41 protein-coding genes and 1 other RNA gene are annotated in these 44,353 nt (G+C 60.6%); 26 read left to right on the top strand and 16 right to left on the bottom strand.

Annotated elements, in window-relative coordinates:
- Positions 1–58: 58 nt before the first annotated feature.
- Positions 59–526: a YaiI/YqxD family protein gene (locus EJA72_RS15825; protein ID WP_157712366.1), complete on the top strand. Its 468-nt coding sequence runs from the start codon at positions 59–61 to the stop codon at positions 524–526.
- A gap of 104 nt (positions 527–630) precedes the next feature.
- Here the strand turns inward: EJA72_RS15825 and elbB are convergent, their stop codons facing one another.
- Positions 631–1,299: an isoprenoid biosynthesis glyoxalase ElbB gene (elbB, locus tag EJA72_RS15820; protein WP_157712365.1), complete on the bottom strand. Its 669-nt coding sequence runs from the start codon at positions 1,297–1,299 to the stop codon at positions 631–633.
- 115 nt (positions 1,300–1,414) lie between these two features.
- Between elbB and EJA72_RS15815 the strand changes: the two genes are divergently transcribed.
- Entirely contained in the window at positions 1,415–2,650 is a 1,236-nt protein-coding gene (locus EJA72_RS15815) for a sterol desaturase family protein (RefSeq protein WP_157712364.1), read from the top strand.
- On the opposite strand, the gene EJA72_RS15810 is transcribed toward EJA72_RS15815, so the two are convergent.
- A complete protein-coding gene (locus tag EJA72_RS15810; RefSeq protein WP_157712363.1) occupies positions 2,631–3,257 on the bottom strand; it encodes a DedA family protein in 627 nt (208 codons plus the stop codon). The two genes, EJA72_RS15815 and EJA72_RS15810, sit on opposite strands and share 20 nt — an antisense overlap.
- 208 nt (positions 3,258–3,465) lie before the next feature.
- Here EJA72_RS15810 and hemB point away from each other — a divergent pair, with 208 nt between their 5' ends.
- Both hemB and ppk1 read left to right on the top strand, forming a co-directional pair.
- Positions 3,466–4,479, top strand: coding sequence for a porphobilinogen synthase (gene hemB, locus EJA72_RS15805; protein ID WP_008150323.1), 1,014 nt, complete (start codon positions 3,466–3,468; stop codon positions 4,477–4,479).
- 18 nt (positions 4,480–4,497) lie between these two features.
- Positions 4,498–6,720 carry a polyphosphate kinase 1 gene (gene ppk1 / locus EJA72_RS15800; RefSeq protein ID WP_157712361.1) on the top strand — a complete coding sequence of 741 codons (2,223 nt, stop codon included), beginning with the start codon at positions 4,498–4,500 and terminating at the stop codon, positions 6,718–6,720.
- A gap of 165 nt (positions 6,721–6,885) precedes the next feature.
- Here the strand turns inward: ppk1 and ppx are convergent, their stop codons facing one another.
- A complete protein-coding gene (gene ppx / locus EJA72_RS15795) occupies positions 6,886–8,388 on the bottom strand; it encodes an exopolyphosphatase (protein ID WP_157712360.1) in 1,503 nt (500 codons plus the stop codon).
- 396 nt (positions 8,389–8,784) lie between these two features.
- Here ppx and trxA point away from each other — a divergent pair, with 396 nt between their 5' ends.
- The 7 genes from trxA to EJA72_RS15760 all read left to right on the top strand — a co-directional run bounded on the left by trxA (position 8,785) and on the right by EJA72_RS15760 (position 17,049).
- Entirely contained in the window at positions 8,785–9,114 is a 330-nt protein-coding gene (trxA, locus tag EJA72_RS15790) for a thioredoxin TrxA (RefSeq protein WP_003206727.1), read from the top strand.
- A gap of 249 nt (positions 9,115–9,363) precedes the next feature.
- On the top strand, positions 9,364–10,623 hold the full coding sequence (gene rho, locus EJA72_RS15785; RefSeq protein WP_007942421.1) for a transcription termination factor Rho: 1,260 nt from the start codon (positions 9,364–9,366) through the stop codon (positions 10,621–10,623).
- Positions 10,624–10,774: 151 nt separating this feature from the next.
- Positions 10,775–12,730, top strand: coding sequence for an acyltransferase family protein (locus EJA72_RS15780; RefSeq protein WP_157712359.1), 1,956 nt, complete (start codon positions 10,775–10,777; stop codon positions 12,728–12,730).
- Between the two features lie 80 nt (positions 12,731–12,810).
- Positions 12,811–14,277 (top strand): 4-hydroxy-3-polyprenylbenzoate decarboxylase, encoded by a 1,467-nt coding sequence (gene ubiD / locus EJA72_RS15775; protein ID WP_157712358.1) that lies wholly within the window; start codon positions 12,811–12,813, stop codon positions 14,275–14,277.
- Entirely contained in the window at positions 14,277–15,242 is a 966-nt protein-coding gene (locus EJA72_RS15770; protein ID WP_157712357.1) for a CDP-6-deoxy-delta-3,4-glucoseen reductase, read from the top strand. Before ubiD ends, EJA72_RS15770 begins: the two co-directional genes overlap by 1 nt.
- A 309-nt stretch (positions 15,243–15,551) precedes the next feature.
- The gene (locus tag EJA72_RS15765; protein WP_157712356.1) at positions 15,552–16,217 is read left to right on the top strand and encodes a gamma-glutamylcyclotransferase; all 666 of its coding nucleotides are present in this window, start codon (positions 15,552–15,554) and stop codon (positions 16,215–16,217) included.
- Between the two features lie 223 nt (positions 16,218–16,440).
- Complete coding sequence (locus EJA72_RS15760) at positions 16,441–17,049, top strand: energy transducer TonB (protein ID WP_157712355.1); 609 nt, start codon at positions 16,441–16,443, stop codon at positions 17,047–17,049.
- A gap of 52 nt (positions 17,050–17,101) precedes the next feature.
- Here the strand turns inward: EJA72_RS15760 and EJA72_RS15755 are convergent, their stop codons facing one another.
- The gene (locus EJA72_RS15755; protein WP_157712354.1) at positions 17,102–18,079 is read right to left on the bottom strand and encodes an NADPH:quinone oxidoreductase family protein; all 978 of its coding nucleotides are present in this window, start codon (positions 18,077–18,079) and stop codon (positions 17,102–17,104) included.
- A gap of 150 nt (positions 18,080–18,229) precedes the next feature.
- Between EJA72_RS15755 and EJA72_RS15750 the strand changes: the two genes are divergently transcribed.
- Positions 18,230–18,637 (top strand): flagellar basal body-associated protein FliL, encoded by a 408-nt coding sequence (locus tag EJA72_RS15750; RefSeq protein WP_178129387.1) that lies wholly within the window; start codon positions 18,230–18,232, stop codon positions 18,635–18,637.
- A gap of 127 nt (positions 18,638–18,764) precedes the next feature.
- On the opposite strand, the gene EJA72_RS15745 is transcribed toward EJA72_RS15750, so the two are convergent.
- On the bottom strand, positions 18,765–19,217 hold the full coding sequence (locus EJA72_RS15745; RefSeq protein WP_157712352.1) for an EVE domain-containing protein: 453 nt from the start codon (positions 19,215–19,217) through the stop codon (positions 18,765–18,767).
- A gap of 195 nt (positions 19,218–19,412) precedes the next feature.
- Between EJA72_RS15745 and EJA72_RS28970 the strand changes: the two genes are divergently transcribed.
- The gene (locus EJA72_RS28970; RefSeq protein WP_178129386.1) at positions 19,413–19,565 is read left to right on the top strand and encodes a hypothetical protein; all 153 of its coding nucleotides are present in this window, start codon (positions 19,413–19,415) and stop codon (positions 19,563–19,565) included.
- Between the two features lie 34 nt (positions 19,566–19,599).
- On the opposite strand, the gene EJA72_RS15740 is transcribed toward EJA72_RS28970, so the two are convergent.
- The 4 genes from EJA72_RS15740 to EJA72_RS15725 form a co-directional block, all read right to left on the bottom strand.
- Positions 19,600–20,205: a 5-formyltetrahydrofolate cyclo-ligase gene (locus EJA72_RS15740; protein ID WP_157712351.1), complete on the bottom strand. Its 606-nt coding sequence runs from the start codon at positions 20,203–20,205 to the stop codon at positions 19,600–19,602.
- 86 nt (positions 20,206–20,291) lie between these two features.
- Positions 20,292–20,470, bottom strand: a non-coding RNA gene (gene ssrS, locus EJA72_RS15735) — 6S RNA.
- 30 nt (positions 20,471–20,500) lie between these two features.
- Positions 20,501–20,818: a cell division protein ZapA gene (locus EJA72_RS15730; protein ID WP_008024266.1), complete on the bottom strand. Its 318-nt coding sequence runs from the start codon at positions 20,816–20,818 to the stop codon at positions 20,501–20,503.
- Positions 20,815–21,024 (bottom strand): TIGR02449 family protein, encoded by a 210-nt coding sequence (locus EJA72_RS15725; protein WP_157712350.1) that lies wholly within the window; start codon positions 21,022–21,024, stop codon positions 20,815–20,817. The genes EJA72_RS15730 and EJA72_RS15725 overlap by 4 nt, the downstream gene beginning before the upstream one ends.
- A 199-nt stretch (positions 21,025–21,223) precedes the next feature.
- Here EJA72_RS15725 and EJA72_RS15720 point away from each other — a divergent pair, with 199 nt between their 5' ends.
- The 9 genes from EJA72_RS15720 (at position 21,224) to gcvH (ending at position 30,760) form a co-directional block, all read left to right on the top strand.
- Positions 21,224–21,784 (top strand): YecA family protein, encoded by a 561-nt coding sequence (locus tag EJA72_RS15720; RefSeq protein ID WP_157712349.1) that lies wholly within the window; start codon positions 21,224–21,226, stop codon positions 21,782–21,784.
- A 27-nt stretch (positions 21,785–21,811) separates the two neighbouring features.
- Positions 21,812–23,146 carry a Xaa-Pro aminopeptidase gene (gene pepP, locus EJA72_RS15715; RefSeq protein WP_157712348.1) on the top strand — a complete coding sequence of 445 codons (1,335 nt, stop codon included), beginning with the start codon at positions 21,812–21,814 and terminating at the stop codon, positions 23,144–23,146.
- Positions 23,143–24,330 carry a 2-octaprenyl-6-methoxyphenyl hydroxylase gene (ubiH, locus tag EJA72_RS15710; protein ID WP_157712347.1) on the top strand — a complete coding sequence of 396 codons (1,188 nt, stop codon included), beginning with the start codon at positions 23,143–23,145 and terminating at the stop codon, positions 24,328–24,330. Before pepP ends, ubiH begins: the two co-directional genes overlap by 4 nt.
- Positions 24,323–24,808 carry a DUF4442 domain-containing protein gene (locus EJA72_RS15705; protein ID WP_157712346.1) on the top strand — a complete coding sequence of 162 codons (486 nt, stop codon included), beginning with the start codon at positions 24,323–24,325 and terminating at the stop codon, positions 24,806–24,808. The genes ubiH and EJA72_RS15705 overlap by 8 nt, the downstream gene beginning before the upstream one ends.
- Positions 24,809–24,817: 9 nt before the next feature.
- Positions 24,818–26,035: a 2-octaprenyl-3-methyl-6-methoxy-1,4-benzoquinol hydroxylase gene (locus EJA72_RS15700; protein WP_178129388.1), complete on the top strand. Its 1,218-nt coding sequence runs from the start codon at positions 24,818–24,820 to the stop codon at positions 26,033–26,035.
- 224 nt (positions 26,036–26,259) lie between these two features.
- Positions 26,260–27,264 carry an extracellular solute-binding protein gene (locus EJA72_RS15695; RefSeq protein WP_157712344.1) on the top strand — a complete coding sequence of 335 codons (1,005 nt, stop codon included), beginning with the start codon at positions 26,260–26,262 and terminating at the stop codon, positions 27,262–27,264.
- Between the two features lie 206 nt (positions 27,265–27,470).
- Positions 27,471–29,087 (top strand): iron ABC transporter permease, encoded by a 1,617-nt coding sequence (locus tag EJA72_RS15690; RefSeq protein WP_157712343.1) that lies wholly within the window; start codon positions 27,471–27,473, stop codon positions 29,085–29,087.
- A 156-nt stretch (positions 29,088–29,243) separates the two neighbouring features.
- Entirely contained in the window at positions 29,244–30,326 is a 1,083-nt protein-coding gene (gcvT, locus tag EJA72_RS15685) for a glycine cleavage system aminomethyltransferase GcvT (RefSeq protein ID WP_157712342.1), read from the top strand.
- 50 nt (positions 30,327–30,376) lie between these two features.
- Positions 30,377–30,760: a glycine cleavage system protein GcvH gene (gene gcvH, locus EJA72_RS15680; protein WP_157712341.1), complete on the top strand. Its 384-nt coding sequence runs from the start codon at positions 30,377–30,379 to the stop codon at positions 30,758–30,760.
- A 112-nt stretch (positions 30,761–30,872) separates the two neighbouring features.
- Here the strand turns inward: gcvH and EJA72_RS15675 are convergent, their stop codons facing one another.
- Positions 30,873–32,012: a DegT/DnrJ/EryC1/StrS aminotransferase family protein gene (locus EJA72_RS15675; RefSeq protein WP_157712340.1), complete on the bottom strand. Its 1,140-nt coding sequence runs from the start codon at positions 32,010–32,012 to the stop codon at positions 30,873–30,875.
- 154 nt (positions 32,013–32,166) lie between these two features.
- On the opposite strand from EJA72_RS15675, the gene gcvP reads away from it, so the two are divergent.
- Complete coding sequence (gcvP, locus tag EJA72_RS15670) at positions 32,167–35,040, top strand: aminomethyl-transferring glycine dehydrogenase (protein ID WP_157712339.1); 2,874 nt, start codon at positions 32,167–32,169, stop codon at positions 35,038–35,040.
- A gap of 211 nt (positions 35,041–35,251) precedes the next feature.
- Here the strand turns inward: gcvP and EJA72_RS15665 are convergent, their stop codons facing one another.
- From EJA72_RS15665 to EJA72_RS15645, 5 genes are all read right to left on the bottom strand, one after another.
- Positions 35,252–35,569 carry a DUF2388 domain-containing protein gene (locus EJA72_RS15665; protein WP_157712338.1) on the bottom strand — a complete coding sequence of 106 codons (318 nt, stop codon included), beginning with the start codon at positions 35,567–35,569 and terminating at the stop codon, positions 35,252–35,254.
- A 68-nt stretch (positions 35,570–35,637) separates the two neighbouring features.
- Positions 35,638–36,087 (bottom strand): NfeD family protein, encoded by a 450-nt coding sequence (locus EJA72_RS15660; RefSeq protein WP_157712337.1) that lies wholly within the window; start codon positions 36,085–36,087, stop codon positions 35,638–35,640.
- Between the two features lie 8 nt (positions 36,088–36,095).
- Positions 36,096–37,016, bottom strand: coding sequence for an SPFH domain-containing protein (locus EJA72_RS15655; RefSeq protein WP_157712336.1), 921 nt, complete (start codon positions 37,014–37,016; stop codon positions 36,096–36,098).
- 109 nt (positions 37,017–37,125) lie between these two features.
- Positions 37,126–38,910: a GspE/PulE family protein gene (locus tag EJA72_RS15650; protein ID WP_157712335.1), complete on the bottom strand. Its 1,785-nt coding sequence runs from the start codon at positions 38,908–38,910 to the stop codon at positions 37,126–37,128.
- Positions 38,911–39,000: 90 nt separating this feature from the next.
- Positions 39,001–39,339, bottom strand: coding sequence for a hypothetical protein (locus EJA72_RS15645; RefSeq protein WP_157712334.1), 339 nt, complete (start codon positions 39,337–39,339; stop codon positions 39,001–39,003).
- 126 nt (positions 39,340–39,465) lie between these two features.
- Between EJA72_RS15645 and EJA72_RS15640 the strand changes: the two genes are divergently transcribed.
- A complete protein-coding gene (locus EJA72_RS15640) occupies positions 39,466–39,936 on the top strand; it encodes an Lrp/AsnC family transcriptional regulator (RefSeq protein ID WP_157712333.1) in 471 nt (156 codons plus the stop codon).
- 106 nt (positions 39,937–40,042) lie between these two features.
- On the opposite strand, the gene EJA72_RS15635 is transcribed toward EJA72_RS15640, so the two are convergent.
- Entirely contained in the window at positions 40,043–41,410 is a 1,368-nt protein-coding gene (locus EJA72_RS15635; RefSeq protein ID WP_157712332.1) for an inorganic triphosphatase, read from the bottom strand.
- 157 nt (positions 41,411–41,567) lie between these two features.
- Here EJA72_RS15635 and argE point away from each other — a divergent pair, with 157 nt between their 5' ends.
- Both argE and argA read left to right on the top strand, forming a co-directional pair.
- A complete protein-coding gene (gene argE, locus EJA72_RS15630) occupies positions 41,568–42,728 on the top strand; it encodes an acetylornithine deacetylase (protein WP_157712331.1) in 1,161 nt (386 codons plus the stop codon).
- A 231-nt stretch (positions 42,729–42,959) separates the two neighbouring features.
- Entirely contained in the window at positions 42,960–44,258 is a 1,299-nt protein-coding gene (argA, locus tag EJA72_RS15625; RefSeq protein ID WP_157712330.1) for an amino-acid N-acetyltransferase, read from the top strand.
- The last annotated feature ends 95 nt before the right edge of the window (positions 44,259–44,353 follow it).

The following is a 44,353-nucleotide window of genomic DNA, read 5'->3' as shown; positions in this document are numbered from 1 at the left end:
GTGTATACCCCTGTGGGAGCGAGCCTGCTCGCGATGCTTTTTGGAAGAGGAAAAAACCATGCGTGTGTGGATCGATGCGGATGCCTGCCCGCGGGCAGCCAAGGACCTGGTGGTGAAGTTCGCCCTCAAGCGCCAGTTCGAAGTGGTGCTGGTGGCGGGGCAGCCGCAGATCAAGCCGGGGCTTGCGCTGGTTAAGCTGATCGTGGTGCCGAGTGGCCCGGATGCCGCCGATGACTACCTGGTGGAACACGCAGTGCCCGGCGAGTTGGTGATTTGCAGCGATGTGCCGCTGGCTGACCGCCTGGTGAAGAAGGGCGTTTCAGCGCTGGACCCGCGCGGCAAGGAGTTCGATGCGCAGAACATGGGCGACCGGCTGGCGGTGCGCAACCTGTTCACCGATTTGCGCGAGCAAGGCCAGATGAGCGGCGGGCCGGCGCCCTTTGGCGAACGGGAGAAGCAGGCGTTCGCCAATGCGCTGGACCGGATCCTTACGCGCCTTTCGCGCCAGTCTCAAACCGGAAGGTAACCCCTGTGGGAGCGAGCCCGCTCGCGATAGCGGTCTGACAATCAGCCTATTTGTTGAACGTTGCGGCCTCATCGCGAGCAGGCTCGCTCCCACAGTAAAACGGGTCAGGCGTCGTTTTCGTGGGTCAGTTCAAGCACGCGGTCGACCATTTTGTTGATGCCTGAAGCGGCTTCACTGATCGACTTCGCCAGCATGTACGCCGGGGTGCTGACCAATTTGCGAGCCTTGTCTTCGACGATCTCGCTCACCGCGCAATCGGTATGGGTGGCGCCCATTTTGTTCATAGTGGCGGCGGTCTCGGCATCGTTGCCGATGGTGCAGTTGACGCCTGGGCCATAGATTTTCGCGGCCAGCGCCGGCGAAATGCACATCAACCCGACCGGTTTACCCGCCTCGGCAAAGGCTTCGGCCAACGCCAGAACGTCCGGTTGTACGGTGCAGCCCGCGCCTTCGACGGCAAAATTGGAGAGGTTCTTGGCCGAGCCGAAACCGCCGGGAACAATCAGCGCATCGAAGTCCTCGGCGTTCGCTTCGCGAATGTCCTGAATATTGCCCCGGGCGATCCGCGCCGATTCCACCAGCACGTTGCGCGACTCGGGCATTGCTTCCCCAGTCAGGTGATTGATCACATGCAACTGCTCGACATTGGGGGCGAAACATTGCACCTGGGCGCCCCGTTGGTCCAGGCGCAGCAAGGTGATCACGCTTTCATGGATCTCTGCGCCGTCGTACACGCCACAGCCGGAAAGAATCACTGCAATTTTTTTGCTCATGGGTATTTCTCCAGATTCATGGCGTTAAATGTCCACTAATTTGTCACTCGTTGCCATAGGGTAAATTCGCGGCTACACCTAGCATCTGTCCTCAAGATTCCGATCAGGGCGTGTCATGGACTTCATTCTGTATGCGGTGCCGTTTTTCTTTGTGCTGATTGCCGTCGAGCTGCTGGCCGACCGCTGGCGCGGGATCAGTAACTATCGGCTGGCGGACGCGATCAACAGCCTCAGCACCGGGGTGCTGTCGACCACCACCGGGCTGTTGACCAAAGGTGTCGGGCTGGTGACCTACGCGTTTGCCCTCAAGCACCTGGCCCTTTTCGACCTGGCGGCCGACAGCGTTTGGGTCTGGGTATTCGCCTTCGTCCTCTACGACTTCTGCTACTACTGGCTGCATCGCATGGGCCATGAGCGCAACATCCTCTGGGCCGCGCACTCGGTGCATCACCAGAGCGAGGAATACAACCTGTCCACGGCTCTGCGCCAGACCAGTACCGGTTTCCTGCTGAGCTGGATTTTCTACCTGCCCATGGCCGTGATCGGTGTGCCGCTGCTGGTGTTCGTCAGCGTGGCTGCGCTCAACTTGCTGTATCAATTCTGGGTACATACCAAACACATTCCCAAGCTTGGCTGGTTCGAGTGGTTTTTCGTCACGCCGTCCAATCATCGCGCCCACCATGCACAAAACCTTCTCTACATGGATCGCAACTACGGCGGCGTGTTCATTATTTGGGACCGTCTGTTCGGCTCGTTCCAGGAAGAGGACGACAACGAACCGGTGATTTTTGGCGTCACCACCCCGTTGGCGAGCTGGAACCCGTTGTGGGCCAACCTGCAGTTCTATGCGCAGCTGTGGGATGACGCGCGGCGTGCCGAGAGCAAGTGGGACAAGCTGCGGATCTGGTTCATGCGCACCGGTTGGCGGCCGGCGGATGTCGCGGCCAGGTACCCGATGAGCAAACAGGACCTGAGCCAGTTCCGCAAATTCGAAGTGCCGCTGGACGGGCGTCAGCAGCTGTATGTCGCGTTGCAGTTCTGCGTCTACATCGCGCTGGGCAGCTATTTGATGAATCTGGAGCAGCACCTGCCGATCGGCGCGTTGATCCTCGGCTGGGGGGCGGTGGCGCTGGGGTTGTTTGCGTTGGGGGTGGCGCTGGAGAATCGCCCGTGGGCGTTGAAGCTGGAACTGGTGCGGCTGGCATCGAACGTGCCGCTGGTATGGCTGGCGCCGTTGGTTGGCTTGTGGCCCGCCAGCGCGGTGGGCTGGGCCGGCTTGCTCAGTTACAGCCTGCTCAGCGGAATCGGTCTCTACTGCTGCAGAAACCGTTTCACTCGGCTGGCGTCTTAGTCACGTTGGCCTGTTCGGCTTTCAGGGCTTGCTCATCGGCGTAGATCTTCTTCGCCAGGCGGGCATTCTTGAAGCGCCGACGCAGCCACAGGACCACGCCCAGCACCAACAGGGCGCCGAGCACCCACAACTCGTACTTCTTGACGCTGCCGAGCAGCCCTTCGAGCACCGCGCCAAAGTGGTAGGCGGCTGCAGCCAGGGCGGCAGCCCAGATGGCGGCGCCAATCCCGTTCAGCAGCAGGTAACGTCCCGGCGGATAGCCTGACAGGCCGATAGCCACCGGCATTACCGTGCGCAAACCGTAGACAAAACGGAAGCTCAGCACCCAGATGTCCGGGTGCTTGCGGATATGTTCCAGTGCCCGATCGCCCATCATCTGCCAGCGCGGTTTGCGCGCCAGCAGCTTGCGGCCGTGCTTGCGTCCCAGGAAATACCACAGCTGGTCGCCGGCATAACTGCCGAAAAACGCCACGACGACCACCAGGTTGATGTCCATGTATCCACGGAACGCGAGGAAGCCCGCGAGTACCAGAATGGTTTCGCCTTCGAAGAACGTGCCGAGAAAAAGGGCAAAGTAGCCGAAGTCATGCAGAAATTGTTGGAGCATTGTCTGGGTGCTGGCGAAATGAACGCGCAGCCTAACCCTTCGTGCACATTCGTGAAAGTGTCCAAATGTGTCTCGACGTGAACAAATCCTACAACGACAATGGAAAGCGGCTACGTGTCACAGGGCTAAGCACAACTGTCATCTGTTCGTCATAATGGCCGCTTATAACTGTCACGCTCGCCTGCCAGCGCGGGCTCAGGAGTCTGCCGTGAGCTTTACCCCCGCCAACCGTTTGTTTCCCGCCACCCGCCTGCGCCGTAACCGTCGCGATGATTTTTCTCGTCGCCTGGTCCGTGAAAACGTCCTGACCGTCGACGACCTGATCCTGCCGGTTTTTGTGTTGGACGGTGAAAACCGTCGCGAGGCGGTGGCCTCGATGCCGGGCGTCGAGCGCCTGACCATCGACCTGTTGCTGGAAGAAGCTGCCAAGTGGGTCGAGCTGGGGATTCCGGCATTGGCGCTGTTCCCGGTGACGCCGCCAGAACTCAAGTCCCTGGACGCCGCCGAAGCGTGGAACCCCAATGGCATTGCCCAGCGCGCCACCCGCGCCCTGCGTGCGCAATTTCCTGAACTGGGCGTGATCACCGACGTCGCCCTGGACCCGTTCACCACCCACGGGCAGGACGGCATCCTCGACGAAGAAGGCTACGTGCAGAACGACATCACCGTCGACGCACTGGTCAAGCAAGCCCTATCCCACGCCGAAGCCGGTGCTCAGGTGGTGGCCCCCTCGGACATGATGGACGGTCGCATCCAGGCGATTCGCGAAGCCCTGGAGCTGGCCGATCACGTCAACGTGCGGATCATGGCTTACTCTGCCAAATACGCCAGCGCCTATTACGGCCCGTTTCGCGATGCGGTCGGTTCGGCGCTGAACCTGGGCAAGGCCAACAAGGCCAGCTATCAGATGGACCCGGCCAACAGCAACGAAGCCCTGCACGAAGTGGCGGCGGACTTGTCAGAAGGCGCGGATATGGTCATGGTCAAGCCAGGCATGCCCTATCTGGACATCCTTTACCGGGTCAAAGAAGAATTCAAAGTGCCGACATTTGTTTATCAAGTCAGCGGCGAATACGCGATGCACATGGCAGCGATCCAGAATGGCTGGTTGAGCGAAGGGGTTATTCTCGAGTCCCTGACCGCTTTTAAACGTGCAGGCGCCGATGGCATCCTGACTTACTTTGCCGTCCGTGCCGCCCAATTGTTACGAGAGCAAAAATAGCCCTCCCAGGAACATGTCATGAATACCGAAGGACTCACTGAAGTTGCTTTAAAAGAGGCTCAACCCGTGGTCGAGCAAATCGACGAAACCCCGCCGGAGCTGGAGCCTGCTCCACCCGCGTTGGTAGCCGAGGCTACGTCGGCAGCCCCGTCGATCGCCATTCCCGGCCTGGATGACAGCAGCCTGTACATCCATCGCGAGCTCTCGCAACTGCAGTTCAACATCCGCGTGCTGGAACAGGCGCTGGATGAGTCCTACCCGTTGCTGGAGCGGCTGAAGTTTCTGCTGATCTTCTCCAGCAACCTGGACGAGTTCTTCGAAATTCGTGTGGCCGGCCTGAAGAAGCAGATCACCTTCGCCCGTGAGCAGGCTGGCGCCGATGGCCTACAACCGCATCAGGCCCTGGCCCGGATCAGCGAACTGGTGCACGGTCACGTCGACCGCCAGTACGCGATCCTCAACGACATCCTGTTGCCGGAACTGGAAAAACATCAGGTCCGCTTCATCCGTCGTCGTTACTGGACCACCAAGCTCAAGACCTGGGTCCGCCGTTATTTCCGCGACGAGATCGCACCGATCATCACCCCGATCGGCCTCGACCCGACGCACCCGTTCCCGTTGCTGGTGAACAAGAGCCTGAACTTCATTGTCGAGCTCGAAGGCATCGACGCCTTCGGTCGCGACTCCGGACTGGCGATCATCCCGGCACCGCGCCTGTTGCCGCGGGTTATCAAGGTGCCGGAAGAAGTCGGCGGCCCTGGCGACAACTATGTGTTCCTGTCGTCGATGATCCACGCGCACGCCGATGACCTGTTCCAGGGCATGAAGGTCAAGGGTTGCTACCAGTTCCGCCTGACCCGAAACGCCGACCTCGCCGTCGACACCGAAGACGTGGAAGACCTGGCTCGCGCCCTGCGCGGCGAGTTGTTCTCCCGTCGCTACGGTGACGCTGTGCGGCTGGAAGTGGCCGACACCTGCCCGAAACACCTGTCCGACTACTTGCTCAAGCAGTTCAACCTGCACGAAACCGAGCTGTATCAGGTCAACGGTCCGGTCAACCTGACCCGTCTGTTCAGCATCACTGGCCTCGACAGTCAGCGCGACCTGCAATACCTGCCGTTCACGCCACAGATCCCGAAACTGCTGCAAAACAGCGAAAACATATTCAGCGTGATCAGCAAGCAGGACATCCTGCTGCTGCACCCGTTCGAGTCGTTCACCCCGGTGGTCGACCTGCTGCGCCAGGCCGCGAAGGACCCGCACGTGTTGGCGGTTCGTCAGACCCTGTACCGCTCTGGCGCCAACTCGGAAATCGTCGATGCGCTGGTCGATGCCGCACGCAACGGCAAGGAAGTCACCGCGGTGATCGAATTGCGGGCGCGGTTCGACGAAGAATCCAACCTTCAATTGGCCAGCCGTCTGCAAGCGGCCGGTGCGGTAGTCATTTACGGCGTGGTCGGTTTCAAGACCCACGCCAAGATGATGCTGATCCTGCGTCGCGAGGCCGGCGAGATTGTCCGCTACGCCCACTTGGGGACGGGCAACTACCACGCCGCCAACGCGCGCCTGTACACCGACTACAGCCTGCTGACCTCGGACGACGCCTTGTGCGAAGACGTCGGCAAACTGTTCAGCCAGCTGATCGGCATGGGCAAGACCCTGCGCATGAAGAAGCTGCTGCATGCGCCGTTCACGCTGAAGAAGGGCATGCTCGACATGATTGCCCGCGAAACCCAGTTCGCCCTCGACGGCAAACCGGCGCACATCATCGCCAAGTTCAACTCGCTGACCGATCCGAAGATCATCCGCGCGTTGTACAAGGCCAGTCAGTCCGGGGTGCGCATCGACCTGGTCGTGCGCGGCATGTGCTGCCTGCGTCCGGGCATCGCCGGGGTTTCCCACAACATCCACGTGCGCTCGATCATTGGCCGCTTCCTGGAGCACACCCGGGTTTTCTACTTCCTGAATGGCGGCGAAGAGCAGATGTTCCTGTCCAGCGCCGACTGGATGGAGCGCAACCTCGACAAGCGCGTCGAGACTTGCTTCCCGGTGGAAGGCAAGAAGCTGATCATGCGGGTCAAGAAAGAGCTGGAGCTGTATCTCACCGATAACACCCACAGCTGGAGCCTGCAGGCGGACGGTCGTTACATCCGCAACACGCCAACCGGCAACCAGAACCCGCGCAGTGCCCAGGCGACATTGCTGGAGCGGCTGGGTAGCCCGATCCTGGCGGTGCGTTAAGTTTCACGCGGCATAAAAAATGGCGATCCCTGCGGATCGCCATTTTTTTATCTTGCTTGAGTAACCTGTGGCGAGGGAGCTTGCTCCCGCTGGACTGCGTAGCAGGCCCCTATTTTTTGGGGCCGCTTCGCGACCCAGCGGGAGCAGGCTCCCTCGCCACAAGTGTTAGCGGACGTTCAGCACGAAACCAACCCGCGTTAGCCATTCGGCTTCGAGGGCAAAGTCAGCCTGGGTCAGCTGGTTTTCATCCAGCCAGTTTTCCGGGAACAGCACATCCAGGCTGTCACCATTGGCGCGCAGCACGACTTGAGGCATTTCCTGGGTGCCGCGGATGTGATGGAACAGGATCGCAAAGCGCAGCAGCACGCACAGGCGAATCAGCTTGATGCCTTCATCGCCGAACTCGGCAAACTTGTCCTTGGGAATATTGCGCCGGTGGCCACGCACCAGCAGCGCGAGCATCAGTTGGTCTTCGCGGGAGAACCCGGCCAGGTCCGAGTGCTCGATCAGGTAGGCGCCGTGCTTGTGGTAGTGATAGTGCGCGATGTCCAGACCCACCTCGTGCACCTTCGCCGCCCAACCGAGCAGTTCGCGCCAGACGCCGTCATCCAGATCCCAATCCTCGGCCACCTGATCGAAGGCATGCAACGCTTTGCGCTCGACGCGTGCCGCTTGTTCCAGGTCGACGTGATAACGCTCCATCAGCGAGCTGAGGGTGCGCTCACGGACGTCTTCGTGATGATGACGGCCCAGCAGGTCGTAGAGCACGCCTTCGCGCAGGGCGCCTTCACAGTGGTCCATGCGTTTCAGTTCGAGGGCATCGAAAATGGCTTCGAGAATCGCCAGCCCCGCCGGGAAAATCGCCCGGCGATCGGGTTTGATGCCATCAAAGTCGATTTTCTCGATGTCACCCAGCTTGATCAGCTTGCGTTTGAGCCAGGCCAGGCCCTCGGCGTTCACTTCGCCCGTGCCGTGACCCCCGGCCTTCAGCGCCAGGCCGATGGCGCGAATGGTGCCCGAAGAGCCGATGGCTTCATCCCAGGTCAGGCGGTGCAGGGCGTGTTCGATGCTCATGATCTCCAGCCGCGCCGCGGTGTACGCCTGGGCGTAGCGGGCGGGGGTGATCTTGCCGTCCTTGAAGTAGCGCTGGGTGAAACTGACGCAGCCCATTTGCAGGCTTTCGCGCAGCAGCGGTTCAAAGCGCTGGCCAATGATGAATTCGGTACTGCCGCCACCGATGTCGGCGACCAGGCGTTTGCCCGGGGTGTCGGCGAGGGTGTGGGACACGCCGAGGTAAATAAGGCGTGCTTCTTCACGGCCGGAGATGACTTCGACCGGGTGGCCGAGGATTTCTTCGGCGCGGCGGATGAATTCGCCCCGGTTGCGAGCTTCGCGCAGGGCGTTGGTCCCGACGATCCGCACGGCACCAGGGGGCATACCGTTGATCAGTTGGGCGAAGCGCTTCAGGCAATCGAGCCCGCGCTGCATGGATTCTTCGCTGAGCTTGCGCTCGTCGTCGATCCCGGCAGCCAGCTGAACCTTTTCTCCGAGGCGTTCGAGTATGCGGATTTCGCCGTTCTGGGCCTTGGCCACGACCATGTGAAAGCTGTTGGAGCCCAGGTCGATTGCGGCGATCAGGGACAGATTCTTGGCTTGGGATTGCGGCATGGTCAGGGGTCTCGGTCGATAACCTCGACATCGTGCCACGATCACAGGCTGGCGCCAACGCGCAGTGCAGAAAGCCTTGATCCGGCGCAGTCATGCGGGTGACCGCTGCGCGGTCAATCGCGAGCAGGCTCGCTCCTACAGGGCTGGGTGTTGCCCGCGAGCCCGCGCAGGACGCCGATCCACTGTAGGAGCGGCCTGCTCGCGATGGCGGCCGCAAAGGCGCCCCGGGGTGCGTTCCTTACCGAAAAAACCTGCCTTGCTCCCGCCTATGCCTGACTTGAGCTATACCCAAACTCATGCACCGCCATAGCGAGACTCAATCATCTGCACCTTCCTGAACGAGGGAAGGGCGGCTATGATGGGCCACGTTTTTTTGCTTACAACCTGGAGACTTCCATGAGCAGCGATCTTATCAAACACGTTAGCGACGCTAGCTTCGAGGCCGATGTACTCAAGGCCGAAGGCGCTGTACTGGTCGACTACTGGGCTGAATGGTGCGGCCCTTGCAAAATGATCGCTCCTGTTCTGGACGAAATTGCTGAAACCTACAAAGGCAAGCTGACCGTTGCCAAACTGAACATCGACGAAAACCAGGAAACCCCGGCCAAGCATGGCGTGCGTGGTATCCCGACCCTGATGCTGTTCAAGAACGGCAACGTTGAAGCGACCAAGGTCGGCGCACTGTCGAAGTCGCAACTGGCTGCTTTCCTCGACGCCAACATCTAAGCGTCGAAGTAAAGTGTCCGAAAAAAGGCCCCGCAAATTGCGGGGCTTTTTCGTTATTGAGGGCTAGACGCTCCGAAACTCAGGTGGTACATTCGGCCCCGCACTGGTTTCTCCATTGCCCCCTGCTAGCCGTCGCCGACGCACTCCTTTTCGAATAAGTACGCGATCCTGTCGCCTTCTCTGCGGCGCGGCCTCATTAAGCCAAAAGCTTAATTTCCCCCCCTCCATAAATGATTACGTCATTCCTATATGAATCTGACTGAACTCAAGCAAAAGCCGATTACCGAACTGCTCGAATTGGCCGAACAGATGGGCATAGAAAATATGGCCCGTTCGCGCAAGCAGGACGTGATTTTCTCCCTGCTCAAAAAGCACGCGAAAAGCGGCGAGGAAATCTCCGGTGATGGCGTGCTGGAGATTCTCCAGGACGGCTTCGGCTTCCTGCGCTCCGCTGACGCTTCCTATCTGGCTGGCCCCGATGACATCTACGTCTCGCCGAGCCAGATCCGCCGCTTCAACTTGCGCACCGGTGACACCATCGTTGGCAAGATCCGCCCTCCAAAGGAAGGCGAGCGTTATTTCGCGCTGCTCAAGGTCGACACGATCAACTACGATCGTCCCGAGAACGCGAAAAACAAGATTCTCTTCGAGAACCTGACCCCGCTGTTCCCGACTGTGCGCATGAAGATGGAAGCCGGCAACGGTTCCACCGAAGACTTGACCGGTCGTGTCATCGACCTGTGCGCCCCGATCGGCAAAGGCCAGCGCGGTCTGATCGTTGCACCGCCGAAAGCCGGTAAAACCATCATGCTGCAGAACATCGCAGCGAACATCGCACGTAATAACCCTGAAGTTCATCTGATCGTATTGCTGATCGACGAACGTCCGGAAGAAGTCACCGAGATGCAGCGCACCGTGCGCGGCGAAGTGGTTGCCTCGACGTTCGACGAGCCGCCAACCCGCCACGTGCAGGTTGCCGAAATGGTGATCGAGAAGGCCAAGCGCCTGGTCGAGCACAAGAAAGACGTGGTGATCCTGCTCGACTCCATCACCCGTCTGGCCCGCGCCTACAACACCGTGATCCCGAGCTCCGGCAAAGTGCTCACCGGTGGTGTCGATGCCCACGCCCTGGAGAAACCGAAACGTTTCTTCGGCGCCGCGCGGAACATCGAAGAAGGCGGTTCGCTGACCATCATCGCCACCGCGCTGGTTGAAACCGGGTCGAAGATGGACGAAGTGATCTACGAAGAATTCAAAGGCACGGGCAACATGGAACTGCCTCTGGATCGCCGTATCGCTGAAAAACGCGTTTTCCCGGCCATCAACATCAACCGCTCCGGCACCCGCCGCGAAGAGTTGCTGACCGCCGACGACGAGTTGCAGCGCATGTGGATCCTGCGCAAGCTGCTGCACCCGATGGATGAGATTGCTGCCATCGAGTTCCTGGTCGACAAACTGAAGACGACCAAGACCAACGACGAGTTCTTCTTGTCGATGAAGCGTAAGTAAGACGAGTTACGCTTGAACAAGAGCGCCCCCGAAAAGGGCGCTCTTTTTTTTGCGCGCGAAATCGGTATCGAGATATTTGTATCCGGATACATACGCCACGTAAACTGGCGCCCATTCCAAGGGCGGCACCGCCCGCTGACAGAGGGGCGTCATGCATACGTTTGGCAATCGCCGTGATATCGATGGTTTACGGGCTCTGGCCGTTATTCCGGTCGTGTTGTTTCACTTCGGGTTCAGCACGTTCAGCGGTGGCTTTGTCGGCGTTGATGTCTTCTTCGTCATTTCCGGTTTCCTGATTACCTCCATCCTGTTCCGTGAGATCAGCGCGCAGCGTTTCAGCTTCGTTGATTTCTGGGCGCGGCGTGCCCGGCGCATCATTCCGGCGTTGAGCGTGGTGTTGCTGGTGGCGCTGGCGTTCGGCTGGCTGTTGCTGACCCCCAAGGACTTCGCGGAACTGGGGCGGACGGTCCGTTATCAGGCATTTTTTGCGTCGAACGTTCTGTTCATGCGCGAGGACGGCTACTTCCAGCCGGCCTCCGAGTTGAAGCCGCTGCTTCATACCTGGTCGCTGGCCGTTGAAGAGCAGTACTACATTTTCTTTCCGCTGTTGATGGCGTTGTTGATGCGCCATGTTCGTCATTGGCGCTGGATGTTGTTTGCCGTGCTGCTGGTTTCATTCGGGCTGAACATTACTTCCATCCATAACAAGCCTGATGTGGCGTTCTTCTCGTTGCCAACCCGCGCCTGGGAATTGCTGTGCGGTGCGATGCTGGCTGTTCTGCCCGCACCTCGGCAGCCTGTGCGGCCGTGGCTGTATCAGTCTGTAGGACTGGCCGGATTAGTCGCCGTCCTTGTTGCCGTCTTCACCTTCAACAAATCCACGGTATTCCCGGGCTGGGCGGCATTACTGCCGGTACTTGGGGCGACCGCCATGATCTGGTCGGGCGGCCAGGGTTCGACATGGGTCGGCAAGCTGTTGAGTGCCCGCGCGATGGTGTGGGTCGGCCTGATCTCCTACTCCCTGTACCTGTGGCACTGGCCGGTCTTTGTCTACGCCAATGCCATCTCGATCGACGGTATCGGGCCAGCGGAAGCGGCGGGCTGGATTGGACTGGCGCTGGGCCTTGGGTGGCTGAGTTATCGCTTCGTCGAGCTTCCGTTCCGCGAAAAGCGCGTGCTGGCGGGGCGCATACCCGTGCTGGCGAGTGGTTTGCTGGCGATGGCGGCCCTGGGCGTCATCGGCACGGCCGTGCGATCGGCCGATGGCGTTCCGCAGCGTTTGACCGGCAAGGCGCAGGAATTCGCCGAGTCACGGGACTGGAAGGCCGGGCAGATGAACTGCATGTTGGTGACCTCGGACAAGAATCTGGACAAGGCGTGCCTGGTCGGCGGCACCACCGCAGGTGCACCGACGAAGATGTTCTGGGGCGACAGCCATGCCGCGGCGCTGTTGCCGGCCATCGAACACAACGCCCAGGTCGAAGGCCACCCCGTGTGGTTGTACAGCATGAGTGCCTGTTCGCCGGTGCTCAGCGACGATCAGCGCCCGCGCTGCAACGATTTCAACGAACGGACAATGGAGCGCGTGCGCAGTCTGAAGATCAAGGACGTGGTGCTGGCCTCCAACTGGAGCCTTAACGTCTACGGTCGTGAAGACGGCGATAAAAAAGTGCTGCTCAACGAACACGACAATACAGCTCAGGCCGAGCAGCGCATGGCTGCCGGGCTCAAGGCGCGGGTGGCGGCGTTGCGGGAGGCGGGTGCGCAAGTCTGGTTGTTCAAGGAAGTACCGCTGCAGCGCAAGGGCAGCGTGGCTCGCCTGACGAGCCTGGCCCGAATTGGCGGGTCGGTCGAAGGGCTGGGGCGCCCGCTCGAGGAACACTTGGCACGGCAGCACTTTCTCAGTGCTTTGTTCGACTCGATGAGCGCTGCGGACCCGGGCGTGCATGTCATCGACCCGACGCCGCTGATGTGCTCGCACGGTATCTGCAACATCGAAGTCAACGGTCATTCGCAGTACCGGGATGAGGATCACCTGTCGGACGTCGGCAGTGCCAGATTGAGCTCGCTGTTTACCCCGGTGTTGCAGGACACGAGTCAAAATTGATCGGCGCAGGGCACTGACAGGCTGCTGTTTGGCCGCCAGAGCAGGTAGGATGTACGCCTATTTTACGGGTGCCATCATCAATGAAATTCAAGGATCTTCGGGATTTCGTGCAGCAGCTTGAGCAGCGCGGAGAGTTGAAACGCATCCAGATCCCCGTGTCTCCCGTGCTGGAGATGACCGAAGTCTGTGATCGCACGCTGCGGGCAAAAGGCCCGGCGCTGTTGTTCGAAAAGCCTACCGGGTACGACATCCCGGTGCTCGGCAACCTGTTCGGCACCCCCGAGCGGGTCGCCATGGGCATGGGCGCCGAGTCGGTCAGCGAGCTGCGCGAGATCGGCAAGTTGCTGGCGTTCCTCAAGGAGCCCGAACCGCCCAAGGGCCTGAAAGACGCCTGGTCGAAACTGCCGATCTTCCGCAAGATCATCGCCATGGCGCCGAAAGTCGTCAAAGACGCGGTCTGCCAGGAAGTGGTCATCGAAGGCGACGACGTAGACCTGGCGATGTTGCCCGTGCAGACCTGCTGGCCTGGCGACGTTGGCCCGCTGATCACCTGGGGGCTGACCGTCACCAAAGGTCCGAACAAGGATCGTCAGAACCTCGGCATCTATCGCCAGCAAGTGATCGGCCGCAACAAGGTCATCATGCGTTGGCTCAGCCACCGTGGCGGCGCGCTGGATTACCGCGAGTGGAGCGAGAAGCATCCGGGCCAGCCGTTCCCGGTGTCCGTGGCGCTGGGTGCTGATCCGGCGACCATCCTCGGTGCCGTGACGCCAGTTCCGGACAGCCTCTCCGAATACGCCTTCGCCGGTTTGCTGCGCGGCAATCGCACCGAACTGGTGAAATGCCGCGGCAACGACCTGCAAGTGCCGGCCACCGCCGAGATCATCCTCGAAGGCGTGATCCACCCGGGCGAAATGGCCGACGAAGGCCCGTACGGCGACCACACCGGTTACTACAACGAAGTCGACAGCTTCCCGGTGTTCACCGTCGAGCGCATCACCCATCGGATCAAACCGATCTACCACAGCACCTACACCGGCCGTCCGCCGGATGAGCCGGCGATTCTCGGCGTGGCGCTGAACGAAGTGTTCGTGCCGATCCTGCAGAAGCAGTTCCCGGAGATCACCGACTTCTACCTGCCGCCCGAAGGCTGCTCGTATCGCATGGCCATCGTGACCATGAAGAAGTCGTATCCCGGCCATGCCAAGCGGGTAATGCTCGGTGTCTGGTCGTTTTTGCGACAGTTCATGTACACCAAGTTCGTTATCGTCACCGACGACGATATCAACGCGCGCGACTGGAACGACGTGATCTGGGCCATCACCACGCGCATGGACCCCAAGCGCGACACGGTGATGATCGACAACACGCCGATCGACTACCTGGACTTTGCCTCGCCGGTTTCCGGACTGGGGTCGAAGATGGGGCTCGATGCCACGCATAAATGGCCGGGCGAAACCACGCGCGAGTGGGGTCGGGTCATCGTCAAGGACGATGCCGTTACTCAGCGGATCGATGCCATCTGGAACCAGTTAGGAATAGATTGATGCGTGTAACTTTGCAGCCCTCCGGCGCCGTACTGGACATTCTGCCCGGCGAGCGGATTCTCGATGGCGCGCGGCGCCTGGGCTATGAATGCCCGCAAAGCTGCCGCAACGGCAATTGCCATGTGTGCGCCGCCCTGCTGGTGGAAGGACGGATCGAACAGCAAGGCGGTGTGCGCGACCATGGCGAGTTCTACACTTGCATAGCAGAGCCGCTGGAAGACTGCATTGTGCTGTGGGATGGCGTGCTCGCGCTGGGAGAGTTGCCGGTGCGCGGTGTGTCGTGTCAGGTCATTGAATGCAGGGACGTCGGCGGGGACACCTGGCGCGTGCGCCTGCGAGCGCCGGCCGGCAAACCACCGCGTTATCACGCCGGTCAGTATTTGATGATCGAGCGTGAGAACGGCGAGAAATCAGCGTTCTCCCTGGCCTCGGCCCCACACGGCGGACGAGATCTTGAAATACACGTGCTGGCGCGCGAAAACAGTGCGCTGAGCCTGATCGAACAACTGCAGCGCAACCCCCTGGTGCGCATCGAACTGCCATTCGGTGATACCCACCTGGCGGAATTGCCGGATGGGCCGCTGGTACTGATCGCCGCTGGCACGGGCATGGGGCAGATCCACAGTTTGATCGAGCATTGCCGCGCCACAGGCTTCAAGCACCCGGTGCACCTGTACTGGGGCGTGCGCCGTCCTGAAGATTTTTATGAAATCGAGCATTGGGATGAGTGGTTGAAACTGCCCAATCTGTTCCTGCATAAAGTCGTCAGCGACCAATGCGGCTGGCAGGGGCGTTGCGGCATGTTGCATGAGGCGGTGTGCGAGGACTTCCCGGACCTGAAGGCACTGCATGTGTACGCCAGTGGCTCCCCGGCGATGGTCTACGGCACGCTGGACGCGTTGGTCGAAGCGGGGATGGATGCGCATCAGATGCGTGCCGACGTTTTTGCCTACGCGCCGAGATGACATTTTCCTTGTAGGAGCGAGCTCGCTCGCGATGGAGGCAAGGACACCGCGTTCATCCGGGTGTACGCGTCATCGTTGGCGTCCATCGCGAGCGAGCTCGCTCCTACAGGTTCGCCGTTATAACTCTCTTTATAGCCGATCGGTATTTATACATTTATATAAATACCGGTAGGTTATATCTCAGCCAAGCCATTATTTAATAACTGTGCCATGGCATTTAAATTGCCTTAAAACATATGTGCCTTATTGTTACAGCGGTGCGTTCTATTAAGTAACTGTTTACCCGCGGGGAGCTGAACGCTATTCGCCATGAGTGCCATTGAAACTGCTTTTCTGAACCAGCCTTACCCTCCGCGACTCGATCTTGGGCCGCAGCTTACGCACGAACAATTGCTCAGCTCGATGCAGTCGACCATGGCGCGCCACAAAGGTGGGCCGGTCTGGCTGTTTGCTTATGGCTCGCTGATCTGGCGTCCTGAATGCGCGGCCGTTGAACGGGTTCGCGGTCGAGTGCACGGCTACCATCGCGGTTTGTACCTGTGGTCTCACGAGCATCGTGGCACGCCGGAGGTGCCAGGTCTGGTGTTTGGCCTGGACCGCGGCGGTTCTTGCAGCGGTTTCGCGTATCGCTTGCCCGAAGAACAACTCGACGCTTCGCTCTACGCCTTGTGGCAACGCGAAATGCCATTCCCTTCCTATCGTCCGCACTGGCTCAACTGTCGTCTCGAAGACGGGAGTCAGGTTCAGGCGTTGGGATTTGTATTGGAGCGGCACTTGCCCAGCTATGCCGGCAACTTGCCGGATCATGTGCTGAGCCACGTGTTTGAAAATGCTTGCGGGCGTTATGGCACGACGCGCGATTATGTCGAGCAGACTGCCAATGCCTTGCGCAGCCACGCCATGCCGGACCGGAATCTGGAGGCGCGGCTCAAGCGTTGCAAATTCAGACCTGATCAGGCACATGCCGACCAGTAACAAAATCCGCCCTACCACGAGGCCCCTCTCAGACGCAGGTGAAGGGCTGTGTAGGAAATCTGCCTATCGACCCTTTCTTGCGTTCTTTTGTCCGCAGGAGGACGCAGCTTTGAGAAATATCCCGCGGTGGAATGGGAAGCCATGACGTTATGTTCCGGGGCGTGCAGCTTTAACCTTTTGCACTGATGCCAGGTTTGGCAAATCGGTGTGAAGGGGAGGGGTTATGCGGTGGTTGGCGTATGTGCTTTTGTTAATTGTGTCTGTGGGGGCGCAGGCCGAGGAAGTGTTTCTGATACCCGAATTCAATCCCAAACCCATTTATCCGAGTGCGCTGTCACGCGCCGGGATAGTCGGTAATGTTCGGGTGCGGTTCATGGTCAATGCCGATGGTTCAGTCAGCAAGATCGGCATCCTGCAAAGCGATCACCCTGATCTGGCCCAGGCAACGCGCGTCGCGATAGCGCAGTGGCGGTTCAAGCCGTGGAAGGTTGAGGGCGACAAGCCTGCTGAGCAGGAAGTGGTCGCGCCGATGGTGTTCGGCCTCGATGCGCCCAGCGATACCCATCAGTGGCTCAAAGCGCTGAAGTGCCGCGAGGTCAACGAAGGACTGGTCAATACATCGGATACCGACTGGGTCGACTTGCCGGCGTTTTACTACACCCGTGCTTACCTATCGAGTGGCTTCTTCCAGAAACAGATGTCGTCCGAGCAGCGCCTTGCAATGATTGCCAAGCTGAACAGACGCGTGCCGACCATTGCCCGGCACTGCATGAACAGTCCTGTTTCCAGGTTCATGACTTTTGTGCCAGCGGACATTCGGAGTTTGTTTTAACTCCCGGATAAAGAAAGCGGCCTGAACACTGTTCAGGCCGCTTTTTTTCGGCTCAGCGAACCTGAACCACAACCTTGCCAACCGCCTTGCGCTGCCCAAGATCATTGATCGCCTGTGCCGAATGACTCAGCGGATACACCTGCGACACCAACGGCTTCAGCTTGCCCTCGGCGAACCAGCCAAACAGCTGCTGGAAGTTCGCGGCATTGTCCTGCGGCTGGCGCTGGGCAAACGAGCCCCAGAACACGCCGATCACCGCTGCACCCTTGAGCAGTGCGAGGTTGACCGGGAATTCCGGGATGCGTCCACTGGCAAAGCCGACCACCAGCAATCGGCCGTTCCAGGCGATGGCGCGGATGGCCTGGTCGAAGAGGTCGCCGCCGACCGGGTCGTAGATCACATCGGCGCCCTGGCCGTCGGTCAGGCGTTTGATTTCGTCCTTGAGGCTGGTTTCGCTGTAGTTGATCAGCTCATCGGCGCCGGCCGCCTTGGCCACGGCGAGTTTTTCGGCGCTGCTGGCGGCGGCGATGACGCGGGCGCCCATGGCTTTGCCGATTTCCACGGCAGCCAGGCCCACACCGCCGGAAGCACCAAGTACCAGCAGGGTTTCACCTGGCTGCAGGTTGCCCCGTTGCTTGAGTGCGTGCATCGAGGTGCCGTAGGTCATGCTGAAGGCCGCGGCGGTGTTGAAGTCCATGGACGGCGGGATCGGCAGGACGTTGTAACCCGGCACAGCCACCTGTTCGGCGAAGCTGCCCCAGCCGGTCAGCGCCATGACCCGGTCACCAACTTTCAAGTGGCTGACCTTTTCGCCCACCGCGCTGACCACGCCAGCCGCTTCACCGCCCGGGGAAAACGGGAACGGTGGTTTGAACTGGTATTTGCCCTCGATGATCAGCGTGTCCGGGAAATTCACCCCGGCCGCGTGCACGTCCAGCAGGATTTCGTTCTTCTTCGCGACAGGACTGGCGACGTCTTCCAGCACCAGCGATTCGGCAGGGCCGAAGGCTTTGCACAGCACGGCTTTCATCAGGGCTATTCCTTTGGGAGTGATGGCCGATAAGTGTAGGTGTGTGAGTCGATGGGTCAACGAGCATGCCCGACCCTGATAGTCAGCCATAAGCTTGTGCTTGCGCGGCGGGTCGTTATGCTAGGCCGCAAACCGGATAAGGAGCGAATTGTGAAAGTGTGGATCATGTTGTTGCTGGCCCTGTCTCTGCCTGTGGCAGCAGTGGCTGAAGAAGCCAAAGAAGGTGAAGCCCCGAAGGTTAACTACATCACCCTGAGCCCGCCGTTTGTAGGCAACTATGGGCTGGATGGTTCGCCCAAGCTCAAGGTCTACAAGGCTGACGTGGCGCTGCGGGTGACCGGCGACGAGGCGACCAAAGCGGTCAAGGCCAACGAGCCGTTGATTCGCAATCAACTGGTGGCGTTGTTTGCCCAGCAGACGACCGAGGCGATGAACAATGTCGAGGCCAAGGAAAAACTGCGTCAGGAAGCTTTGAAGCAGACCCAGCAAATCATGAATGACGAGACCGGCAAGCCTGTGGTTGAGGATTTGTTGTTCAACAACCTCATCATTCAGTAAATTTTCGCTGCCTTAACCGGCCTCATCGCCGGCAAGCCGGTCTCGCTCTCACATTGGATGGTCTCGCTGGAGATCCCCTGTGGGAGCTAGCCTGCTAGCGATGGCGTTCCAACATTCGGTACAAGGCTCAAGTCCGTAACGCAATCACCGCCGCCCACTGATCGGCCGTCACCGGCATCACCGACAGCCGTGAACCCTTCTGCACCAACGGCATCTCCGCCAACGCCGTCTGCTGCTTCAAATAATCCAGCTTCAACACCTTCGAAAACGTCTCGACATGTTCAACATCGATTGCGCTCCAGGCGTTCTTCTCGGCGGTGGCCTTCGGGTCGAAGTAATGACTCTCCGGCTCCAGCGCTGTCGGGTCCGGATACGCCGCTTCGACAATCTTCCCAATCCCGGCAATGCCCGGTTCAGGGCAGCTGGAGTGATAGAAGAAAAACTCGTCCCCCACCGCCATGGCCCGCAAAAAGTTACGCGCCTGATAGTTGCGAACCCCGTCCCAGCGCGCTTTGCCAAGCTTCTCCAGACCTTTGATCGAGAGTTCGTCGGGCTCGGATTTCATCAGCCAATAGGCCATGGGTTTTGCTCCTTGCGAGGTCAGTGGGCGGGTTGTTCGGCCATTTTATGACAAACCGACAGTCGGTTGACGCCAGCGTTTGCGTGTCGGTTCACGTTGTCGCAAAATGCCGGCCTTCTAAGCTTGACGCTGCTGCACGGCCTACAACGGAAACCGCTGCTGTCATCGTGTTGATGTGCCTTTGGGGGGCAATCGATGAAACGCAAACCGGATTTACTATGGATTTTGGTTATTTTGTTCGGCCTCGGCGTCGTGACCACTGGCTATGCCCAAAGCCTGTGGAACAACAAGACTGACGCGCCCATCGAAATCGCCCAGCAACAACAGCCGCCGGCCTTCAAGCGCTGAACCTGTCTTTCGACGCCGCTGATTCCAGTGGCGTCTAGTCTGCGAAATACCACGCCTTGTCTGTCACCGTGCCTTGCAACGGCACATCCCAGCTTGCCTGAGCCAATCGCTCGACCTTCTGACATTCATGGGCCAGCCCCAGCAGCGTAGGCTTGCGCCAGTTTTTGCGCCGCGACAGGTACGCCAGGCTGCGATCGTAGAAACCACCGCCCATGCCCAGGCGCCCGCCGACATCGTCAAACCCCACCAACGGCAACAGCACCAGGTCCAGCGCCCAGATATTGCGCTGTTGGGCGATATTGGCCCGGGGCTCAAGAATCCGTAAACGATTGGGTTTGAGTTTTTCGCCGGGGCGAATCCGCTGGAACACCATTTTGGTGCGGGGCCAGGCGCTGAGCACCGGAAGGTAAGTCGCCTTGCCCCGGCGTTGCGCGGCGCGCAGCAGTAGGCGCGGGTCGATTTCACCGTCGGTGGGCAGATAAAGGGAAATGTGTTTTGCGCGGCGAAACAGCGGTTGCTGGGCCAATTGCCTGTAGAGCCCGCGCGCGGCCTGGCGCTGCTGACTGGCTGTCAGTGCGCGGCGGGCCTTGCGCAGCATGCGTCGAAGTTGCGGGCGAGGAAGCAGCGCAGGTTCGGTCATGGATTCGGGCTTCGGCAGTGCGGGTACATAAAGCGTACCCGTAAAAAAGCCGATGCCGGTATTTAAACCGGCATCGGACTGGAATCAGGCTCCCCGGATGAACCGCTGCTGACTTAGCCCTTGAACCCGAAAGTTCAAGGTGGAAGATGCAGTAGGCTTTAAGGCTTTCCGTCTAGCGGACATGCACACCAGCCCAACGTGCAACCTCCAGGGTAGTGCGAATCGGCTCAGGGACGTGGTCAACTGGCAAGCACCCCAGGGAGTGAAGCGAGTATACCCCAAGCGGTTCCGCGTTTCAGCCCTTGGTGACGTCCGGATCAGTCGCGAGCACCAGATCGACACGGTCCAGCAGGTCGCGAACCTGCTCGCGAGTCGAGCCGCTGACCTGTACATCCGGGCGTTCTTCCTTGTGCAGAAGGTCGTGCGTGATGTTCAACGCAGCCATCACGGCGATGCGGTCGGCACCGATGACTTTGCCGCTGCTGCGGATTTCGCGCATCTTGCCGTCCAGGTAGCGGGCGGCGCTGACCAGGTTGCTGCGCTCTTCCTGGGGGCAAATGATCGAATACTCTTTGTCGAGGATCTGCACGGTAACGCTATTGCTTGAACTCATGAGTCTTGCTCCAGGGCCTTGAGGCGCGAAATCATCGATTCGACCTTACGCCGGGCGATTTCGTTCTTTTCAATGAGGTGCGCGCGTTCCTCGCGCCAGGTCTTTTCCTGAGCTAGTAGGAGTCCGTTTTGACTCTTAAGTTGCTCGACTCGGCCAATTAGCAGCTCAAGCCTGGCCATCAGCGCTTGCAGGTCGGTGTCTTCCATAATGTCCACTGAAAATGTCTGATGGGTGTGGAACTGTAGGAGCGAGCTTGCTCGCGATGAACCGGAGAACGCAGCGGGGTGTCAGGCACCCGGCATTATCGTTGGCGACCATCGCGAGCAAGCTCGCTCCTGCAGAGGAGTCGATGTAGGATACAAGGCCTTCATTCTAGACATAGCGCCGTCTGGCGCCTAGCTGCCCATGCCCATTCAGAATTCTCCGTACCAAGCCTTCGCCACACTGCTGACGTCCAGCGGTCACAATGTCTCGCCCGCCGAACTGCATGGCCTGTTGCTTGGCCGCAGCTGCGCCGGTGCCGGCTTCGATGCCGAAGGCTGGCTGGTCGATGCCGCCGAGCTGCTCGAAGGCGAGCCGCAAGATAACGTTCGCAATGCCTTGATCGGCCTGCAAGAGATGGTCAAGGGCGAACTCACCGGCGACGACGTGACCGTCGTTCTGCTGCTGCCGACCGATGACGAGCCGCTGACTGACCGTGCCGCCGCACTGGGCCAATGGTGCCAAGGCTTTCTCAGCGGTTTCGGCCTGAACTGCCGTGACAGCAGTATGCTCAGCACCGAAGCCACCGAAGTTCTTCAAGACCTGGCGGCCATCGCCCAGGTGCAGGACGCGCTGGAAGAGTCGGACGACGGCGAAAACGACTACATGGAAGTCATGGAGTACCTGCGCGTCGCGCCGCTGCTGCTGTTCAGCGAAACCAAGAAGCCGGACGCGCCGGCTGCCGCCAAACCGTCGTTGCACTGATCGCAAGCCAGGGAAAACCATCTGCCCATGATTCATATCCCGAAATCGGAATACAGCCGTCGCCGCAAGGCCCTGATGGCGCAGATGGAACCCAACAGCATCGCCATCCTGCCCGCCGCCGCGGTTGCCATTCGCAACCGTGACGTCGAGCACGTCTACCGCCAGGACAGCGATTTCCAGTACCTCAGCGGTTTCCCTGAGCCTCAGGCAGTCCTGGTGCTGATGCCGGGGCGTTTGCACGGCGAATACATCCTGTTCTGTCGTGAACGCAACGCCGAGCGCGAGTTGTGGGACGGCTTGCGGGCTGGCCAGGAAGGCGCGATCCGTGACTTTGGTGCCGACGATGCCTTCCCGATCACCGACATCGACGACATCCTGCCGGGCTTGATCGAAGGGCGCGACCGGGTTTACTCGGCCATGGGCAGCAACCCGGAATTCGACCGTCACCTGATGGAGTGGATCAACGTGATCCGCTCTAAAGCGCACCTCGGCGCCCAGCCGCCGAACGAATACGTTGCCCTGGATCATCTGCTGCACGACATGCGCCTGTATAAATCGGCGGCAGAAGTGAAAGTGATGCGCGAGGCCGCTCGGATCTCCGCCCAGGCGCATATCCGCGCGATGCAGGCCAGCCGCGCTGGTTTGTATGAGTTCAGCCTGGAAGCGGAGCTCGACTACGAGTTTCGCAAGGGCGGGGCGAAGATGCCGGCGTATGGTTCGATCGTCGCGGCGGGGCGCAACAGCTGCATCCTGCACTATCAGCAGAATGACGCGGTGCTCAAGGACGGCGATCTGGTGCTGATCGACGCCGGTTGCGAGATCGACTGCTACGCCAGCGACATCACCCGCACTTGGCCGGTCAATGGCAAGTATTCGCCGGAGCAGAAGGCGATCTACGAGTTGGTGCTGGCATCGCAAGAAGCCGCCTTCGCCGAAATCGCCCCGAACAAGCACTGGAATCAGGCGCACGAAGCCACGGTCCGGGTGATTACCACCGGTCTGGTGAAGTTGGGCCTGTTGCAGGGTGACGTCGACGAGTTGATCGCCAGCGAAGCCTACAAAGTGTTTTACATGCACCGCGCCGGCCATTGGCTGGGCATGGATGTGCATGACGTTGGCGAGTACAAGGTCGGCGGCGAATGGCGCGTGCTGGAGGTCGGCATGGCGCTGACCGTTGAACCGGGCATCTACATCGCCCCGGACAACCAGAACGTAGCGAAGAAATGGCGCGGCATTGGCGTGCGCATCGAGGACGACGTGGTAGTAACCAAAACCGGTTGTGAAATCCTGACCCAGGGCGTGCCGAAAACGGTCGCCGAGATCGAGGCCTTGATGGCGCAAGCGCGGACACAAGCGGCATGAATCGAGTCAATCTGGCAATCATCGGCGGTGGCTTGGTCGGTGCCAGCCTGGCGTTGGCCTTGCAAGCGGGGGCCAAGGCGCGCGGTTGGAAGATCGTGCTGATCGAACCGTTCGCTCCCGGTGACACCTATCAGCCGAGCTACGATGCCCGTTCTTCGGCGTTGTCCTACGGCGCCAAACAGATTTATCAGCGGCTGGGCGTTTGGCAGGACATCTCCCGCCGCGCGGAGCCGATCAAGCAGATTCACGTCTCTGACCGTGGCCGTTTTTCCACCGCGCGCCTGTCGGCGATGGAAGAGGGCGTGCCGGCACTGGGTTACGTGGTGGAAAACGCCTGGCTCGGCCAATGCCTCTGGCAGGGTCTGGACAAGGACGTGGTCACCTGGCGCTGCCCGGCGGAAGTCACGCGCATGGAGCCACTGCCCGACGGCTATCGCCTGACCCTCAACGACGAAACCACACTGGAATGCGACCTCGCGGTGCTCGCCGACGGCGGCCGCTCCGGCCTGCGCGAGCAACTGGGGGTCGGCATCAAAAAACGCCCGTACAACCAGAGCGCGCTGATCGCCAACATCACCCCGAGCGAAGCGCACAACGGCATGGCTTTCGAGCGTTTCACTGACGACGGCCCGATGGCGTTGTTGCCGTTGCCGGAAAACCGCTGCGCCCTGGTCTGGACCCGTCTGGGCATGGACGCGCAACGGTTGGCGGCACTCGACGAGCGCAGCTTTCTCAGCGAATTGCAGGGCGTGTTCGGTTACCGCCTCGGGACCTTGAAACAAGTGGGCGCGCGGCACCTGTATCCGCTGACGCTGATCGAAGCTGAAGAGCAAGTGCGTCCGCACCTGGCGATCCTCGGCAACGCCGCCCACAGCTTGCACCCGATTGCGGGACAAGGTTTCAACCTGTCCTTGCGCGATGCCCAGGCGTTAGCCGATGCGCTGCTGGCGAGCGAGGCATCGCCCGGTGACTTCGCCACGTTGCAGGCTTATCGCGAGCGCCAGCGGATGGATCAGAACCTGACGGTCGGCTTCTCCGACCAGGTCACCCGCCTGTTCGGCAGCACTCAGCCGCTGGTTTCGCTGGGTCGCAACCTCGGCTTGCTCGGCCTGGACCTGCTGCCGCCGGCCAAACGCTGGTTCGCGCGCCAGGCCATGGGTCTAGGTACTCGTCCCGATGCTTGAGTGGCTGAGCAAAACCTTCGGTAAGGCGCGGTTGATGCGCTGGTTCATGACCTTTTACCCGCCGTACCTCGGCGCCGGTGTTCGGGTGCAGCACATCAGCGATGATTTCCGCGACATCAAGGTGTCCATGGGGCTGGGCTGGTATAACCGCAATTACGTCGGCACCCAGTTCGGGGGCAGCCTCTATTCCATGGTCGATCCGTTCTTCATGTTGATGCTGATGGAAAACCTCGGCGGTCGTTACATCGTCTGGGACAAAGCCGCCGACATCGACTTCATCTCGCCGGGCAAAGGCCCGGTGTTCGCCCGCTTCACCATTGACGACACCTTGCTCGACGAGATCCGTCGGCAAACCGCGGATGGCGAAAAATACCTGCCGCAACTGCAGGTCGATATTCACGACGGCGCCGGCAAACTGGTGGCGCGGGTCGAGAAAACCCTTTACGTGCGGCTCAAGCCGCAAGCGAGACAGGCTTAAAGCATGGAAATGCGCGCAGATCTGCTGATTGTCGGGGCCGGAATGGTCGGCAGCGCCCTGGCGCTGGCGTTGCAGGACAGCGGGCTGGAAGTCCTGCTGCTGGACGGCAGCCCCCTGAGCGTCAAACCCTTTGACGGGCAAGCGCCATTCGAGCCGCGGGTCAGCGCCTTGTCGGCTGCCAGCCAGCGGATTCTCGAGCGTTTGGGCGTCTGGGAAGGCATCGCCAGCCGGCGCAGCAGTCCGTACACCGACATGCATGTCTGGGACGGCAGCGGTACCGGGCAGATCCATTTCTCGGCGGCCAGCGTGCATGCCGACGTGCTCGGCCACATCGTCGAAAACCGTGTGGTCCAGGACGCCTTGCTCGACCGCTTGCACGATTGCGATCTGGGAATGCTGGCCAACGCGCGGCTGGAGCAGATGCGTCGCTCCGGCGATGACTGGCTGCTGACCCTGGCCGATGGCCGGACCTTGCGCGCGCCGCTGGTGATCGCGGCGGACGGCGCCAATTCGGCCGTGCGGCGCCTGACCGGCGTGGCGACTCGCGAGTGGGACTATCTGCACCATGCCATCGTCACCAGTGTGCGCAGTTCAAAACCTCACCAGATGACAGCCTGGCAACGCTTTACCGACAACGGGCCGCTGGCGTTTCTGCCGCTGGAGCGGGATGGCCAGCAGGATTGGTGTTCGATCGTCTGGTCGACCACCCCAAGCGAAGCAGAACGTCTGATGGCGCTGGACGACGAAGGCTTCTGCAAGGAACTGGAGCGGGCCTTCGAAGGCCGGCTCGGTACGGTTTCAAGCGCCGACCCGCGTCTGTGTGTGCCGCTGCGTCAGCGTCATGCCAAGCGTTATGTCGCAGAAGGGCTGGCGCTGATTGGCGATGCGGCCCACACCATCCACCCGCTGGCCGGGCAGGGTGTGAACCTCGGCTTTCTCGATGCTGCAGTGCTGGCCGAAGTGCTGTTGCAAGCGGCTGAGCGGGGCGAGCGCCTGGCGGATGTGAAAGTCCTGAGCCGTTACGAGCGCCGTCGGATGCCGCATAACCTGGCGTTGATGGCGGCGATGGAAGGGTTCGAGCGCTTGTTCCAGGCCGATCCGCTGCCAGTGCGCTGGTTGCGCAATGCCGGGCTGAAGATGGTCGAGCAGATGCCGGAGGCCAAGGCCTTGTTCGTGCGTGAAGCGTTGGGGTTGACCGGGGATTTGCCCGCGCTGGCCAAGGCCTGACATCTTCACTGGGGCTACTGGCCTCTTCGCGGGCAAGCCTCGCTCCTACAGGAACTGCATACACCCTGTAGGAGCGAGGCTTGCCCGCGAAAGGGCCGGTACATCCACTACATCTCTCAAACCATGCAACATCTGGTAACTCACCCGCGAACTGTTCGATTGAGAAGCTAAATGTGAGTCCTTATCATTTGGCCCTCACTTTTTCCAATCGAGAGATCGCTCCCATGTTGGCACCGAAGCGTCTACTGACCGCACTCGCCCTGACCCTGACAGGCATCACCGCCGCCCAGGCCGCCGACGAGGTGGTGGTTTACTCTTCGCGTATCGACGAACTGATCAAACCGGTCTTCGACGCTTACACCGCGAAAACCGGCGTCCAGATCAAGTTCATCACCGACAAGGAAGCGCCGCTGATGCAGCGCATCAAGGCCGAGGGCGAGAACGCCACCGCCGACCTGTTGCTGACCGTCGATGCCGGCAACCTGTGGCAGGCCGAGCAAATGGGCATCCTGCAGCCGTTCACCTCGAAAACCATCGACGCCAATATCCCGCTGCAATACCGCTCATCCTCCCACGCCTGGACCGGCCTCAGCCTGCGCGCGCGGACCATCGCCTACTCCACTGACCGGGTGAAACCGGGCGAGCTGACCACTTATGAAGGGCTGGCCAACAAGAACTGGGAAGGCCGCCTGTGCCTGCGCACGGCGAAGAAGGTCTACAACCAGTCCCTGACCGCCACCATGATCGAAGTGCATGGCGCCGACAAAACCGAGCAGATCCTCAAGGGCTGGGTGAGTAACCTGTCCACCGATGTGTTCTCCGACGACATCGCGGTGCTGGAAGCGATCAACGCGGGCCAGTGCGACGTCGGCATCGTCAACACTTACTACTACGGCCGCTTGCACAAGCAGAAACCTGATCTGGGCGTGAAGCTGTTCTGGCCGAATCAGGGCGACCGGGGCGTACACGTCAACCTGTCGGGTATCGGCCTGACCAAACACGCGCCGCACCCGGAAGCGGCCAAGGCGTTGATCGAGTGGATGACCACGCCAGAGGCGCAGAAAATTTTCGCGGACGTGAACCAGGAGTTCCCGGCCAACCCGGCCGTTCAGCCGTCCGCTGAAGTGGCGAGCTGGGGCAAATTCGTGGCCGATACATTGCCGGTGGAAATTGCTGGCAAGCGTCAGGCCGAAGCGATCCGCATGATGGATCGGGCGGGTTGGAACTAACCCCAACGTGACAAGTGGGCTCCCCTGTGGCGAGGGAGCTTGCTCCCGCTGGGCTGCGAAGCGGCCCTCATAGCGGCAGGCTGACCAAAATCGAACTGATCTGGTAACCCATTACGGCTGCTGCGCACCCGAACGGGAGCAAGCTCCCTCGCCACAAAATGGGCTGACCAACGATCTCCAACAGCCCACATTTTTAGAGAATTTTCTTGGCCCATCCCGCCCAACGCCGCTGGTATCCCCTGGTCTTCGCCATCGCTGCTTTGGTCCTGTTGCCACTGAGCGTTCTGCTGCTCTCCTGGCAAACCATCGATCATCAAATCTGGTCCCACCTCTGGGACACCCAAATGCCACGCCTGCTGGGCAACACCCTGACCCTGGTGCTGGGTGTCGGTGTCGGCGTGACGCTACTGGGCGTCAGCCTCGCCTGGCTCACCAGCCTTTGCGAGTTCCCCGGCCGCCGCTGGCTGGATTGGGCGCTGATGCTGCCGTTTGCGATACCCGCCTATGTGCTGGCATTCGTCTTTGTCGGCCTGCTGGATTTTGCCGGCCCAGTGCAATCCCTGATGCGCGAGTGGTTCGGCACGGGGCTGCGGCTGCCACGAGTGCGTTCCACCGGCGGCGTCATTCTGGTTCTGGTGCTGGTCTTTTATCCCTACGTTTACCTGTTGGCGCGCACGGCGTTCCTGGCTCAGGGCAAAGGCCTGATGGAAGCTGCGCGGGTCCTCGGACAAACCCCGTGGCAGGCGTTCTGGCGCGTGGCATTGCCGATGGCGCGGCCGGCCATCGGCGCGGGCGTGGCGTTGGCGCTGATGGAAACCCTGGCGGACTTCGGAGCGGTGTCGGTGTTCAATTTCGACACGTTCACCACGGCGATCTACAAAACCTGGTACGGGTTCTTCAGCCTTTCAACCGCCGCACAACTGGCCAGCCTGTTGCTGCTGGTGGTGATGCTGGTGTTGTACGGCGAGCGTCGTGCTCGCGGCGCCAACCGCACCAGCAGCGAGCGCCCGCGGGTCAAGGCGCTGTACCACCTGCGTGGCGTTAAAGCGCTGGCGGCGATGAGTTGGTGTGGTCTGGTATTCGCCTGCGCCTTCGTCATTCCGATGCTGCAACTGATGGTGTGGTTCTGGCAGCGGGGGCGCTTCGATCTGGATGAGCGTTACACCGGCCTGATCGTCCATACCTTGTACCTGGGCGCCATGGCGGCGTTGATCACGGTCAGCGTCGCCCTGGTATTGGCGTTTGCCCGACGACTAGCGCCGACCCGGGCCATCCGTTCCGGCGTGAGCCTGGCCAATCTTGGCTACGCATTGCCCGGTTCGGTGCTGGCGGTGTCGATCATGCTGGCGTTCAGTTATCTGGACCGCGAGTGGGTCATTCCACTGTCGGGCTGGCTCGGCGGCGCCGGCAAGCCGTTGCTGCTGGGTAGCCTGTCGGCGCTGTTGCTGGCTTACCTCGTCCGTTTCATTGCGGTCGCTTATGGGCCACTGGAAAGCTGTCTGGCGCGAATACGGCCATCTTTGCCCGAAGCGGCACGTAGTCTTGGCGTCAGTGGGCCACGACTGTTTTTCAAAGTGTATCTACCGTTATTGCTGCCCGGCACACTGAGCGCTGCGTTGCTGGTGTTTGTCGATGTACTCAAGGAAATGCCCGCGACCCTTCTGATGCGCCCGTTTGGTTGGGACACGCTGGCGGTGCGCATCTTTGAAATGACCAGCGAAGGCGAGTGGGCGAGGGCGTCGCTGCCGGCCCTGACCCTGGTTTTGGTCGGGCTGTTACCGGTCATCGGATTGATCCGACGTTCGGCGCATCGAAACGCCTAGGTGCCAGTCCTACACCTTGAGGCTACAATGCGCGGCATTCGGTGCGGTCCGTCCTACGGACCCGGTAGCTGAAATCGGTTGAAAGCCCTCTATTACAAGGCTTTCCTCTGGTGCAGCACCTGTCCGCACCTTCGCCACGCCCGGAAGGAGAAACCCATGGGACAGCGTACGCCTCTGTATGACCTTCATCTCGCCCTTGGCGCGAAGATGGTCGATTTTGGCGGTTGGGATATGCCTCTGCATTACGGCTCGCAGGTCGAGGAACACCATCAGGTGCGCCGCGATTGCGGGGTTTTCGATGTATCCCATATGACCGTGATCGATGTCGGTGGCACTCAGGCCAAAGCCTGGCTGCAGCATTTGCTGGCCAATGACGTCGAACGCCTGCACAGCAGCGGCCGTGCCTTGTACAGCACCATGCTCAATGAGCACGGCGGCATCGTCGACGACATGATTGTCTATCGCCTGGATGAGGGTTATCGCCTGGTGGTCAATGCCTCCACGCGCGATCAGGACCTGGCGTGGATGCAGGCGCATCTCGATGGCTTCGATGTGCAGCTCAACGAGCGTTCAGAGTTGGCCATGCTGGCCATTCAAGGCCCGCATGCCCGGCACAAGATCTGCGAACTGGTGACCCAGTCCCGCGGCAATCTGATCCAGTTGCTCAAACCCTTCGAAGGCCAGCCCGATGGCGACTGGTTCATCGCGCGCACCGGTTACACCGGCGAAGACGGCCTGGAGATCATTCTCCCGGCCAATCAGGCGCCAGGTTTCTTCAACGATCTGGTAGGGGCGGGCATCTCGCCGATCGGCCTTGGTGCGCGCGATACCCTGCGCGTCGAAGCCGGCATGAACCTCTACGGTCAGGACATCAATCAAGACGTTTCGCCGCTGGCCTCCAACATGGCCTGGAGCATTGCCTGGGAGCCGGCGACTCGCCAGTTCATCGGGCGTACGGCGCTCGAGGCCGAGCGTGCGGGTGGCGTACAGCATAAACTGGTCGGTCTGGTCCTTGAGGAGCGAGGGGTTTTGCGCGCTCATCAAGTGGTCCGCATCGCCAATGTTGGCGAAGGGGAGATCACCAGTGGTAGTTTCTCTCCTACGCTTAGCAAGTCGATTGCACTGGCGCGCGTGCCGATGGCGACTGCCGACCGCGCAGAAGTGGAAATCCGTGGCAAGTGGTACCCGGTCCGAGTGGTCAAACCGACCTTCGTACGCCATGGCAAAACCTTGATCTAACCTTTTCTGGCGGGCAACGACCGCTGACAATTTTCTTGAGGACACAGAACATGAGCGATATCCCTGCCGGCCTGCGTTTTGCCGAAAGTCACGAATGGGCCCGTCTGGAAGCTGATGGCACCGTCACCGTGGGCATCAGCGACCACGCGCAGGAAGCGCTGGGTGATGTGGTGTTTGTCGAGCTGACCGAAGTTGGAAAAGTCTTCGCCGCCGGTGATCAATCCGGGGTCGTTGAGTCTGTTAAAGCCGCGTCCGACATTTACTCCCCGGTATCCGGTGAAGTGATTGCGATCAACGAAGAACTGGGCGGTGCGCCTGAGTCGCTTAACACCGATCCATACGGTGCCTGGATTTTCAAACTGAAGCCAAGCAACCCCGCTGAGCTGGACAAGCTGCTCGACGCGGCTGGCTACAAAGCGGCTATCGGCGAGTAATCTCCGCTCTGCGAAATCCATGTAGGAGTGAGCCTGCTCGCGATAGCGGTGTGTCAGTAAACATTTATATACCTGACACACCGCTATCGCGAGCAGGCTCACTCCCACAGGTTTAAGGCTGCAGAACAGCTTTGACTGCCGTCACCGACCGCTCGACATCCGCTTTGCTCATGGCCGTAAACATCGGCAACGAAACAATCAAGCGACCAACACGTTCCGCCACCGGGAACATGCCTTCCTTGAAACCGCGCTCGCGGTAAAGACTCAGCAAGTGGATCGGCGGGTAGTGATAGCCGATGCCGACGCCCAATGCCTGCATCTGCTCCATGAACGTGGCCCGTGCCGGTTGGCCGTCGTGGCGTTCAGGCAGCACCAGTTGGAATAAATGCCAGTTGCTGTTTTCGAAATCCGCCGGGGGCAATTGGGCCCCGTACTGCGCTTGGAAATCCTCACCGAAACAGGCGAAATAATGCTTGGCCAGCTCACGACGATGAGCCGTAATCGCCTCGATGTGAGCAAATTGCCCCAGGCCAATGGCCGCTGCCACGTCGGTCATGTTGAACTTGCCGCCCAGCACATCCACGTCCAGACCATCGAAACCGCTGCGGGTGACGCCCTGCAAACGGTACTTCTCCGCCAGTCGCACCTCTTCCGGCGTGTTCAGCACCAGGCAACCGCCCTCCGATGAGGTGACGTTCTTGTTTGCCTGAAAACTAAACGACACGAAGTCGCCGGTTGCGCCGATACGCTGGCCGTTCCAGCTCGATCCCAAGGCTTGCGCGGCATCTTCGACGACCCGCAGGCCGTGCTTTTTGGCAATGCCATACAACCGGCCCATATCCACTGGCAAACCGGCGAGGTACACCGGAATGATTGCCTTGGTGCGTGGGGTGATCGCAGCTTCCAGTTGGTCCAGATCGATGTTGCGGGTGATCGGGTCGATGTCGGCAAACACGGGCGTCGCGCCCACTTCGAGAATCACGTTGGCGGTGGCAACCCAGGAAATGGGCGTGGTAATGACTTCGTCTCCCGGCCCGATGCCCGCGATGCGCAGGGCAATTTCCATGGTGCAGGTGCCGGAATTGAACGTGCGCACCGGGCGCCCGCCGAAAAACTCCGAGAGTTGCGCTTCAAAGGCCTGGACCTTGGGGCCGCTGGTGATCCAGCCCGAACGCAATACATCACCGACCGCCGCAATCGTGGCTTCGTCGATGACAGGTTTGGAAAACGGCAGAAATGGCAGTTGGCTCATAAACAGTAGACACCTGATTGCGGACGTTATGGAGGCGGCGAATATGATGAGCCGGATCGAGCGACGGCGCCACGTCATCCGCTCGGGTATCGACTGCTATGCTGTTTTGACCGTGTTGCATCGACGTTGAGCGCCAGTCAAGAGAGAGCCCGTCATGTCCCAGTTGCCGTCCCTGAGCCAGTTACGCGACCCCAATGCCTTCCTTCGCCGCCACCTCGGGCCCGATGCCGCCGAACAGCAGGCGATGCTCGACAGCCTCGGCCTTGGCAGCCGGGTCGAGTTGATCGAGCAGACGGTGCCACCGGGAATCCGCCTGAACAGGGCGCTCGATCTGCCGCCCGCCCTCGACGAAGTCGCTGCGCTGGCCAAGCTTCGCGGTTACGCCGAGCAGAACCAGGTCTGGACCAGTCTGATCGGCATGGGTTATCACGGCACGCTCACGCCGGCGGTCATTCTGCGCAATGTGCTGGAAAACCCCGGGTGGTACACCGCGTACACGCCGTATCAGCCCGAAATAGCTCAAGGCCGACTGGAAGCCTTGCTGAATTTTCAGCAATTGACCATCGACCTGACGGGCCTGGAACTGGCCAACGCGTCGTTACTGGACGAAGCCACCGCAGCGGCGGAAGCCATGGCGCTGGCCAAGCGCGTGGCCAAATCGAAGAGCAACCTGTTTTTTGTCGATAAGAATTGCCATCCACAGACCATTTCAGTGGTGCAGACCCGGGCTGAAGGGTTTGGCTTCGAGCTGATCGTCGATGCTGTGGATAACTTGAAGCAACACCAGGTGTTTGGCGCGCTGCTGCAATACCCCGACACCCATGGCGAGATTCACGACCTGCGGCCGTTGGTCGATCATCTGCACGCCCAGCAGGCGCTGGCCTGTGTTGCGACGGATCTGTTGAGTTTGCTGTTGCTGACCCCGCCGGGAGAATTGGGCGCCGACGTGGTGTTCGGTTCGTCCCAGCGATTTGGCGTGCCGATGGGCTACGGGGGCCCGCACGCGGCGTTTTTTGCCAGCCGCGATGAATACAAACGGGCGATTCCCGGACGAATTATCGGCGTATCCAAAGATGCGCGTGGCAACACCGCGTTGCGCATGGCCCTGCAAACCCGCGAGCAGCATATTCGCCGGGAGAAGGCCAACTCGAACATCTGCACCGCGCAAGTGCTGCTGGCCAACATCGCCAGCTTCTACGCGGTCTATCACGGTCCGGAAGGGCTCAAGCAGATTGCCCAGCGCGTGCATCGGCTGACCTGCATCCTCGCCGCAGGCCTGGAGCGACACGGCATCACCCGCCTCAACCAGCACTTTTTCGACACGCTGACGCTGGAGGTGGGTGGCACGCAGACAGCGATCATAGAAAGCGCCCAGTCTGCCCGGATCAACTTGCGCATACTCGGGCGCGGGCAACTGGGGCTGAGCCTGGACGAAACCTGTGATGAAAGCACCGTGGCGACCTTGTTCGATGTATTTCTCGGCAGCGATCATGGGCTCAACGTCGCTGAACTGGATGCTGAAAACCTGCCTTCCGGTATTCCTGAGGGGTTGCTGCGAACCACGTCTTGTCTGCGGCATCCGGTCTTCAGCACCCATCACAGCGAAACCGAGATGCTGCGCTACCTCAAGCAGCTGGAGAACAAGGATCTGGCGCTGAACCAGTCCATGATTCCGCTGGGCTCCTGCACCATGAAACTCAACGCCACCAGCGAAATGATCCCCATCACCTGGCCCCAATTCGCCAACCTGCATCCGTTTGTGCCGAAAGAGCAGGCCGTCGGTTATGCGTTGATGATCGAGGAACTGGAGCGCTGGCTCTGCGCGATTACCGGTTTCGACGCGATCTGCATGCAACCCAACTCCGGCGCCCAAGGTGAGTACGCCGGGTTGCTGGCGATCCGTAAATATCACGAAAGCCGCCACCAGGGCGCCAGGGACATCTGCCTGATTCCGTCTTCGGCCCATGGCACCAACCCGGCTTCGGCGCAAATGGCCGGCATGCGCGTGGTCATCGTCGAGTGCGACGAAGCGGGCAACGTCGATCTGGAGGACCTCAAAGGCAAAGCCGCGGAGGCCGGGGACAAACTCGCTTGCCTGATGGCGACATATCCCTCGACCCACGGCGTCTATGAGGAAGGCATCAGCGAAATCTGTGAGGTGATTCACCACCATGGCGGCCAGGTGTACATGGATGGCGCCAACCTCAATGCGCAAGTCGGGCTGGCGCGGCCGGCAGACATTGGCGCCGACGTGTCGCACATGAATTTGCACAAGACGTTCTGCATTCCCCATGGCGGCGGTGGGCCGGGCATGGGGCCGATTGGCGTGCGGGCGCATCTGGCGCCGTTCGTGGCCAATCACCCGGTAGTGCCCATTGAAGGGCCATTGGCGCAAAACGGCGCTGTCAGCGCGGCGCCTTGGGGCAGCGCGAGCATTCTGCCAATCAGCTGGATGTACATCGCCATGATGGGGCCGCAACTGGCAGACGCCAGCGAAGTAGCCATCCTCGCCGCGAATTACCTGGCGCAGCATTTGTCCGGCGCGTTTCCAGTGCTCTACACCGGGCGTAACGAACGCGTGGCCCACGAATGCATTCTCGACCTGCGGCCGCTGAAGGCGCTGACCGGGATCAGCGAAGAAGACGTCGCCAAGCGTTTGATGGATTACGGCTTCCATGCGCCGACCATGTCGTTCCCCGTGCCCGGAACCTTGATGGTCGAGCCGACCGAGAGTGAATCGAAGGCTGAGCTGGACCGGTTCATCGGGGCGATGCTGAGCATTCGCGCGGAAATCACCGAAGTGCAGGACGGCACCTGGCCGGCCGAAGACAACCCGTTGAAACGCGCGCCGCACACACTGGCTGACATCACCGGGGTCTGGGAGCGGCCTTACAGCATCGAACAGGCGGTGACGCCGGACGCTCACACCAAGGCGCATAAATATTGGCCGGTGGTGAATCGGGTGGATAACGTTTACGGCGACCGGAATCTGTTTTGCGCGTGTGTGCCGGTGGACGATTACCGCTGATTTAGTGGCAACACAAAACCCTGTGGGGGTGGGCTTTTTGTGGTGAGGGAGCTTGCTCCCGCTCGGCTGCGAAGCAGTCGCAAAGCGTTTGGGGCCGCTCCGCGACCCAGCGGGAGCAATCTCCCTCGCCACAAAGGCTCGCTCCTACAGGGTTTTGGGTCGGGCATAAAAATGCCGCTCATGTGAGCGGCATTTCTGTTTTGCGGGAAGCTTATTCCGAAGCCACGGCATTCTTCGCCAGGATCGCATTCGCCAGTTCCATATCCGTGGCCTTTAGGCCCGGGTTGTCGGCGCGGACTTTCTGCATGGCGGCTTCCAGGTAAGGGCCGCGGATGCCGCCGTCACTGGCAACAAAACTGCCCGCATCGTCCTGGGCGGCGAGGATCAATTTATGATCCTTGAAGGTCAGGTAGGTCGAACCGGTGGTGGCACCGGAGGAAATGACGTTACGCCAAAAGCTATCGGCCATCGCCGAACCGACGGGAAGGGACAACAGGGCGATGGTAGCGACAGCAAGTTTGAAACGCATGAGGGGTGACTCCACTGGGTTAACTACGGCGTTTGATTGCCAACCCCCCAATCCAGTTCCCTTGCCCCTCAGTCAGCCGTTTCGACCAGCAAAATCGCACCTTGCTGCCCGATCACCCGAACCCGGCTGCCGGTTGCCGCGTCCGGCCCACGGGCCATCCACACACCGTCGGCCACCTTGATCTTGCCGCGCCCGTCGACAATCGCTTCATGTACCACAAAGGTTTTGCCGATCAGTTCCTGGCCGCGCAGGTTGAGGTTCGGCTGATCACTATCCCGCACCGCACTGCGCTGGCGCCGCCACCAATACAAGGCGGTGGCGATAGAGAGCAGGCCGAACAGCAGGAACTGCAATTCCCAGGACATGGCCGGCACCAGGTAAGTCAGCACACCCACGGCAGCAGCGGCCATGCCGATCCAAAGCAGGTAGCCACCGGCGCCGAACACTTCGAGAATCAGCAGCAGGGTGCCCAATGCCAGCCAGTCCCAGAACGATAGATGCTGCAGAAATGCCCACATAACGTGCCTCAGGCTTTCTTGTTATCGAACGTGGCCTTGACGATTTCGCCGATGCCGCCGACTGCGCCGATCATCGAGCTCGCCTCGAGCGGCATCAGAATCACTTTGCTGTTGTTGGCCGACGCCAGCTTGCCCAAGGCATCGATGTATTTCTGCGCAACGAAGTAGTTCACCGCTTGTACGTTGCCACCGGCGATGGCTTCGGATACCACTTTGGTCGCCTGGGCTTCCGCCTCGGCTTGTCGTTCGCGGGCTTCGGCTTCGAGGAACGCGGCCTGACGACCCCCTTCGGCCTCCAGGATCTGCGCCTGTTTCTTGCCTTCGGCGGTGAGGATCGCTGCCGCTCGCAGGCCTTCGGCTTCAAGGATCTGCGCACGCTTGATCCGCTCGGCTTTCATTTGCCCCGACATCGCGGCCATCAAATCGGCCGGAGGGCTGATGTCCTTGATCTCGATCCGGGTGATCTTGATGCCCCATGGCGCGGTGGCTTCGTCGACGGTGCGCAGCAGTTTTTCGTTAATCCCGTCACGCTGGCTGAGCATCGCGTCCAGTTCCATCGAGCCGAGCACGGTACGGATATTGGTTTGCAGCAGGTTGCGGATAGCGTGTTCGAGGTTGTTCACCTCATAGGCGGCCTGCGCGGTGTTGACCACCTGGAAGAAGCACACGGCGTCGATCTGCACCGTGGCGTTGTCAGCGGTGATGACTTCCTGGGGCGGAATGTCCAGCACGCTTTCCATCACGTTAATCTTGCGACCGATGCGATCCATGATCGGAATGATGATGTTCAGGCCAGGCTTGAGGGTATTGGTGTAGCGGCCGAAACGTTCGACCGTCCATTGATAACCCTGCGGCACTACCTTGAAACCCATGAACAGAATGGCGACCACGAGGCCGACAAAAAGCAAAAGCACGCTACCGATCTGCATAACGATTCCCTGTTGATCAATGAAGTTGCGATCGCAGGAGTGTAGCGGCGCGGGTCAGGGATAAGAACTGTTCAGTCATGTCCCGCATCATCAGGAGACACAATAGGTTTCATTTCTGCTCGCTCTGCGGCGTCACTCGCAATACCTCCTCGATGGTCGTCACCCCGGCCGCAACTTTCTGTGCCCCCGACAGCCGCAAACTTCGCATGCCTTCCTTGAACGCCTGGCGCCGGATCGCCAGCAAATCGGTATCGGGATTGATCAGCGCCTTGAGCCCGTCCGTCAGCTGCATGATTTCGTACACCCCGGCGCGGCCGCGATAGCCGGTGTCACGACACTCCAGGCAACCAATGGCGCGCTGGGCGTTGGTCGGTAGCGGTGCTTGCCAGGGCTTGGTCAGGGTTTGCCAGTCTTCTTCCCCCAGGGTCAGCGGCGCCTTGCAATGCGGGCACAAGGTGCGCACCAGCCGTTGCGCCATGACGCCGAGGACCGTGGCTTTGATCAAGTAATGCGGCACGCCGAGTTCCAGCAGGCGGCTGATCGCGCTCGGCGCATCGTTGGTGTGTAGCGTCGACAGCACCAAGTGACCGGTGAGTGCCGCCTGGATGGCCATTTCTGCGGTTTCGAGGTCGCGGATCTCGCCGATCATGATGATGTCCGGGTCCTGCCGCATCAGCGCGCGCACACCGGCGGCGAAGGTCAGGTCGATGTTGTGCTGGACCTGCATCTGGTTGAACGCCGGTTCGACCATCTCGATGGGGTCTTCGATGGTGCAGAGATTGACCTCCGGTGTCGCCAGTTTCTTGAGCGTGGTGTAGAGCGTGGTGGTCTTGCCCGAACCGGTCGGCCCGGTCACCAGGATGATGCCGTTGGGCTGGCGGGTCATGTCTTGCCAGCGGCGCAGGTCATCGGCGGAGAAACCCAACTGGTCGAAATCCTTGAGCAGGACTTCCGGATCGAAAATCCGCATGACCATTTTTTCGCCGAATGCCGTCGGCAAGGTCGATAGCCGCAATTCGACTTCGCCACCGTCCGGGGTCTTGGTCTTCACCCGGCCGTCCTGGGGTTTGCGTTTTTCCGCGACGTTCATTCGCCCCAGGCTTTTCAGGCGACTGACGATGGCCATGGTCACTTGCGGCGGGAATTGATAGACGTTGTGCAACACACCATCAATGCGGAAGCGCACCGTGCCTTGTTCGCGTCGGGGTTCGATGTGGATGTCGCTGGCGCGTTGCTGGAACGCATATTGGAACAGCCAGTCGACGATGTTGACGATGTGCGCGTCGTTGGCGTCGGGTTCCTGGTCGCTGGCGCCAAGGTTGAGCAACTGTTCAAAGTTGCCCAGGGTGTTCGTCGGTTGATCGGCGGTGTTGGCGCCGGTGACCGATTTGGCCAGGCGGAAGAACTCCACGCTGAAACGCTGGATGTCGACCGGGTTGGCCACCACGCGCTTGATCGGCAGTTTCAACACGTGGGTCAGGTCGGCTTCCCAACCGTTGACGTAAGGCTGGGCACTGGCCACGGTGACCGCATCGCGATCGATGGCGACCGCGAGAATCTTGTGCCGTTGGGCGAAGGCGTAGGACATCAGCGGGGTAATCGCCGCGACGTTGATTTTCAGTGGATCGATGCGCAAGTACGGCTGGCCGGCCTGCTGCGACAGCCACAGGGTCAGGCTTTCCAGGTCGAGGTGTTTGCCGGGACGGCTGAGGTCGTCCAGGTGTTGGCTGGCGATGAACTCCAGCGGGTGCATCTGGCCATTGGCGGCGTGTCGGCGTCGGGCATTGAGTGCGTGCTCGGCCGAATCCTGGCTGATAAAGCCTTGGGCGACCAACTCACGCAGCAAATCATTGAGATCCAGCCAGCGGTCCTGAATGGCGAATTGAACGGACATGCGGGCTCCTCATGAACAACAGTTCGCAAAGGATAGTCGCGCAGCCGCAGACCGTTGGGCCACTACCCGACGAAGCCGTGTCGAGTTTTTTCAGCCCGCCGCCTGAGCCGGTTCCACCCACGCAGAATCAGCGGCTTGCACTTCCACCGAGCAGACGCCGATCAGGTTACGCAGTTTTTCTGCGATCACTTGCGCGCGGTGCCAACTGAGGCCGTCGATGACGATGTCGATCGACATCAAATCGTCCATGCGCTGCAGGTTGACCTGTTGCGGCGTCAGGCATTGCAACGCGAAGAGGTTAAGCGCCCGGCACAGCAGGTCCGGCTCGACCTCGGCCAATAATTGATAGTGAACACGGCAGTGAGCGTTGCTGACGTTCCAGACATCGGCGCGGGTAGGCAGGGTGTGTACGGCTTCCAGATGCGGCATGGTCCATCTCCAAAATCATTGGAGGAATTTTTACATTCGGAGCGGGGCATTTCTTATCTATGATTGGGCTTATTAGCGATTTATCGAATCGCTTAATTCGGTAAAGCCAAAGTAAAAGGTAATTTTATGCACAGCGAGCTGGATGGCTACGACCGCAAGATTCTCGCGTTGCTGCAAGAGGATGCTTCACTGTCCAGCGCTCAAATCGCCGAGCAGGTGGGGCTTTCTCAGTCGCCCTGCTGGCGGCGGATCCAGCGAATGAAGGAGGAGGGGATCATTCGCGCGCAGGTCACGTTGCTGGACCGCAAGAAGATCGGGCTGAACACGCAGATTTTTGCCGAGGTCAAACTCAACGCCCATGGACGTTCGAACTTCACCGAATTCACCGAGGCGATTCGCGGTTTTCCCGAGGTGCTGGAGTGTTATGTGCTGATGGGGGCGGTGGATTTTTTGCTGCGGATCGTCACGGCGGACATCGAGGCGTATGAGCGGTTTTTCTTCGAGAAACTGTCGATGGTGCCGGGGATTCAGGAAGTGAACTCGATTGTGGCGTTGTCGGAGATCAAGTCCACGACGAGTTTGCCGGTGCTGCGCTGAAAGATGGCTTTTGTTGCGAGGGAGCTTGCTCCCGCTGGGCCGCGAAGCGGACCCCAAAATGGGCCTGCTGCGCAGTCCAGCGGGAGCAAGCTCCCTCGCCACAGGGTTACATGCGCAGAAGCATTTTCCAGGCACGATTCTGATAAACCGCAATCGCCTGCTGCTTGCGGGCATCCAGCGATTCATCGGTAATCGGCTCGTTGGCCAGTTGTGCCAGTTGTTTCAACTCGCCGTACAGGCGATCCATTTCCGGGATGTCCAGCACGTGGCGGGCGTGGTGCAGCCAGGCCTGGATGCGCTCGATGCGTGGCAGTTGCTCGGCCAAGTCTTCCGGCTGTTGCTGGTAGCGCTGCAATTGCAACGAAGTGGCTTCCTCGCCTAACAGGCGCGGCAACCAGCTGCCCAGTTGCGCCGCGCCCTGACGATTGCCGCGTACGTTGCGATCGGCAGCCCAGGTGCGGGCCAGCAACCAGCGCGAAGTGGTCAGGGAGAACAGGCCCCAGCGCGGGTCTTCGAGCTCTTCGAGGAACTGCTCGGGCGCGGCTTTGCGCACGTCTTCGTCCTCGATACCGGCTTGTACCAGCGGGCGCCAGTCTTCGAGCAAGGCGTCCAGTGCCAGGCGCAGATCGTGCGTCGACTGGCGCGGTGCGGCCTGGCCGAGGCTGCTCAGCAGGGCGCGCAGTTCCGCCAGGTTTTCAACCCAGTCCAGCAACAGGCGCCAGTGGCCGTTGAAGCGATACTGCTCGGCCAGGCGCTGGCTGCTGCTCAGCAAGTGCCAGCTCAGGGCGGCGAACGCATCGTCCAGCGGAGTTTCGGCGGTGATCTGTGGCGCCGGCAGGCTCAGCGAGTAGCTGTTGGCGTCGTACAAACGGTATCCGCGCTCGGCCTTGCTGATGTCACACGGCATCAGGGGCAGCGTCACGGCCAGTTCGGCGGCCAGTTCCAGCAATGCGGCCGGATCGCCTTCGCGCAGTTCCAGTTCCAGTTCGCAGATTTCTTCTTTCTGTTTGCCGACAATGACGTGACCCAGGTCCAGGGCGGCTTCAATCACGACTTTGGTCTTGCCACGGCCCCAGGCGATTTCGGCGTACTCACGCACGAAGTCGGTGGTGAAAATCCCTTTCAGCGTTTTTTTGTCCAGATCGGCCAGTTGCTCCGGCCAGCACTCGCCATCGAGCTTTTTGATGTCGAGCTTGGCCTTGGGCAGGTCCCAGTTGAACTCGTTGCGTTCGGACAGGCCGGCAACACTTTGGCCGCGAGTCTTGAGCGTCTGAATCACTTGCTCGCCATCGCGGCGCAGGCGCAAGGCAACCTTGGCCTGGGCCAGGTCGCGCTCGGGCGTGTCGAAGTATTGATTCATCAACTCACGGCGTTCCCAGCCACTTTTGTTGCGTTTTTTCAGGAGCGGGTGCTCGCGCAGGGCGGCGAGGGTTTCGCGGCTGACGCGGAGTTTGATTTCAGTTTCTTTGTGCATGGCCGGAAAATCCAGAATCGGGAGCGCAGCCGGGGGAATGTGTGGCTGCCAAGGTCGTGCAGTGTACAGGACTCGTCCACCCAACGCGCCGCGACGGTTTATTCCTGTCACTGGATGGCTCTATGATGGACTTCAAATCGGGAGCCTGGAGTCAGCGATGCCTTTGCCGTCCATGAAAGATCAGTTCGCTGCGCTGATCGCTGCGCCGTCCGTCAGTTGCACCCAGCCCAGCCTCGACCAGACCAATCGCCCGGTGATCGACCTGCTGGCGACTTGGCTCGGCGACCTGGGTTTTGCCTGCGACATCCAGCAGGTCAGCCCTGGCAAATTCAACCTGCTGGCCAGTTTCGGTTCCGGTCCGGGTGGCCTGGTGCTGGCGGGGCACAGCGACACGGTGCCGTTCGATGGCGCGCTGTGGCAGACCGATCCGTTGACACTCACCGAAGTCGACGGCCGCTGGGTGGGCCTGGGCAGTTGTGACATGAAAGGCTTTTTCGCCCTGGCCATCGAGGCCGTCAAACCCTTGCTCGACCAGCCGTTCAAGCAACCGCTGCTGATTCTGGCCACCTGCGATGAAGAGAGCTCCATGTCCGGCGCTCGTGCGCTGGCCGCCGCCGGGCGTCCGTTGGGGCGCGCGGCGGTGATCGGCGAGCCGACCGGGCTCAAGCCGATCCGCATGCACAAAGGCATCATGATGGAGCGCATCGACATCCTCGGGCAGAGCGGCCACTCCTCGGACCCTCGCCTGGGGCACAGCGCTCTTGAAGCGATGCACGACGCGATCGGCGAACTGCGCGGCCTGCGCCTGCTGTGGCAGCGTGAATTCCGTAATCCGCAGTTCGGCGTGCCGATGCCGACCATGAACTTCGGCTGCATTCACGGCGGCGACAACCCCAACCGTATCTGTGGCCAATGCTCACTGGAATTCGACCTGCGGCCTTTGCCGGGCATGGACCCTAAAGCCCTGCGCGCAGCGATTTTGCAGAAGCTCAACCCGATTGCCGAGCGGCATCAGGTGAAAATCGAATATGCACCGCTGTTCCCTGAAGTGCCGCCGTTCGAGCAGGCCGAAGACTCGGAATTGGTCCGGATCGCCGAAAAGCTCACCGGCCATCCAGCCGAAGCAGTGGCGTTCGGCACCGAAGCGCCTTATCTTCAGCGCCTTGGCTGCGAAACACTGGTGCTTGGCCCGGGCGATATCGCTTGCGCCCACCAACCCGGGGAATACCTCGAAATGTCACGTTTGCAGCCTACGGTGCATCTATTACGTCAGCTGATTGAACATTACTGCCTGACACCGGCCAAAACGCCACTGTAGGAGCGAGCTCGCTCGCGATGGTAGTTCTGGCAAAGAAAATGTGTGGCTTGTTCGATTTTCGCGAGCAAGCTCGCTCCTACAGGGGGCAGCGTATAAATTGCCAGTGTCCCAACCCGTATTCATGAGGAGAGCGCGCGTGTCGCCAAGCCTGTTCCGACGATAACCATCAGCCCGCTGTGCGTTTTCAGTTTCGCCCATTTTTTGGCTGCTATTTATTACAGGCCCAGGTTCATGCCCGAATACGTTAATTGGCTTCGTCACGCTTCGCCTTACATCAACGCCCACCGCGATTGCACTTTTGTCGTCATGCTGCCCGGCGACGGCGTGGAGCACCCCAACTTCGGCAATATCGTCCATGACCTGGTGCTGCTGCACAGCCTGGGCGTGCGATTGGTGCTGGTTCACGGCTCCCGACCACAAATCGAAACCCGCCTCGCGGCACGCGGCCTGACCCCGCATTACCACCACGGCATGCGCATCACGGATGCCGCGACCCTTGAGTGCGTGATCGATGCGGTCGGCCAATTGCGCATCGCCATCGAGGCGCGCCTGTCGATGGACATGGCCTCGTCGCCGATGCAGGGCTCGCGCCTGCGGGTGGCCAGCGGCAACCTCGTGACGGCCCGGCCCATCGGCGTGCTCGAAGGCGTCGACTACCACCACACCGGCGAAGTACGCCGGGTCGACCGCAAGGGCATCAACCGCCTGCTGGACGAGCGCTCCATCGTGCTGCTGTCGCCGTTGGGCTATTCGCCGACGGGCGAGATCTTCAACCTGGCGTGCGAAGACGTCGCCACCCGCGCCGCCATTGATCTGGGCGCGGACAAACTGCTGCTGTTCGGTGCCGACCTGGGCTTGATCGACGAAAACGGTCGGCTGGTTCGCGAACTGCGTCCACAACAAGTGCCGGCGCATCTGCAACGTCTGGGCAGCAACTATCAGGCGGAGCTGCTGGATGCCGCCGCCGAAGCCTGCCGTGGCGGCGTGGCTCGTAGCCACATCGTCAGTTATGTCGAAGACGGTGCGCTGCTGACCGAACTGTTCACCCGTGACGGTGGCGGTACGCTGGTGGCGCAGGAGCAATTCGAGGTGGTGCGCGAAGCGGCCATCGAAGACGTCGGTGGGTTGCTGGACCTGATCAGTCCGCTGGAAGAGCAGGGCATTCTGGTGCGTCGCTCCCGCGAAGTGCTGGAGCGTGAGATCGAGCAGTTCAGCGTGGTTGAGCGCGAAGGCATGATCATCGCGTGCGCGGCGCTGTATCAGATTGCCGATTCGGATGCCGGGGAGCTGGCGTGCCTGGCGGTGAACCCGGAATACCGTCATGGCGGTCGCGGGGATGAACTGTTGGAACGGATCGAAACCCGTGCCCGTGCCCAAGGGTTGAACACGTTGTTCGTCCTCACCACCCGGACCGCTCACTGGTTCCGTGAGCGCGGGTTCGTGCCGAGCAGCGTGGACCGGCTGCCGTCGGCGCGGGCGTCGTTGTATAACTATCAGCGTAATTCGAAGATCTTCGAAAAAACCCTCTGACGTCGTAGCTGTTGTGGCGAGGGAGCTTGCTCCCGCTGGACTGCGTAGCAGGCCCATTTTTTGGGGCCGCTGCGCTGCCCAGCGGGAGCAAGCTC

The organism is Pseudomonas sp. PB120, assembly GCF_009761815.1.
In the GTDB taxonomy this organism is placed as follows: Bacteria; Pseudomonadota; Gammaproteobacteria; order Pseudomonadales; family Pseudomonadaceae; genus Aquipseudomonas.
This window is presented reverse-complemented; position numbering and strand designations above follow the sequence as displayed.

What these genes read in the sequence shown, in the direction of transcription:
- EJA72_RS15825 (WP_157712366.1), top strand. Translation starts at nt 59, where the DNA reads ATGCGTGTGTGGATCGATGCGGATGCCTGCCCGCGGGCAGCCAAGGAC.
- elbB (WP_157712365.1), bottom strand. Translation starts at nt 1,299, where the DNA reads ATGAGCAAAAAAATTGCAGTGATTCTTTCCGGCTGTGGCGTGTACGAC.
- EJA72_RS15815 (WP_157712364.1), top strand. Translation starts at nt 1,415, where the DNA reads ATGGACTTCATTCTGTATGCGGTGCCGTTTTTCTTTGTGCTGATTGCC.
- EJA72_RS15810 (WP_157712363.1), bottom strand. Translation starts at nt 3,257, where the DNA reads ATGCTCCAACAATTTCTGCATGACTTCGGCTACTTTGCCCTTTTTCTC.
- ppk1 (WP_157712361.1), top strand. Translation starts at nt 4,498, where the DNA reads ATGAATACCGAAGGACTCACTGAAGTTGCTTTAAAAGAGGCTCAACCC.
- ppx (WP_157712360.1), bottom strand. Translation starts at nt 8,388, where the DNA reads ATGCCGCAATCCCAAGCCAAGAATCTGTCCCTGATCGCCGCAATCGAC.
- trxA (WP_003206727.1), top strand. Translation starts at nt 8,785, where the DNA reads ATGAGCAGCGATCTTATCAAACACGTTAGCGACGCTAGCTTCGAGGCC.
- rho (WP_007942421.1), top strand. Translation starts at nt 9,364, where the DNA reads ATGAATCTGACTGAACTCAAGCAAAAGCCGATTACCGAACTGCTCGAA.
- EJA72_RS15780 (WP_157712359.1), top strand. Translation starts at nt 10,775, where the DNA reads ATGCATACGTTTGGCAATCGCCGTGATATCGATGGTTTACGGGCTCTG.
- ubiD (WP_157712358.1), top strand. Translation starts at nt 12,811, where the DNA reads ATGAAATTCAAGGATCTTCGGGATTTCGTGCAGCAGCTTGAGCAGCGC.
- EJA72_RS15770 (WP_157712357.1), top strand. Translation starts at nt 14,277, where the DNA reads ATGCGTGTAACTTTGCAGCCCTCCGGCGCCGTACTGGACATTCTGCCC.
- EJA72_RS15765 (WP_157712356.1), top strand. Translation starts at nt 15,552, where the DNA reads ATGAGTGCCATTGAAACTGCTTTTCTGAACCAGCCTTACCCTCCGCGA.
- EJA72_RS15760 (WP_157712355.1), top strand. Translation starts at nt 16,441, where the DNA reads ATGCGGTGGTTGGCGTATGTGCTTTTGTTAATTGTGTCTGTGGGGGCG.
- EJA72_RS15755 (WP_157712354.1), bottom strand. Translation starts at nt 18,079, where the DNA reads ATGAAAGCCGTGCTGTGCAAAGCCTTCGGCCCTGCCGAATCGCTGGTG.
- EJA72_RS15745 (WP_157712352.1), bottom strand. Translation starts at nt 19,217, where the DNA reads ATGGCCTATTGGCTGATGAAATCCGAGCCCGACGAACTCTCGATCAAA.
- EJA72_RS28970 (WP_178129386.1), top strand. Translation starts at nt 19,413, where the DNA reads ATGAAACGCAAACCGGATTTACTATGGATTTTGGTTATTTTGTTCGGC.
- EJA72_RS15740 (WP_157712351.1), bottom strand. Translation starts at nt 20,205, where the DNA reads ATGACCGAACCTGCGCTGCTTCCTCGCCCGCAACTTCGACGCATGCTG.
- EJA72_RS15730 (WP_008024266.1), bottom strand. Translation starts at nt 20,818, where the DNA reads ATGAGTTCAAGCAATAGCGTTACCGTGCAGATCCTCGACAAAGAGTAT.
- EJA72_RS15725 (WP_157712350.1), bottom strand. Translation starts at nt 21,024, where the DNA reads ATGGAAGACACCGACCTGCAAGCGCTGATGGCCAGGCTTGAGCTGCTA.
- EJA72_RS15720 (WP_157712349.1), top strand. Translation starts at nt 21,224, where the DNA reads ATGCCCATTCAGAATTCTCCGTACCAAGCCTTCGCCACACTGCTGACG.
- pepP (WP_157712348.1), top strand. Translation starts at nt 21,812, where the DNA reads ATGATTCATATCCCGAAATCGGAATACAGCCGTCGCCGCAAGGCCCTG.
- ubiH (WP_157712347.1), top strand. Translation starts at nt 23,143, where the DNA reads ATGAATCGAGTCAATCTGGCAATCATCGGCGGTGGCTTGGTCGGTGCC.
- EJA72_RS15705 (WP_157712346.1), top strand. Translation starts at nt 24,323, where the DNA reads ATGCTTGAGTGGCTGAGCAAAACCTTCGGTAAGGCGCGGTTGATGCGC.
- EJA72_RS15700 (WP_178129388.1), top strand. Translation starts at nt 24,818, where the DNA reads ATGCGCGCAGATCTGCTGATTGTCGGGGCCGGAATGGTCGGCAGCGCC.
- EJA72_RS15695 (WP_157712344.1), top strand. Translation starts at nt 26,260, where the DNA reads ATGTTGGCACCGAAGCGTCTACTGACCGCACTCGCCCTGACCCTGACA.
- gcvT (WP_157712342.1), top strand. Translation starts at nt 29,244, where the DNA reads ATGGGACAGCGTACGCCTCTGTATGACCTTCATCTCGCCCTTGGCGCG.
- gcvH (WP_157712341.1), top strand. Translation starts at nt 30,377, where the DNA reads ATGAGCGATATCCCTGCCGGCCTGCGTTTTGCCGAAAGTCACGAATGG.
- EJA72_RS15675 (WP_157712340.1), bottom strand. Translation starts at nt 32,012, where the DNA reads ATGAGCCAACTGCCATTTCTGCCGTTTTCCAAACCTGTCATCGACGAA.
- gcvP (WP_157712339.1), top strand. Translation starts at nt 32,167, where the DNA reads ATGTCCCAGTTGCCGTCCCTGAGCCAGTTACGCGACCCCAATGCCTTC.
- EJA72_RS15665 (WP_157712338.1), bottom strand. Translation starts at nt 35,569, where the DNA reads ATGCGTTTCAAACTTGCTGTCGCTACCATCGCCCTGTTGTCCCTTCCC.
- EJA72_RS15660 (WP_157712337.1), bottom strand. Translation starts at nt 36,087, where the DNA reads ATGTGGGCATTTCTGCAGCATCTATCGTTCTGGGACTGGCTGGCATTG.
- EJA72_RS15655 (WP_157712336.1), bottom strand. Translation starts at nt 37,016, where the DNA reads ATGCAGATCGGTAGCGTGCTTTTGCTTTTTGTCGGCCTCGTGGTCGCC.
- EJA72_RS15650 (WP_157712335.1), bottom strand. Translation starts at nt 38,910, where the DNA reads ATGTCCGTTCAATTCGCCATTCAGGACCGCTGGCTGGATCTCAATGAT.
- EJA72_RS15645 (WP_157712334.1), bottom strand. Translation starts at nt 39,339, where the DNA reads ATGCCGCATCTGGAAGCCGTACACACCCTGCCTACCCGCGCCGATGTC.
- EJA72_RS15640 (WP_157712333.1), top strand. Translation starts at nt 39,466, where the DNA reads ATGCACAGCGAGCTGGATGGCTACGACCGCAAGATTCTCGCGTTGCTG.
- EJA72_RS15635 (WP_157712332.1), bottom strand. Translation starts at nt 41,410, where the DNA reads ATGCACAAAGAAACTGAAATCAAACTCCGCGTCAGCCGCGAAACCCTC.
- argE (WP_157712331.1), top strand. Translation starts at nt 41,568, where the DNA reads ATGCCTTTGCCGTCCATGAAAGATCAGTTCGCTGCGCTGATCGCTGCG.
- argA (WP_157712330.1), top strand. Translation starts at nt 42,960, where the DNA reads ATGCCCGAATACGTTAATTGGCTTCGTCACGCTTCGCCTTACATCAAC.